53 protein-coding genes, 1 other RNA gene and 3 pseudogenes (1 of these 57 cut by a window edge) are annotated in these 54,716 nt (G+C 70.7%); 23 read left to right on the top strand and 34 right to left on the bottom strand.

The window, feature by feature from the left end:
* The 5 genes and pseudogenes from ABZV38_RS15875 to ABZV38_RS15895 all read right to left on the bottom strand — a co-directional run.
* A protein-coding gene (locus ABZV38_RS15875; protein WP_356327383.1) for a branched-chain amino acid ABC transporter permease crosses the window boundary here: on the bottom strand, positions 1–338 show its start. It extends 550 nt beyond the left edge of the window; 338 of the gene's 888 nt are visible here — the first part of the coding sequence; the start codon lies at positions 336–338; its stop codon lies beyond the left edge, outside the window.
* Positions 338–1,084, bottom strand: a complete 747-nt coding sequence (locus ABZV38_RS15880) for an ABC transporter ATP-binding protein (protein WP_356327384.1) — start codon at positions 1,082–1,084, stop codon at positions 338–340. Before ABZV38_RS15880 ends, ABZV38_RS15875 begins: the two co-directional genes overlap by 1 nt.
* On the bottom strand, positions 1,081–1,872 hold the full coding sequence (locus ABZV38_RS15885) for an ABC transporter ATP-binding protein (protein WP_356327385.1): 792 nt from the start codon (positions 1,870–1,872) through the stop codon (positions 1,081–1,083). Before ABZV38_RS15885 ends, ABZV38_RS15880 begins: the two co-directional genes overlap by 4 nt.
* 3 nt (positions 1,873–1,875) lie before the next feature.
* Positions 1,876–3,123, bottom strand: a pseudogene (locus ABZV38_RS15890) (substrate-binding domain-containing protein).
* A gap of 197 nt (positions 3,124–3,320) precedes the next feature.
* Positions 3,321–3,938, bottom strand: a complete 618-nt coding sequence (locus ABZV38_RS15895; RefSeq protein ID WP_356327386.1) for a TetR family transcriptional regulator — start codon at positions 3,936–3,938, stop codon at positions 3,321–3,323.
* Positions 3,939–4,167: 229 nt separating this feature from the next.
* Between ABZV38_RS15895 and ABZV38_RS15900 the strand changes: the two genes are divergently transcribed.
* From ABZV38_RS15900 to ABZV38_RS15910, 3 genes are all read left to right on the top strand, one after another.
* Positions 4,168–5,499: a glycosyltransferase family 4 protein gene (locus tag ABZV38_RS15900; protein WP_356327388.1), complete on the top strand. Its 1,332-nt coding sequence runs from the start codon at positions 4,168–4,170 to the stop codon at positions 5,497–5,499.
* Positions 5,500–5,571: 72 nt separating this feature from the next.
* Positions 5,572–6,336 (top strand): class I SAM-dependent methyltransferase, encoded by a 765-nt coding sequence (locus ABZV38_RS15905; RefSeq protein ID WP_356327389.1) that lies wholly within the window; start codon positions 5,572–5,574, stop codon positions 6,334–6,336.
* The gene (locus ABZV38_RS15910; protein WP_356327390.1) at positions 6,333–7,409 is read left to right on the top strand and encodes a prenyltransferase; all 1,077 of its coding nucleotides are present in this window, start codon (positions 6,333–6,335) and stop codon (positions 7,407–7,409) included. Before ABZV38_RS15905 ends, ABZV38_RS15910 begins: the two co-directional genes overlap by 4 nt.
* Positions 7,410–7,448: 39 nt before the next feature.
* Here ABZV38_RS15910 and ABZV38_RS15915 read toward each other — a convergent pair whose 3' ends face one another.
* On the bottom strand, positions 7,449–7,742 hold the full coding sequence (locus ABZV38_RS15915; RefSeq protein ID WP_356327392.1) for a hypothetical protein: 294 nt from the start codon (positions 7,740–7,742) through the stop codon (positions 7,449–7,451).
* 152 nt (positions 7,743–7,894) lie between these two features.
* Here ABZV38_RS15915 and ABZV38_RS15920 point away from each other — a divergent pair, with 152 nt between their 5' ends.
* The gene (locus ABZV38_RS15920; RefSeq protein WP_356327394.1) at positions 7,895–8,446 is read left to right on the top strand and encodes a hypothetical protein; all 552 of its coding nucleotides are present in this window, start codon (positions 7,895–7,897) and stop codon (positions 8,444–8,446) included.
* A 40-nt stretch (positions 8,447–8,486) separates the two neighbouring features.
* A complete protein-coding gene (locus ABZV38_RS15925) occupies positions 8,487–9,263 on the top strand; it encodes a maleylpyruvate isomerase family mycothiol-dependent enzyme (protein ID WP_356327396.1) in 777 nt (258 codons plus the stop codon).
* A gap of 9 nt (positions 9,264–9,272) precedes the next feature.
* Here the strand turns inward: ABZV38_RS15925 and ABZV38_RS15930 are convergent, their stop codons facing one another.
* From ABZV38_RS15930 to ABZV38_RS15945, 4 genes are all read right to left on the bottom strand, one after another.
* Entirely contained in the window at positions 9,273–10,286 is a 1,014-nt protein-coding gene (locus ABZV38_RS15930; protein ID WP_356327397.1) for an LLM class F420-dependent oxidoreductase, read from the bottom strand.
* Between the two features lie 111 nt (positions 10,287–10,397).
* A complete protein-coding gene (locus ABZV38_RS15935; RefSeq protein ID WP_356327463.1) occupies positions 10,398–11,210 on the bottom strand; it encodes a hypothetical protein in 813 nt (270 codons plus the stop codon).
* 220 nt (positions 11,211–11,430) lie between these two features.
* Complete coding sequence (locus ABZV38_RS15940; protein ID WP_356327399.1) at positions 11,431–12,378, bottom strand: N-acetylmuramoyl-L-alanine amidase; 948 nt, start codon at positions 12,376–12,378, stop codon at positions 11,431–11,433.
* Positions 12,379–12,413: 35 nt separating this feature from the next.
* Positions 12,414–13,058, bottom strand: a complete 645-nt coding sequence (locus ABZV38_RS15945; RefSeq protein ID WP_356327400.1) for a class I SAM-dependent methyltransferase — start codon at positions 13,056–13,058, stop codon at positions 12,414–12,416.
* A 155-nt stretch (positions 13,059–13,213) separates the two neighbouring features.
* Here ABZV38_RS15945 and pepE point away from each other — a divergent pair.
* A pseudogene (gene pepE, locus ABZV38_RS15950) lies at positions 13,214–13,807 on the top strand (dipeptidase PepE); the annotation flags it as partial.
* Here the strand turns inward: pepE and ABZV38_RS15955 are convergent.
* A complete protein-coding gene (locus ABZV38_RS15955; protein ID WP_356327402.1) occupies positions 13,770–15,569 on the bottom strand; it encodes an MFS transporter in 1,800 nt (599 codons plus the stop codon). The pseudogene pepE and the gene ABZV38_RS15955 sit on opposite strands and share 38 nt — an antisense overlap.
* 249 nt (positions 15,570–15,818) lie before the next feature.
* Here ABZV38_RS15955 and ABZV38_RS15960 point away from each other — a divergent pair, with 249 nt between their 5' ends.
* From ABZV38_RS15960 to ABZV38_RS15970, 3 genes are all read left to right on the top strand, one after another.
* Positions 15,819–17,996, top strand: a complete 2,178-nt coding sequence (locus ABZV38_RS15960; RefSeq protein WP_356327404.1) for an acyl-CoA dehydrogenase — start codon at positions 15,819–15,821, stop codon at positions 17,994–17,996.
* Positions 17,997–18,259: 263 nt separating this feature from the next.
* Positions 18,260–19,453 carry a lipid-transfer protein gene (locus ABZV38_RS15965; protein ID WP_356327406.1) on the top strand — a complete coding sequence of 398 codons (1,194 nt, stop codon included), beginning with the start codon at positions 18,260–18,262 and terminating at the stop codon, positions 19,451–19,453.
* A 55-nt stretch (positions 19,454–19,508) separates the two neighbouring features.
* The gene (locus ABZV38_RS15970) at positions 19,509–21,035 is read left to right on the top strand and encodes an MFS transporter (protein WP_356327407.1); all 1,527 of its coding nucleotides are present in this window, start codon (positions 19,509–19,511) and stop codon (positions 21,033–21,035) included.
* 37 nt (positions 21,036–21,072) lie between these two features.
* Here the strand turns inward: ABZV38_RS15970 and ABZV38_RS15975 are convergent, their stop codons facing one another.
* The 4 genes from ABZV38_RS15975 to ABZV38_RS15990 are packed head-to-tail and all read right to left on the bottom strand — an operon-like array spanning position 21,073 to position 24,606.
* Positions 21,073–21,705 (bottom strand): response regulator transcription factor, encoded by a 633-nt coding sequence (locus ABZV38_RS15975; RefSeq protein ID WP_356327465.1) that lies wholly within the window; start codon positions 21,703–21,705, stop codon positions 21,073–21,075.
* A 5-nt stretch (positions 21,706–21,710) separates the two neighbouring features.
* Positions 21,711–22,931 carry a sensor histidine kinase gene (locus ABZV38_RS15980; protein WP_356327409.1) on the bottom strand — a complete coding sequence of 407 codons (1,221 nt, stop codon included), beginning with the start codon at positions 22,929–22,931 and terminating at the stop codon, positions 21,711–21,713.
* Between the two features lie 11 nt (positions 22,932–22,942).
* On the bottom strand, positions 22,943–23,671 hold the full coding sequence (locus ABZV38_RS15985) for an ABC transporter permease (RefSeq protein WP_356327411.1): 729 nt from the start codon (positions 23,669–23,671) through the stop codon (positions 22,943–22,945).
* Positions 23,671–24,606 carry an ABC transporter ATP-binding protein gene (locus tag ABZV38_RS15990; RefSeq protein WP_356327412.1) on the bottom strand — a complete coding sequence of 312 codons (936 nt, stop codon included), beginning with the start codon at positions 24,604–24,606 and terminating at the stop codon, positions 23,671–23,673. The genes ABZV38_RS15985 and ABZV38_RS15990 overlap by 1 nt, the downstream gene beginning before the upstream one ends.
* Before the next feature lie 283 nt (positions 24,607–24,889).
* On the opposite strand from ABZV38_RS15990, the gene ABZV38_RS15995 reads away from it, so the two are divergent.
* The 3 genes from ABZV38_RS15995 to ABZV38_RS16005 are packed head-to-tail and all read left to right on the top strand — an operon-like array spanning position 24,890 to position 27,858.
* The gene (locus ABZV38_RS15995; protein WP_356327414.1) at positions 24,890–25,744 is read left to right on the top strand and encodes a MaoC/PaaZ C-terminal domain-containing protein; all 855 of its coding nucleotides are present in this window, start codon (positions 24,890–24,892) and stop codon (positions 25,742–25,744) included.
* A gap of 46 nt (positions 25,745–25,790) precedes the next feature.
* On the top strand, positions 25,791–26,867 hold the full coding sequence (locus tag ABZV38_RS16000; protein WP_356327416.1) for a Zn-dependent alcohol dehydrogenase: 1,077 nt from the start codon (positions 25,791–25,793) through the stop codon (positions 26,865–26,867).
* Positions 26,868–26,910: 43 nt separating this feature from the next.
* A complete protein-coding gene (locus ABZV38_RS16005; protein ID WP_356327418.1) occupies positions 26,911–27,858 on the top strand; it encodes a 3-oxoacyl-ACP reductase in 948 nt (315 codons plus the stop codon).
* Positions 27,859–28,241: 383 nt separating this feature from the next.
* Here the strand turns inward: ABZV38_RS16005 and ABZV38_RS16010 are convergent, their stop codons facing one another.
* Positions 28,242–29,624, bottom strand: a complete 1,383-nt coding sequence (locus ABZV38_RS16010) for a hypothetical protein (protein ID WP_356327420.1) — start codon at positions 29,622–29,624, stop codon at positions 28,242–28,244.
* A 212-nt stretch (positions 29,625–29,836) separates the two neighbouring features.
* Here ABZV38_RS16010 and ABZV38_RS16015 point away from each other — a divergent pair, with 212 nt between their 5' ends.
* The 4 genes from ABZV38_RS16015 (at position 29,837) to ABZV38_RS16030 (ending at position 33,848) form a co-directional block, all read left to right on the top strand.
* Positions 29,837–30,883, top strand: a complete 1,047-nt coding sequence (locus ABZV38_RS16015) for an iron-siderophore ABC transporter substrate-binding protein (RefSeq protein WP_356327422.1) — start codon at positions 29,837–29,839, stop codon at positions 30,881–30,883.
* Between the two features lie 153 nt (positions 30,884–31,036).
* Positions 31,037–31,882 carry a Nif3-like dinuclear metal center hexameric protein gene (locus ABZV38_RS16020; RefSeq protein WP_356327424.1) on the top strand — a complete coding sequence of 282 codons (846 nt, stop codon included), beginning with the start codon at positions 31,037–31,039 and terminating at the stop codon, positions 31,880–31,882.
* Positions 31,879–32,622, top strand: a complete 744-nt coding sequence (locus ABZV38_RS16025; RefSeq protein WP_356327466.1) for a C4-type zinc ribbon domain-containing protein — start codon at positions 31,879–31,881, stop codon at positions 32,620–32,622. Before ABZV38_RS16020 ends, ABZV38_RS16025 begins: the two co-directional genes overlap by 4 nt.
* Positions 32,622–33,848: a bifunctional RNase H/acid phosphatase gene (locus tag ABZV38_RS16030; RefSeq protein ID WP_356327426.1), complete on the top strand. Its 1,227-nt coding sequence runs from the start codon at positions 32,622–32,624 to the stop codon at positions 33,846–33,848. Before ABZV38_RS16025 ends, ABZV38_RS16030 begins: the two co-directional genes overlap by 1 nt.
* A gap of 119 nt (positions 33,849–33,967) precedes the next feature.
* Here the strand turns inward: ABZV38_RS16030 and eda are convergent, their stop codons facing one another.
* Together eda and yaaA are read right to left on the bottom strand one after the other, a co-directional pair.
* Positions 33,968–34,591: a bifunctional 4-hydroxy-2-oxoglutarate aldolase/2-dehydro-3-deoxy-phosphogluconate aldolase gene (gene eda, locus ABZV38_RS16035; protein ID WP_356327428.1), complete on the bottom strand. Its 624-nt coding sequence runs from the start codon at positions 34,589–34,591 to the stop codon at positions 33,968–33,970.
* Between the two features lie 71 nt (positions 34,592–34,662).
* Positions 34,663–35,463 (bottom strand): peroxide stress protein YaaA, encoded by an 801-nt coding sequence (yaaA, locus tag ABZV38_RS16040; RefSeq protein ID WP_356327430.1) that lies wholly within the window; start codon positions 35,461–35,463, stop codon positions 34,663–34,665.
* 208 nt (positions 35,464–35,671) lie between these two features.
* Between yaaA and ABZV38_RS16045 the strand changes: the two genes are divergently transcribed.
* The 3 genes from ABZV38_RS16045 to rnpB all read left to right on the top strand — a co-directional run bounded on the left by ABZV38_RS16045 (position 35,672) and on the right by rnpB (position 38,263).
* A complete protein-coding gene (locus tag ABZV38_RS16045) occupies positions 35,672–37,093 on the top strand; it encodes an RNB domain-containing ribonuclease (protein WP_356327468.1) in 1,422 nt (473 codons plus the stop codon).
* Between the two features lie 183 nt (positions 37,094–37,276).
* Positions 37,277–37,843, top strand: a complete 567-nt coding sequence (locus ABZV38_RS16050; protein WP_356327470.1) for a TetR/AcrR family transcriptional regulator — start codon at positions 37,277–37,279, stop codon at positions 37,841–37,843.
* An 18-nt stretch (positions 37,844–37,861) separates the two neighbouring features.
* Positions 37,862–38,263, top strand: an RNA gene (rnpB, locus tag ABZV38_RS16055) — RNase P RNA component class A.
* A gap of 500 nt (positions 38,264–38,763) precedes the next feature.
* On the opposite strand, the gene ABZV38_RS16060 is transcribed toward rnpB, so the two are convergent.
* The 15 genes from ABZV38_RS16060 to ABZV38_RS16130 all read right to left on the bottom strand — a co-directional run bounded on the left by ABZV38_RS16060 (position 38,764) and on the right by ABZV38_RS16130 (position 52,771).
* The gene (locus ABZV38_RS16060) at positions 38,764–39,027 is read right to left on the bottom strand and encodes a Txe/YoeB family addiction module toxin (RefSeq protein WP_079662712.1); all 264 of its coding nucleotides are present in this window, start codon (positions 39,025–39,027) and stop codon (positions 38,764–38,766) included.
* Complete coding sequence (locus ABZV38_RS16065) at positions 39,024–39,296, bottom strand: type II toxin-antitoxin system prevent-host-death family antitoxin (protein ID WP_356327432.1); 273 nt, start codon at positions 39,294–39,296, stop codon at positions 39,024–39,026. Before ABZV38_RS16065 ends, ABZV38_RS16060 begins: the two co-directional genes overlap by 4 nt.
* Before the next feature lie 353 nt (positions 39,297–39,649).
* Positions 39,650–40,393 carry a hypothetical protein gene (locus ABZV38_RS16070; RefSeq protein WP_356327471.1) on the bottom strand — a complete coding sequence of 248 codons (744 nt, stop codon included), beginning with the start codon at positions 40,391–40,393 and terminating at the stop codon, positions 39,650–39,652.
* 132 nt (positions 40,394–40,525) lie between these two features.
* Entirely contained in the window at positions 40,526–41,017 is a 492-nt protein-coding gene (locus ABZV38_RS16075) for a hypothetical protein (protein WP_356327434.1), read from the bottom strand.
* 8 nt (positions 41,018–41,025) lie between these two features.
* Positions 41,026–42,303, bottom strand: a complete 1,278-nt coding sequence (locus tag ABZV38_RS16080) for an MlaD family protein (RefSeq protein ID WP_356327435.1) — start codon at positions 42,301–42,303, stop codon at positions 41,026–41,028.
* Positions 42,300–43,577 (bottom strand): MCE family protein, encoded by a 1,278-nt coding sequence (locus tag ABZV38_RS16085; protein WP_356327437.1) that lies wholly within the window; start codon positions 43,575–43,577, stop codon positions 42,300–42,302. The genes ABZV38_RS16080 and ABZV38_RS16085 overlap by 4 nt, the downstream gene beginning before the upstream one ends.
* On the bottom strand, positions 43,574–44,698 hold the full coding sequence (locus ABZV38_RS16090; RefSeq protein WP_356327438.1) for an MCE family protein: 1,125 nt from the start codon (positions 44,696–44,698) through the stop codon (positions 43,574–43,576). The genes ABZV38_RS16085 and ABZV38_RS16090 overlap by 4 nt, the downstream gene beginning before the upstream one ends.
* Entirely contained in the window at positions 44,695–45,675 is a 981-nt protein-coding gene (locus ABZV38_RS16095; protein ID WP_356327473.1) for an MCE family protein, read from the bottom strand. Before ABZV38_RS16095 ends, ABZV38_RS16090 begins: the two co-directional genes overlap by 4 nt.
* Before the next feature lie 281 nt (positions 45,676–45,956).
* Complete coding sequence (locus ABZV38_RS16100) at positions 45,957–46,994, bottom strand: MlaD family protein (protein WP_356327440.1); 1,038 nt, start codon at positions 46,992–46,994, stop codon at positions 45,957–45,959.
* The gene (locus ABZV38_RS16105; protein ID WP_356327442.1) at positions 46,955–48,226 is read right to left on the bottom strand and encodes an MCE family protein; all 1,272 of its coding nucleotides are present in this window, start codon (positions 48,224–48,226) and stop codon (positions 46,955–46,957) included. Before ABZV38_RS16105 ends, ABZV38_RS16100 begins: the two co-directional genes overlap by 40 nt.
* Before the next feature lie 5 nt (positions 48,227–48,231).
* Complete coding sequence (locus ABZV38_RS16110) at positions 48,232–49,065, bottom strand: ABC transporter permease (RefSeq protein WP_356327443.1); 834 nt, start codon at positions 49,063–49,065, stop codon at positions 48,232–48,234.
* A 3-nt stretch (positions 49,066–49,068) separates the two neighbouring features.
* Positions 49,069–49,839, bottom strand: a complete 771-nt coding sequence (locus tag ABZV38_RS16115; protein WP_356327445.1) for an ABC transporter permease — start codon at positions 49,837–49,839, stop codon at positions 49,069–49,071.
* The gene (locus tag ABZV38_RS16120; protein ID WP_356327474.1) at positions 49,836–50,780 is read right to left on the bottom strand and encodes an ABC transporter ATP-binding protein; all 945 of its coding nucleotides are present in this window, start codon (positions 50,778–50,780) and stop codon (positions 49,836–49,838) included. Before ABZV38_RS16120 ends, ABZV38_RS16115 begins: the two co-directional genes overlap by 4 nt.
* Before the next feature lie 170 nt (positions 50,781–50,950).
* Entirely contained in the window at positions 50,951–51,994 is a 1,044-nt protein-coding gene (locus ABZV38_RS16125) for a sigma-70 family RNA polymerase sigma factor (protein ID WP_356327447.1), read from the bottom strand.
* A 54-nt stretch (positions 51,995–52,048) separates the two neighbouring features.
* Positions 52,049–52,771, bottom strand: coding sequence for a hypothetical protein (locus ABZV38_RS16130; RefSeq protein WP_356327448.1), 723 nt, complete (start codon positions 52,769–52,771; stop codon positions 52,049–52,051).
* Between the two features lie 88 nt (positions 52,772–52,859).
* Between ABZV38_RS16130 and ABZV38_RS16135 the strand changes: the two are divergent.
* Together ABZV38_RS16135 and ABZV38_RS16140 are read left to right on the top strand one after the other, a co-directional pair.
* Positions 52,860–52,988 (top strand): annotated as a pseudogene (locus ABZV38_RS16135) (NUDIX hydrolase); the annotation flags it as partial.
* Positions 52,988–53,230: a hypothetical protein gene (locus tag ABZV38_RS16140; protein WP_356327449.1), complete on the top strand. Its 243-nt coding sequence runs from the start codon at positions 52,988–52,990 to the stop codon at positions 53,228–53,230. The pseudogene ABZV38_RS16135 and the gene ABZV38_RS16140, both read left to right, overlap by 1 nt.
* A gap of 53 nt (positions 53,231–53,283) precedes the next feature.
* Here the strand turns inward: ABZV38_RS16140 and ABZV38_RS16145 are convergent, their stop codons facing one another.
* Entirely contained in the window at positions 53,284–53,484 is a 201-nt protein-coding gene (locus tag ABZV38_RS16145; protein ID WP_356327450.1) for a hypothetical protein, read from the bottom strand.
* 219 nt (positions 53,485–53,703) lie between these two features.
* Here ABZV38_RS16145 and ABZV38_RS16150 point away from each other — a divergent pair, with 219 nt between their 5' ends.
* Positions 53,704–54,195, top strand: coding sequence for a hypothetical protein (locus ABZV38_RS16150; protein ID WP_356327451.1), 492 nt, complete (start codon positions 53,704–53,706; stop codon positions 54,193–54,195).
* Complete coding sequence (locus tag ABZV38_RS16155) at positions 54,192–54,548, top strand: hypothetical protein (protein WP_356327452.1); 357 nt, start codon at positions 54,192–54,194, stop codon at positions 54,546–54,548. The genes ABZV38_RS16150 and ABZV38_RS16155 overlap by 4 nt, the downstream gene beginning before the upstream one ends.
* The last annotated feature ends 168 nt before the right edge of the window (positions 54,549–54,716 follow it).

Raw genomic sequence — 54,716 nt, forward strand, 5'->3', positions numbered from 1 at the left:
GGGACGGCGAGCCCCACCCCGACCGTGGCGAGCACCTGCTCGCGCGGCCGGGTGTACAGCGGGCGGACGACGGCGAGCTCCAGCACCACGGCGGCGACGGTGCCCACCGTCGTACCGAAGAGGACCGCGAGGACGAAGCCCGCGCCGCCCGGGCCCGCGCCCGGCAGGTTCCCGGACGCCGCCCACCAGGTGCCGTACGCGCCGATGGAAAGCAGCGCGCCGTGCGCGAAGTTGAGCACATCCATCAGGCCGAAGATCAGCGAGAGCCCGGAGGCGATCAGGAAGTAGAGCGCTCCCAGACCGAGTCCGGTCATGGTGAGCAGAACGACGGTGGACATCAGGAATCCGCCTCCACGGAAGGTGCTTCGGTGGCCGGGCCGTGCCCCACGCCCAGCAGCCGGCGCGCCGCCTCCGCATCGCTCAGCAGCTCACCGGCCGGGCCCTGATGGGCGGTTCGGCCGTCGGCGAGCACGGTGCAGTGCGCGGCCAGGCGCCGTACGACGGCGAGGTTCTGCTCCACGAGCAACACCGGCACGGCCTCGGCGGCCCGCTCCAGCACTTCGGCGACCTCGGTGACCACCTTGGGGGCCAGTCCCTTGGTGGGTTCGTCGGCGATGATCAGCCGGTTGCCGTTGAGGAGGGTGCGGCCGATGGCGACCATCTGCTGCTGACCGCCGGACAGCGTCCCCGCCAACTGCCTTTCCCGGCGCTTCAGTTCGGGGAAGAGTTCATGGACGAGCGGGTACGCCGGCTCACCCGCCCCGCGCCGCTCGGCCAGCCGCAGGTTCTCCGCCACGGTCAGCCCGGCAAAGACACCGCGGTCCTCGGGGGCGTAGCCGATGCCCCGCCGGACCAGCGTGTGGGTGGGCAGTGCCACGGTCTCCTCGCCGTCGAGCCGGACGCTGCCGGTGCGCGGGACGAGGCCGAGAATGCCGCGTACGGTCGTGGTCTTCCCGGCGCCGTTCCGGCCGAGGAGCGCGGTCACCCCGTGCCGGGCGACGTCGAGGTCCACCCCGTGCAGGATGTGCCGGCCGCCGATGAGGACCCGCAGGTCCCGTACGGCGAGAAGCGTTCCGGTCGTCACAGCCCCTCCCCGAGGTACGCCTGCTGCACGGTCGGGTCGGCGGTCACGGCCTCGGGGGTGTCCAGCGCAAGCAGCCGGCCGTGGTGCATCACGGCGAGCCGGTCGGCCAGCCCCAGCAGGACGTCCATGTGGTGCTCGACCATGAGGACGGTGCGGCCCTCGTCCCGGTGCAGGGTGCGGATCAGGTCGGTGAGCGCAGGGACCTCCTCCGCGCTCACTCCTGCCATCGGCTCGTCGAGCAGGATCAGCCGCGGCTCTCCCACCAGCAGCACCGCCAGCTCCAGCTTCCGCTTCTCGCCGTGCGACAGCTCGGACGCCAGGACCCCGGCGCGGTGGCCGAGCCCGGTGCGCTCCAGTACGCCGCGTACGTCCTCGGTGTACGGAGAAGCGCGCCGCCACACGCGGTACGAACCGCCCCGGGCGGCCTGCGCGGCCAGCCGGACATGGTCGGCCACGGTCATCCCCGGCCACAGGCTGGACGTCTGGAACGTCCGGCCGATCCCGCACCGGGCCCGGGCGTGCGCGGGCCGGCCTGTCATGTCCGTACCGTCCAGCGCGATGGTGCCCGAGGTGGCCGTGGTCAACCCGCTGATCAGGTTGAACAGTGAGGTCTTGCCCGCCCCGTTGGGGCCGATGAAGGCGAGGAACTCGCCCTCGAGGACGTCCAGCGTGATGTCCTCGACGATGGTCGCGCCGCCGACGCCCCAGCCGAGGCCGGCCAGCCGGAGCACGGGGGCGGTGGTCCGCGCCCCGCTCCCGTGTTCCGTCGTGATGTCCGGTGCGGCCATCGGTCAGCCCGCCGAGGGCTTCGCGGGCGGTGCCACCTTGTCCATCGGCTCGGTGGTCACCAGTTTCGGCTCGGCGTTGGCGCCCTTCCCCGTCAGCTTCGCCACGAACATCGGCTGAATCAGGGCGTGGTCCTCGGCCCGGACCTGCTCCTTGCCCTTCACCCCGTCGAAGGTCCAGTCCTCCAGGGCCTTCACCATGGCGGCGGGATCGGTGGCGCTGCCCTCCTCCACCGCGTGCACGATCATCTGCGCGGCGGTGAAGCCGTCAGGCGTGAACAGGTCAGGGGTGCCGCCCGCCTTGGTCACCGAGTCCAGCATCGACTTCTCCACGGCGTTGCCGCCGCCCGCACCGGGGAAGTAGTGCGCCAGGAACGAGACCTTGGAACCGGCGGCGCCGAAGATCGGGTAGGAGGCGGTGCCGGCCAGTCCGGTGACGACCTTGGACGCGCCCAGCACACCCTGCTGGTCCAGCGCGGTCCACAGCGCGGGGGCGGTGGAACCCGCCCAGGCCACGAAGACCAGATCCGGACCGGCGGCCTTCACCTGTCGGGCGAACGGGGTCAGGTCCGTGGCGCTCGGCGGGGCGAGCACGGAGCCCACCGTCGCGCCCTTGCCACCGAGGACGGCCTTCACCGCGGCGACGTTGGCCTGGCCGAACGTGGAGTCCTGGGCCAGCACGGTGACCTTCTTGCCCTCGGCCTCGCCGAGCATCGCCCCGGCGGTGAGGATGTCCTGGTAGGACTGCCGGCCGGAGCGGAACGTGTAGTCGTTGATCCCGGTCACGGCGTCGGTGGCGGCGGGCCCGCTGACGTACAGGACCTTGTTCTGAGCGGCGAGCGGCGCCATCTGCAGGGCGACCCCGGAGTCCGTGGTCCCGGCCAGCACCTTGTAGCCCTTGCCGATCAGGTTCTTCGCGGCGGAGACCGCCTTGCCCGGGTCGCCCGCGTCGTCCTGCTCGGTGACCTCGATACGGTGCCCGGCGACCTTGCCGGTGCCGTGCGTCGCGTAGTCCAGGCCTGCCATGAACCCGTCGCGGTACTGCTTCCCGTAGTCCGCGAGCAGCCCGGTCCGGGAGTAGACCAGCCCCACCTTGACGGTCTGGCCCTATGCGCGCTTGCCGGACGCGGAGTCCGCCTCGCCCGCCTTTCCGGCGGCGGTGCAGCCGGCCAGCAGGAGTCCTGCGGCGGCCAGGGTGACGACGGCGGAGAGGGATCTGCGGTGCTGGACGGTGCCTGTGGCTCTGCGACGCATGGTGACCGGCTCCTCGGCGGGATTCCTGTGATGTCGCCGAACCGTATGAACACCGTGGCACCGTCGACATGGTGCAGGGCGCCCCACCTGAGGCGGTGCGCATGTGGCGACCGCACATGGGGCGGCAGGCGGGGGCAGGCGGGGACAGCCCCACCCGGCCCCGGCCCGTCGGACGCCGGCGATCGCCCGGACAGCCCCTAAGTGTCCGAAGGGTCCGGGGGTGTCGTCACGTCGATCAGCCGGCACACCGTCTCGATGTCTATCTTCACCTGGGCGATCGACGCCCGCCCCGACAGCCAGGTGATCAGCGCCGAGTGCCAGGTGTGCTCGATGACCCGGACCGCGGACAGTTGCTCGGGCGTCGGATGCTCCAGTCCCATCGAGTCCAGGATGATCGCCGTCGTGAGCCGCGAGACGGTGTCCACCTCGGGGCTCACGCTGCGGTCCGCGAAGGTCAGCGCCCGCACCATGGCATCCGCCAGATGCGGCTCGCGCTGCAGCGCGCGGAACGCCCGCATCAGTGTGTCGGCGACCCGCTGCGCCGCGTCGTCCCCGGCCGGAGGCCGTTTGCGCAGCGTCCCGTGCATGTGCTGGAGCTGGTCCTGCATGGTGGCGACCAGCAGATGGATCTTGGACGGGAAGTACCGGTACAGCGTGCCCAGGGCGACCCCGGCGGCCTCCGCCACCTCGCGCATCTGCACCGCCTCGAATCCGCCCCTGCTGGCGAGCTGGGCGCTGGCGTGCAGGATGCGGCGGCGGCGGGCCTCCTGCCGTTCCGTCAGGGGCGGCGATGCCGGCTTGGCTTCCGCTGTCATGTGTCCCCATCCATGGCTTCTGTCCGCAACCGGAGGGAGGTGCGTGGGCTCCCGGCGGCGCACAGCATGCCAGGGTGCCGGTCGTGGCGCGAATCACCTGATCCGGCCGTTGCGTCGACGCTACCTGCCGGTAGATTCGTAGCTCATTGAACGATCCAGTCTGAAACTTGTTCTAGATTAGCGTGAGCGGTTACGCTCCGGCGAACACGCAGTGAGAAGGGGGCCGAGTGTGACCGCTGAGGCCATAGAGACGGGCCCCCGCACGGGCAGCGACACGTCGGCCGCCGCCGACGGGCGACCGTTGCGCATCGCACTCCTCACCTACAAGGGCAACCCGTTCTGCGGCGGCCAGGGCGTGTACGTACGTCACCTGGGCCGCGAGCTCGCCCGCCTCGGCCACAGCGTCGAAGTGATCGGTGCCCAGCCCTACCCCGTACTCGACGAGGGCGTGCCGCTCACCGAGTTGCCGAGCCTGGACCTCTACCGCCAGCCCGACCCGTTCCGCACCCCGAAGCGCGGCGAGTACCGGGACTGGATCGACGCCGCCGAGGTCGCCACCATGTGGACCGGCGGCTTCCCGGAACCACTCACCTTCAGCCTCCGTGTCCGCCGCCATCTCGCCGCTCGTCGCGGCGAGTTCGACGTCGTCCACGACAACCAGACCCTCGGGTACGGGCTGTTGGCGGACCTCGGGGCCCCGCTCGTCACCACCATTCACCACCCCATCACCGTCGACCGGCAGCTGGAGCTGGACGCCGCCGACAGCCGTCGCCGCCGCGCCTCCGTACGCCGCTGGTACGCCTTCACCCGCATGCAGAAGCGGGTCGCGCGCCGGCTGCCGTCGGTGCTCACCGTCTCCGGCTCCTCCAAGCAGGAGATCGTCGACCATCTCGGGGTGCGGCAGGACCGGATCCATGTCGTGCACATCGGCGCGGACACCGACCTGTGGTCGCCCGACCCGTCGGTCGCCGAGGTGCCCGGCCGGATCGTCACCACCTCCAGCGCCGACGTCCCGCTGAAGGGCCTCGTCCACCTCGTCGAGGCGCTCGCCAAACTCCGTACCGAGAACCCGCGGGCGCACCTCGTGGTCGTCGGCAAACGGGCCGAGGACGGACCCGTCGCGCAGGCCATCGAGCGGTTCGGACTCGAGGACGCCGTCCGGTTCGTCAAGGGCATCAGCGACGCCGAACTCGTGGATCTGGTGCGCAGCGCAGAGGTCGCCTGCGTCCCCTCGCTGTACGAAGGGTTCTCGCTGCCCGCCGCGGAGGCCATGGCCACCGGCACCCCGCTCGTCGCGACCACCGGCGGTGCGATCCCCGAGGTCGCGGGCCCGGACGGCGAGACCTGTCTGGCCGTGGAGCCCGCCGACGCCGGGGCCCTGGCCGCGGCGCTCGCCCGGCTGCTCGGCGACCCGGAGCTGCGGGCCCGGCTCGGCGCCGCGGGCCGCGCCCGGGTGCTGGCCCGGTTCACCTGGAAGCAGGCGGCCATCGGCACCGCGGAGCTCTACCGACAGGCGATCGCCGCCCGCGCCGCCACCACACAACCCGGCGGCCGACGGTGACCCCGCAGCCCGCCCCCGCTGTCCCCGCCGCCCCCGCCCCCTGAACCCCCTCGACCGCGAAAGCAGGCACTTGTGCTGACCGTGGACTTCACCCGCTTCCCGCTCGCCGCAGGCGACCGAGTGCTCGATCTGGGCTGCGGCGCCGGGCGCCACGCCTTCGAGTGCTACCGGCGCGGCGCCCAGGTCGTGGCACTCGACCGGAACGGCGAGGAGATCCGCGAGGTCGCGAAGTGGTTCGCGGCGATGAAGGAGGCCGGGGAGGCCCCCGCGGGCGCCACCGCCACCGCGATGGAGGGCGACGCGCTCAACCTGCCGTTCCCCGACGAGTCCTTCGATGTCGTCATCATCTCCGAGGTGATGGAGCACATCCCCGACGACAAGGGTGTGCTCGCCGAGATGGTCCGGGTCCTCAAGCCGGGCGGCCGGATCGCGATCACCGTGCCGCGGTACGGTCCCGAGAAGGTCTGCTGGACGCTCTCCGACGCCTACCACGAGGTGGAGGGCGGCCACATCCGCATCTACAAGGCCGACGAACTCCTCGGCAAGATCCGCGGCGCCGGCCTCAAGCCGTACGGCACCCACCACGCGCACGCGCTGCACTCGCCTTACTGGTGGCTCAAGTGCGCGTTCGGCGTCGACAACGACAAGGCGCTGCCGGTCCGTGCGTACCACAAGCTGCTGGTCTGGGACATCATGAAGAAGCCGGCCGTCACCCGGGTCGCCGAGCAACTGCTCAACCCGGTCGTCGGCAAGAGCTTCGTCGCCTACGCCACCAAGCCGCACCTGCCCAAGGCCGCTGCCGCTGCCGCGAATGACCTGTCGAAGGCCGAGGCGTGACCACTCCCGAGCAGACCGAACACCTCGTGCTGCCCGGAGTGCTCACCGCGGAGCAGGCGACGGAGACCGTCGCCGCGCTGCTCGCCGTGCAGCGCGAGGACGGTGCCCTGCCCTGGTTCCGCGGCCACCACCTCGACCCGTGGGACCACACCGAGGCCGCCATGGCCCTGGACGCCGCGGGCGAGCACGCCGCCGCGGAACGCGCGTACAACTGGCTGGCCCGGCACCAGAACAAGGACGGGTCCTGGTACGCCGCCTACCACGACGGCGACCCGGACCGGCCGACCGACCGGGGCCTGGAGTCCAACTTCTGTGCGTACGTGGCCGTCGGCGTCTGGCACCACTACCTCGCCACCGGCGACGACGGGTTCATCGACCGGATGTGGCCGACCGTCTACGCGGCCGTCGAATTCGTCCTGCGGCTCCAGCAGCCCGGCGGCCAGATCGGCTGGAAGCGCGAACCCGACGGCAGCCCCGTCGACGACGCCCTGCTGACCGGCTGCTCCTCCATCCACCAGGCACTGCGCTGCGCACTCGCCATCGCCGAGCAGCGCGAAGAGCCGCAGCCCGACTGGGAGCTGGCGACCGGAGCGCTCGCGCACGCGATCCGCAACCACCCCGAACGCTTCCTCGACAAGAGCCGCTACTCGATGGACTGGTACTACCCGGTCCTCGGCGGCGCGCTCACCGGAGTGGCCGCCAAGGAACGGATAGAGGAAGCCTGGGACCGCTTCGTCGTCCCCGGCCTCGGGGTGCGCTGCGTGCTGCCCAACCCGTGGGTGACGGGCGGCGAGAGCTGTGAACTCGCCCTGGCACTCTGGGTGATGGGGGAATCCGACCGGGCGCTGGAGATCCTTCAGTCCATCCAGCATCTGCGCGCCGAGGGCGGCATGTACTGGACGGGATACGTCTTCGAGGGCAACCGGGCGTTCTGGCCGGAGGAGCTCACCACCTGGACCGCCGGATCGCTGCTGCTCGCCGTGGCCGCCCTGGGGGGCGACGAGGCGACCACCGCGGTCTTCAGCGGCGAACGGCTGCCGACGGGCCTGGAGCCGGACTGCTGCGCCCGCTAGAGGGCGCCTCCGAGGGGGCGCCCGGGTCGAGCCGGCAGATCAGAGACGGCGGATTCGGCCCGCCACCGTATGCCCGACGAAGAGATAGACGACGGCGGCGAGGCCGTATCCGGAGACGACCCGCGCCCACGCCTCGTCGAACGTGAACAGGTCGTACGACCAGCCGGCCAGCCAGCGGGCGGTACCCCTGACGAAGTCCACGAGGTCGTTGCCCCGGTTCGCTTCCAGCAGGTACATCAGGATCCACAAGCCGAGGATGAAGGCCATGACATCGGCCACCACGACTATGACACGTGCGGCGGTGCTGCTTCTCGTGCCTGTTCCAGGAGACATAGATATCGAGTTGCCGTTTTCCGCGGTCCGAAACCCGGTCGGCACCTCTTGAGTGGCGCGGCACCCGGACCGGGGTGAGCCTGGCCGGGAGTGCCGAGCCCGGTCACTCACCGTAGATCTCACCGTGATGTGCCCGGTCAGGGAGGCCCGCTGTGCCCAGTTCCGTACCGCTCCGCCGTCTGTTCGTGGCGCTGCTGTTGTCCTGCACGGTACTGGTGAGTGCCACGGCGTGCGGCAACGACTCCGGCAAGAGTGCGAGCGCCTCCGCTTCACCGAGCGGTACGGCGTCTGCGGAGAAGCAGAAGCTCGCCAAGACGCGATTCGTCGCCAACGCCGGGCTCGCAGCGGGTGCGGTGTACCAGTGGATCATCAAGCCGTACCGTGCGGGCAAGTTCAAGAAGGGCGCGGACGGACGGACGTTCGCACTGGTCAAGGCCGGACTCGCGGGCGGCTTCGCCTACAACCGGCTCAAGGCGGCAGCGGAGAACGCCAAGGGCGACCCGCTGCTGTCGAAGGCGGTCGCACCGCTGACGGCGGGCATCGAGTCGCTCAAGGGACTCGGCACCAAGCTCCGCAACGGCCAGGCGGGCGCGGGGGACGTCGGCGCCTTCGAAGACGTCATCACCAACATCAAGGACGCCGGCAAGAGTGCGGGCGCCGAGGTGAAGGACAAGGTGCCGTCCACCTCCCAGCTCGGCGGATAACCGTATGGGGGAGGCGTCACACGAGCAATAGGGTGCCGTCATGACGCTTCTGGCACACGATCACTACTGCGAAGAGATCCTCCGTCAGACCGACGGACTGAGAGCCGTGATCAGCGGCGCGGACCTCGACGCGAAGGTTCCGACCTGCCCCGAGTGGACGCTGCGCGACCTTGCCGTCCACCTCGGCGGCGCCCACCGCTGGGTCAACGAGATCGTCCGTACCCGGGCGACCGAGGCGGTCCCGGACGAGCGGGTGCCGCAGTTCACGCCGGACGGTGACGACTCCGCGGTGCTTGACGCGTGGCTGGCCGACGGGGCCGCGAAAACCGTCGCCGCCCTGCGCGAGGCCGGTGCCGGGCAGCCGGTCTGGGCCTGGGCATGGGACCGGAGCACCGGATTCTGGGCGCGGCGCATGGCCCACGAGACGGTCGTCCACCGCGCGGATGCGGCCGTCACGGTGAACGCCGACTACGAGGTGGCGCCCGAGCTGGCGGCCGACACGATCGACGAATGGCTGGAGATCGTCACCTTCGCCCAGTCCGAGGGGGACAGGGAGGCCATGGAGCTCCGCGGGGCCGGCCGGTCCCTTCATCTGCATGCCACGGACACCCCCGGCGCGGAGTGGCTGATCGAGTTCGGCGACGACCGTTTCACCTGGCGGCGGGCGCACGAGAAGGCGACGGTCGCGGTGCGCGGGCCGCTGACCGATCTGATGCTGGTGTTCAACCGGCGCCAGGGCGTGGACAGCGGGCGCGTCGAGGTGCTGGGGAAGCGGGAGCTGCTGGACTTCTGGCTGGAGCGGGCGAGGTTCGCATGAGGCCGGCACTCAGGCGTTGTTGAGATCTGCCAGTACGCGCAGCGTGTGGGGGTCCGGTGCCGTGACCAGCAGGTCGGTCACCGGGCCCTTGCGCCACAACTCCAGCCGCTCAGCGACCCGTTCACGCGGTCCGACGAGCGAGATCTCGTCGGCGAACGCGTCCGGCACGGCCAGCACCGCCTCCTCCTTGCGGCCCTCCAGGAACAGCCGCTGGATCCGCCGCGCCTCCTCCTCGAAGCCCATCCGGGCCATCAGGTCGGCATGGAAGTTGCGGGCGGCATGCCCCATCCCCCCGATGTAGAAGCCGAGCATCGCCTTCACCGGCAGCAGCCCCTCCGCGACATCGTCACAGACGTGCGCGCGGGCCATCGGCGCGATCATGAAGCCGTCGGGGAGACCGGCCAGCGAAGCCTCGTACACATCGGTCCGCAGCGGCGACCAGTACAGCGGCAGCCAGCCGTCCGCGATCCGCGTCGTCTGCGCGATGTTCTTCGGCCCCTCCGCGCCCAGGAGTACGGGAAGCCCGGCTCGCAGCGGATGGGTGATCGGCTTCAGCGGTCTGCCGTGGCCGGTCGCGTCCGGACCGCTGTACGGATGCGAATGGAAGCGACCGGACAGCTCAACAGGGGCCTCACGCCTGAGCACTTGACGGATGATCTCGACGTACTCACGGGTGGCGGTCAGCGGACTCTTCGGGAACGGGCGCCCGTACCAGCCCTCCACCACCTGCGGACCGGAGAGCCCGAGCCCGAGCAACATCCGGCCGCCGGAGAGATGGTCGAGGGTCAGCGCGTGCATGGCGGTCGCGGTCGGGGTGCGCGCCGCCATCTGAGCGATGCCGGTGCCGAGCCGGATGCGGGAGGTGTGGGCGGCAATCCAGGTCAGCGGGGTGAAGGCGTCGGAGCCCCAGGCCTCCGCCGTCCAGACCGAGTCGTAGCCCAGCCGCTCCGCCTCACGGGCGAGCTCCAGATGGGCGGGGTTCGGGCCGCGGCCCCAGTAGCCGAGAGCGAGTCCGAGCCGCATACCGGTCCCTCCGAGCATATGTGACGAGGTATCAGATCGATCGCACGGACGGAGGGTACGACAGCGGCCCCCCGCCCGGAAGGGGCGAGGGGCCGCAGAAAGGGGCTGTGGTCAGCCGCGCTGGATGCCCGTGGTGTCCTGAAGCACACCGCGACGGCCGTCCTGGGTCTGGGCGATGAGGCCCGGACCGCGCTGCTCCACCGCGAGGTACCAGGTGCCCGGCGCCAGTTCGGCGATCGGGCTCGGCGAACCGTCCTCGCCGTACAGCGGACGGGCCACCGGCACCGCGAACCAGAACGGCGCGAAGTCACCGGCCGGCGCCGGGCCGCCCTGCGGGGCCTGCTGCGCCTGCTGAGCGTGCTGAGCGTGCTGAGCGTGCGCCATGGTGGGATCGGGCTGACCGGGCTGCGGCTGGGCACCGTACGGCTGCTGCTGGCCCGGCTGGGCACCGTACGGCTGCTGCTGGGCGCCGGGGTAGCCGTAACCCTGGCCCGGCTGCGGCTGGCCACCGTACGGCGGCTGCACGGCTTGCGGACGCGGGGCACCCATCAGGGGGGCCTTGAGCGCCGGGACGAGCGGCGTCGCAACCGCGCCGCCGGCGAGCACCAGTGCGGCGATCAGGCCGAGAATGAGTCCGGCACCGGCATCGACCTCACCGAGGTCGATGATCGTCCAGAGGATGTTCCACGCGGTGAAGACCGTGGCCGCGACACCGAACTGGCCGAGGTCCAGACCCGCGACCTTGCGGGGCTGCGGCTGTGAACGGGAGAGCACGATCAGAGCCGCACCGGCCACCCCGACCATGTAGACGCCGATCGCGTTGCCCAGCGAATCCCAGGCGTTCGGTGCTCCGCTGAGACCGGTGTAGGAGATGAAATCGAGGAAAGAGGCGATGAACAGCACCACCGCTGCGCCGATCACCACGCCATCGCCTCGAGTGAGGGAGCGGATATTCACGTGAAGGTCCTTAGTCGGTCGTCTCGTCGGGGCGGTCGTCGCTGCCGCCGGTACGGCGGGCACGGGGCGAAGCTCGGGGGCGGCTCCCCATCGTACGGATGAATCTATCGTCTGCCTGGACGGGTTGCGTCCTGGTCCGGACGTTGGGCGGTCATCCCCCGGAATGCCACCGCACAACCTCCGCTCCTTACCCCTTGAGGTAGGAACTGATGCCGTCCGCAATGCCCTGTGCGGCCTTTTGACGCCAGCTTGCGCTGGTGAGCAGAGCGGCGTCCTTCGGATCACGCATATTGCCGCACTCGATGAACACCTTGGGCTCGGTCGACAAATTCAGCCCACCCAGATCACTACGGATGTCCAACCCCGTATTGCTGCCCACGTAATTGGAAGGCGCACTTCCGGTGGCGCGGACGAAGAGGCCCGCGATCCGGGTGCCGAGATCGCGCGACGGATCCACGATCCTCGACGTGTCGGCGGCCCCGCCGCGCACGAGTGCGGGAAGAATCACATGGAACCCCCGGTTGCCGACCGCGGAACCGTCCGCGTGCACCGAGACGACCGCATCGGCCTTGGCGTTGTTGCCGATTCGGGCCCGCTCGTCGACGCATGGGCCGTACGGGCGGTCGTTGTCGTACGTCAGGATCACCTTCGCCCCCTGCGCCTGGAGCAGCGCGCGCAGCCGGTGCGACACATCCAGCGTGAACTGGGCTTCCGGGTAACCGGAGTTGGTGGACGTGCCGGTGGTGTCGCACTCCTTGTGCGTGGTGCCGATGTCCACCTGGCGGCTGATCTCGCGGGTGTGCAGACGGTTGTTCGGGTTGTGCCCGGGATCGATGACGACGGTCTTCCCGGCCAGCGGCCCTGGCGCCCGGCCGCCCGTGGACTTCGAGGGCGGCGCGGACGGAGTCGGCGATGCGGACGTCTTCTCCGGCACCGGAGCGCTCTTCGACGGCGAGGCCGACGGCGGCGCGGCGGAGGTGCCGCTGCTCCCCTGCGGGGGCTGGGCCTGTGCCCCGCCGCTGTCACCGCCCGCGCCGCAGCCTGTGGCACTCAGGCACATGGCTGCGAGCGCGGCGGCGACGAACAGGGGCCGGCGGTGCGGGGCGGTGGGAGGAACGCTGTCGTCGTACGGCACGCCGCGATGCTATCGGGGCGCCGGGACCGACCGGCTCAGATCCCCGTTCCCGTACGGCGCAGGACGCGCAGCGAGTCCGTGACGGACACCTCGGTGAACGCCCCGGACTCCAGCGCCCGCAGATACACCCGGTACGGGGCCTGACCGCCGTGCGCGGGATCGGGGAACACGTCGTGGATCACGAGCAGCCCACCCTCGGTGAGATGCGGCGCCCAGCCCTCGTAGTCGCCGTTCGCATGCTCGTCGGTGTGCCCGCCGTCGATGAAGACGAAGCCGAGTTTCCCGCCCCAGACGGCGGCGACCTGCGGGGACCGGCCGACGAGCGCCACGACATGGTCTTCGAGCCCGGCCGCGTGCAGGGTGCGGCGGAATGTCGGCAGCGTGTCCATCCGGCCGACCTCCGGGTCCACGACGGTCGGGTCGTGGTATTCCCAGCCGGGCTGCTGCTCCTCGCTGCCACGGTGATGGTCGACGGTGAGCGCTGTCACACCTGCCGCCCGGGCGGCATCGGCGAGCAGGATCGTGGACCGCCCGCAGTACGTCCCGACCTCCAGCAGCGGCAGACCGAGCGCGGCGGCGTCGGTGGCGGCCGTGTAGAGGGCGAGCCCCTCGACCACCGGCATGAAGCCCTTGGCGGCCTGAAAGGCGGCGAGAATCTCGGGCTTGGGCTCGGCGGCCACGGGGTTCCTCCTGGCGGTACGGGGATCGAACGGCGCCCCATGGTGCCGTATGGCCTGGTCGGGGGTGTCGGCGGGGGTGCCGCCCCATGATGTGCGAGATCGATCCGGTGCTCGCAGGGAATGCCGTATGCCCCCGCCGGAACGAGTTCGACGCCACCTACACCGCACGCGTCCGCGACGCCTTGGCGCCGTCCGGCATCACCGTCCGCGGCGTCCACGAGAACGCCGATCCGGCCGCCGAACTCGCCGCGTCCGACGCCGTGTTCATCGGCGGCGGCAACTCCTTCCGGCTGCTGAGCGCCCTCTGCCGCACCGGTCTGCGCGACGCCGTCATCGAGGCCGCGCGTGACGGACTGCCGTACATGGGAGCCAGCGCGGGTGCGAACATGGCTCCTCCCACCCTCCGTACCACCGACGACATGCCCATCGTGCAGCCGCCGTCCTTCGGGACGCTCGGCCTCGTCCCGTTCCAGATCAACCCGCACTATCCGGACCCGGACCCGGACAGCACCCACAAGGGCGAGACCCGCGAGGAGCGGCTCACCGAGTTCCTGGAGGAGAACGACGTGCCGGTGCTCGGCCTGCGCGAGGGGTCATGGCTGCGGGTCGACGGCCGCCAGGCCCGGGTACAGGGCGCCCGCCCCGCCCGGCTGTTCACCCGCGGCGCCGAGCCGAGGGAGCTCCCGGTGGGGTCGGACGTCTCTCATCTGCTCACGACGGCACCGCGGTTCGACGCTCCGGTGCGCTGACCGTCAGTACGAGGTCGATCTCGGCCGGCAGGCCGTTCGCCGGGTACGTCGCCGGGCAGGCGCGCGGCGCGTATCCGGTGGCGGATCCGGCCAGTACGAAGGTGCCGGTGGACGGCGCGGCCAGGGTGTACCGGCCGGCTTCGTCCGTCACGGTGAGCCCCGCCTGCCGTCCCAGCCGGTCGATCAGCGTGACGTTGGCGCGGGCCACCGGCGTACCGTCCGCCTCCAGCACCCTGCCCCGGAAGCCGCCCGAACCGGTGACCGGACGCGAGCCCTCCTGGGTGGGCGCCGCCTCGTCCGTGCTGCTCGCCAGCAGCGCCGGTCGCAGAGCGTCGCGCTGCGACGGCAGGAACGCGGCCAGTACCAGACCGATCACCACCGCACCCGTCGCGATCATGAACGAGGTCCGGAACCCCTCCATCGACGGCACCTCCGCCGGGCCCATACGTACCGAGGTGTTGGCCAGCACCATGCCGATCACGGCGCTCGACACCGAGGTGCCGATCGACCGCATCAGGGTGTTCAGACCGTTGGCCGCACCGGTCTCCGACGGATCGACGGCCCCGATGATCAGCGCGGGCAGCGAGGAGTACGCGAGCCCGATACCGGCCCCGAGCACCACCGCGATCACCACGGTCTGCCAGACGGCACTCATCAGACCGAGCCCCGCGCCGTAGCCGATCGCGATGATCAGCATGCCGAGCATCAGCGACACCTTGGGGCCGCGGCGGGCCGACAGACGGGCGTACAGCGGGGCGACGAACATCATCGTCAGACCCAGCGGCGCCACGCACAGCCCTGCCACGACCATCGACTGCCCCAGTCCGTACCCGGTCGACGCCGGCAACTGGAGCAGCTGCGGCAGTACGAGCGAGACCGCGTAGAACGCGACGCCGACCATCACCGAGGTGAGGTTGGTGAGCAGCACCTCGCGCCGGGACGAGGTCCGCAGATCGACCAGCGGCGCCGGGCTGCGCAGCTCGAAGAGCCCCCACAGCCCCAGGATCACCAGGGACGCGGCGATCAGTCCGAGCGTGGTGGCCGAGGTCCAGCCCCAGTCGCTGCCCTTGGTGATCGGCAGCAGCAGACAGACCAGGCCGAGCGAGAGCCCGAGCGCGCCTGGCAGATCGAACCGGCCGGGCGCGCGCAGCGAGGTCTCCGGTACGGCGAGGACGGTCAGCGCCATCGACAGCACCCCGAGGCCGGCCGCGCCGAGGAACAGCGTGTGCCAGTCGGCGTGCTGGGCGACCAGCGCGGCGGCGGGCAGCGCGAGCCCGCCGCCCACCCCGATCGAGGAGCTCATCAGCGCCATTGCCGAGCCGAGTTTCTCGCGCGGAAGCTCGTCGCGCATGATGCCGATGCCCAGCGGGATGGCGCCCATGGCGAAGCCCTGGAGCGCCCGCCCCACGATCATGACCACGAGCTCATCGGTGAAGGCGCATATCAGCGAGCCGATCACCATGACGGCGAGGCTGGTGAGCAGCATCTTCCGCTTGCCGTAGAGGTCGCCGAGCCGGCCCATGATCGGTGTGGCGACGGCGCCTGCGAGCAGCGTCGCGGTCAGCACCCAGGTGGCGTTGGACGGATCGGTGTGGAGAAGGGCGGGCAGGTCCTTGATGACGGGGACGAGCAGGGTCTGCATCACCGCGACGGTGATACCCGCGAAGGCGAGAACGGGGACGACACCGCCACCCGCGCGGTGCTCCCGCGGATCGGGGAGCGGCTGCTCCCCGGCGTGCTGATCGTTCGTCGTTGGTGGCATACGTGCGGCCTCCGGGCAGCGGAAGGAGAGGGGTGGGGGTGGCGTGAGGTCCGGCGGCGGGCAGCGGTGACCGCCAGGTGCGTGCAGGGTGCAACCTTTTGGATGTCCGTCGTATTCCGGGGAACGCCGTGGGAACGGGACGCGGCGCGGCACTCGGCCGGAAGCGTACGGTCGTCTGACCTTCCGTCAGAATGAAACGTGTTCTACTCTTGCGGCGTTCCAGTGGCCGCGACCGGCGAGGATCCGCATATGGGCATCGCAATCACCCCAGAACAGAGGGAGCTGGCGCAGTCCGCACGGGGGTGGCTGGCACGCGCCGTGCCGCCGGAGGAGGTCCGCAAGCTCCTCGACGCGAGCGCCCTTGCTGCGCCTGGCGTGCGCCCCGGTTACTGGGACGGGCTCGCAGAACAGGGTCTGCTCGCCCTCCATCTGCCCGAGGAGTACGGGGGAGGGGGCGGCGCGCTTCTCGACCTCGCCGTGGTCCTGGAGGAGACGGGGCGGGCCGCGCTCCCCGGCCCCTACCCGGCGACCGCACTCACCTCGGCGGTGCTCGGCGGGTCAGGTGCGAGTGATCTCGTCTCCGCCCTCGCGGCCGGCACCCGCATCGGCGCCGTCGCCCTGGGTCCCGGCACCCTCACCGTCGTGGAGAGCGAGGGCGGCCACCTCCTCGACGGCGTCGCACCGCCCGTGCTCTGCGGCGCCGACGCCGACCTGCTCCTGCTCCCCGCGGAATCGGCCGGCGGTACCCGCTGGTTCGCCGTCGACTCCGCCACCGCAGGGCTGACCGTGCGCCCGCACCACGGCGCCGACCCGACCCGCACCACCGCCGAGGTCCGCGCCGACGGCGTATTCGTCCCTGCGGCCCGTGCCGTACGCATCGACTCCGGGACCGTCCACGACCTCGCCGCCGTCGTGTTCGCCGCCGAGGCATGCGGCACCGCCGCCTGGGCTCTGGACACCGCCGCCGCGTATGCCACGGTCCGTGAACAGTTCGGCCGCCCCATCGGCCAGTTCCAGGGCATCAAGCACCTCTGCGCCGACATGCTCGTACGTGTCGAGCAGGCCCGCGCGCTCGTTTGGGACGCCGCCCGCGCGGCGGACGAAGCCCCGGAGGTACGCGCACTGGTCGCCGCCCTGGCCGCGGGCACCGCGCTCGACGCCGCCTACAGCTGCGCCAAGGACTGCATCCAGATCCTCGGCGGCATCGGCTTCACCTGGGAGCACGACGCCCACCTCCACCTGCGCCGGGCCCTGGTGGCGCGCCAGCTGCTCGGGGCCGGGGACGCCCACCGGCTGCGGGCCGCCCGGCTGGCCGAGGGCGGGGCGCGCCGCGAGCTCTCCCTGGAACTCCCTGCCGAGGCCGCCCGCCACCGCGCCGAGGCACGCGAGACCATCGCCGCCGCCCGGGGCCTCGGCCCGGAGGCGGCCCGCCGTGCCCTCGCCCCGACCGGCTACGCCGCCCCGCACCTGCCCGCCCCGTACGGTCTGGGCGCCGGACCGGTGCACCAGCTCGCCGTGCACCAGGAGCTGAAGGAACAGGGCGTGGAGCTGAGCGGCCTCGGAATCGCCACCTGGGTGCTGCCGTCGCTCCTCGCGTACGGGACGCCGGAGCAGCAGGACCGCTACCTCCTGCCCACCCTGCGCGGCGAACTCCTGTGGTGCCAGCTGTTCTCCGAGCCCGGCGCCGGCTCCGACCTCGCCTCGCTCCGTACGAAGGCCGAGCGGACCGCCGACGGCTGGCTGATCAACGGCCAGAAGGTGTGGACGAGCGCCGCCCAAGGGGCCGACCACGGCATCCTGCTCGCCAGGACCGACCCGGACGCGCCCAAGCACCAGGGGATCGGCTACTTCCTCGTCGACATGAAGAACACCGCAGGCATCGGCATCCGTCCGTTGAAGGAGATCACCGGCGACTCCCTCTTCAACGAGGTGTACTTCGACGACGTCCTGCTGCCCGCCGACGCCGTCGTCGGCGACATCGGCGACGGTTGGCGGGTCGCCCGCAACACCCTCGGCAACGAACGCGTCCACATGGCCGACCAGATGAGCTTCGACACCGGACTGGAAGCGCTGATCGCCCGTTCCGGCGAACTCGACGGCACGTACCGGGCGCGGATCGGCGCACTCGCCGCCGAAGCGCACGCGCTCGCCTGCATCGGGCTGCGGACCACCATGCAACAGGTCTCCGGCCTGGAGCCGGGCGCCGGGGCATCCATCCGCAAACTCGTCCAGACCACCCACCAGCAGAAGGTCGCCGAACTCGCCCTGGAACTCCTGGGACCGGCCGGCGCGACCGACGAGGGCGCCGGGGCACGGGCCCTGCACGGCTTTCTGATGTCCCGCTGCCTGACCATCGCGGGCGGCACCACCCAGGTCCAGCTCAATGTCGTCGCCGAGCGCATCCTCGGCCTGCCCCGGGACCCGTGACATCCGGCCCGGTGCGGTCCGCCGGCGCCGGGCCGGCATTGTCCGGGTGGCACCTTGCGCGGCTCAAGGACGGCGCCGGGGTGCACCCGGCACAGATCAGCTTCGGCAAGCTCAACAATGTCCGCGAGACCACGGAAATGCACACCCTCGCTCCCGGCCAGGCGCTCACCGGACACGCTGCCTTCCGCTGACCGGTCCCCGCTGCCATTATCTGACGCAGCGTCAGATGAGTCGGACAGTGGCAGCGGCCCGAGAGGGAGACCATGAAGGCGTACATCGTCGGTGTCGGGATGACGAAGTTCGAGAAGCCCGAGACGCGCGACTGGCAGTACTGGGACATGGCGAAGGAGGCCGGGAGCGCCGCGCTCGCCGACGCCGGAGTCCGCTACGAGCAGGTGCAGCAGGTCCCTGCCGGCTACTGCTTCCAGGCCTCCACGGCCGGCCAGCGCGCCGCGTACGAACTCGGACTGACCGGCATACCCGTCTACAACGTCAACAACAACTGCGCGACCGGATCCACCGCGCTGATGATGGCCCGCCAGTTCGTCGAGGGCGGCATCAGCGACTGCGTCCTCGCGCTCGGCTTCGAGAAGATGGCGCGCGGGGCGCTCGGTGGCGGCGGATCCGACGGCGGCGCCGACTTCAGGACGTCGCCCGTGGCCCGGCACTACGGGATCATGGCCGCCGCCCACGGCTTCGAGAAGTCCCCGCCCACCGCCCAGATCTTCGGCAACGCGGCCCGCGAACACATGGAGCGCTACGGGACGACCGAGGCGCAGCTCGCGGCGGTGGGCGCCAAGAACCACCGGCACTCGGTGAACAATCCGTACGCCCAGTTCCAGGACGCGTACACGGTCGACGAGATCCTCGCCGCCAGGACCATCCACCGCCCGCTGACCAAGCTCCAGTGCTCGCCCACCTCCGACGGGGCGGCCGCCGCCGTCGTCGTATCGCAACGGTTCGTCGAGAACCACGGGCTGGGCGACCGGGCCGTCGAGATCGTCGCCCAGGCCATGACGACCGACACCGGGGAGTCGTTCGCCTCCGGCACCTGCATCGACGCCGTCGGCCGGCCCATGTCCCGGGCCGCCGCCCAGCAGGTGTACGCGGCCTCGGGGCTCTCGGCCGCGGACCTCGACGTCATCGAGCTGCACGACTGCTTCTCCATCAACGAGCTCCTCACCTACGAGGCGCTCGGCCTGTGCGGCGAGGGCGAGTCCGGCAAGCTCGTCGAGTCCGGGGCCACCACCTATGGCGGCCGCTGGGTCGTCAACCCGTCCGGCGGGCTGATTTCCAAGGGCCACCCGCTCGGCGCCACCGGCATCGCCCAGGCCGCCGAACTCACCTGGCAGCTGCGCGGCGAGGCGGGCCCCCGGCAGGTGCCCGATGCCCGGGTCGGACTCGCCCACAACATCGGGCTCGGCGGCGCGGCGGTGGTCACGCTGCTCCGTCGTTAGTCGGAGCCGGGGTCCGACCACCTACCGATGTACGGGGTGCAGAGTGCCTGCGAGTATGACGCCCATGGCTGACGTCACGACACCCGCGCATGTGCAGAACCGGCGAACACTCCGCACCTGGGCGGTGGTGCTCGCCGCCTGCGTCGGCCAGTTCCTCGTCGTCCTCGATGTGTCGGTCGTCAATGTGGCGCTGCCGTCCATGCGGTCCGACCTGGGGCTGAGCGCCGCGCAGTTGCAGTGGGTGCTCAACGCCTACGCGATCGCGTTCGCCGGATTCATGCTGCTCGGCGGGCGGGCCGCCGACCTGTACGGCCGCAAGCGGATGTTCCTGGTCGGACTCGGCCTGTTCACCGCGGCCTCGCTGGCCGGCGGATTCGCGCAGGAGGGCTGGCAGCTGCTGGCCGCCCGGGCGGCGCAGGGGCTCGGCGCCGCCGTGCTGTCTCCCGCGACCCTCACCATTCTCACCGCCGCCGTCCCCGAAGGCCCCGCCAGGACCAAGGCGATCGGCACCTGGATGGCCATCGGCGCGGGCGGCGGCGCGGCCGGCGGGATGGTCGGCGGGGTGCTCACCGACGTCCTCAACTGGCGCTGGGTCCTGCTGATCAATGTGCCGTTCGGTGTGCTCGTCCTGATCGGCGGCGCCGCCTGGCTCGCCGAGAGCCGGGCGCGCGAGCGCCACCGCATCGACCTGCTGGGCGCGGTGCTCGTCACGGCGGGCCTGGCCACCGTCGCCTATGGCATCGTGCAGACCGAGCAGGAGGGCTGGGCCGCACCGGCCACCCTGGTGCCGCTGCTCGGCGGACTCGCGTTGCTCGCCCTCTTCGTCCTGGCGGAGGCGCGCACCGCGGCGCCGCTGATGCCGCTGCGGGTGCTGGGCACGCGGGCCGTGGCGGCGGCGAACGTGGCGATGATCGTGATGGGTTCCGCGACGTTCTCGATGTGGTACTTCATGACCGTGTACGCACAGTCGGTGCTGGGCTATACGCCGATGCAGGCCGGATTCGCCCTGCTGCCCACCTCGTTGGCGGTCGTCGTCGGCTCGATGCTCGCGCCGCGGATCATGGCGCGGGTCGGGGCGAAGAATCTCGTCCTGAGCGGTCTGGCGGTCACCGCCACGGGCTTCGGCTGGCAGTCCACGATGGGCGCCGACGGCTCGTACTTCACGTCGATCTGCGGGCCCGGCATCCTGATGATGGCCGGTGCGGGGTTCGCGTCCACCCCCCTCGCCTCCCTCGCCACCGCGGGCGCGGCGCCCGGGGACGCCGGGCTGGTCTCCGGGCTGGTCAACACCTCGCGCACGATGGGCGGTGCGCTGGGTCTCGCCGTGCTCTCCACCGTCGCGGCGGCGCGCACCGGGGGTGGAACCGGGGCGGAGGACCTCACCGCCGGGTTCGCGCTGGCGTTCCGCACGGCGTGCTCGGTGCTGCTCGGCGGGCTGCTGCTGATGACGCTGTGGCTGCCGCGCCACCGTTCGCCGCGCTCCGGCACCCCGAGCCCGTCCGGCACCCCGGGCCCGTCGGGGACATCGAGCCCGTCCCGCACCTCAAGCCCGTCGGGCACGTCAAGCCCGTGCGGCGACTGAGGACAAGGCAGTCGTCGGCCGCCCCGGCGCCGACCGCCTACAACCACCCCTGCTGCCGCGCCGCCCGCACCGCCTCCATGCGATTACGGGTCCCCGTCTTCCCGATCGCGGACGACAGATAGTTGCGCACCGTCGACTCCGACAGATGCAGCTTGGCCGCGATGTCTGCGACCGTCGCCCCGTCCACCGACGCGTTCAGCGCGTCCCGTTCCCGCGCGGTGAGCGGGCTGGGCCCCGCACTCAGGGCCGCCGCGGCGAGGGCGGGGTCGACGACGGTCTCGCCGGTCAGCACCCGGCGGATCGCCGCCGCGAGCTCCTCGACCGGGCCGTCCTTGACCAGAAAGCCTGCGGCCCCGGCCTCCATCGCGCGGCGCAGATAGCCGGGCCGGCCGAAGGTGGTGAGGATCAGCACCCGGCAGTCCGGCACCTCCTCGCGCAGATCGGCGGCGGCGTCCAGTCCGCTGCGGCCCGGGAGTTCGATGTCGAGGAGTGCCACATCGGGACGGGACAGCAGCGCGGCGTCCACGATCTTGTCCCCGGCGGCCACCTGGGCCACCACCTCGATGTCCGGTTCCAGACCCAGCAGCAGGGCGAGCGCGCCGCGCATCATGCCCTGATCCTCGGCGAGCAGCACACGTACGGCCTTGGTCGGCCGGCGATTTTCGGGCATCTCGTTCACCGGCCCAGCGTATGGGGTGGGACCGAGCAGTCGGCGGTATCCATCCCGTCCGCGGCGTCCGTCGCGTCCACCGGCAGTTCTGCCGTGACCCCGAAGCCGCCGTCCGGACCGGGACCCGTCGTGAGCGAGCCGCCGGCCGCCGCGAGGCGTTCGGTGAGGCCCTTCAAGCCGGTGCCGCCGATGCCCGGAGCGGGCGGCCCGGCGGCCTGCCCGCGACCGTCGTCGGTGACGGTCAGCCGGACCCGCTCGGCCGTGCCGTCGACCATGAACGAGCAGGTGGTCGCATCGCTGTGGCGTACGACGTTGGTCACCGCCTCCCGTACCACCCAGCCCAGCAGTGCCTCCGCCTGCGGGGCGAGCGGCGGTCCCGATCGGCGGACCACCGGTTCGATCCCGGCGGCGGTCAGTGCGGACCTCGCCCGGTCGAGTTCGGTGGCCAGACTTCCCTCGCGGTAGCCGGTGACGGCCTCCCGGATCTCGGTGAGGGCCTGGCGGCCGACGGACTCGATCTCGGCGACCTGGAGCAGCGCCGCGTCCATGTCGCGCGGGGCCAGCCGGCGCGCGGCCTCCGACTTGACGACGATCACGGAGAGCGTGTGCCCCAGCAGGTCGTGCAGATCACGGGAGAAGCGGAGCCGCTCCTTCTCCACGGCGGTCCGGGCCAGTTCCTGCCGGGTGGCCCGCAGTTCCATCACGGTCTCCGACAGGGTGAGGATCGCGGCAGTCACCGCACCGGAGATGAAGGTGCCGTATCCGATGGCCCATGGTTCCGAGACGTTGTCCCCGCGCCAGACGGCGACGAGACTGGCCACGGCCGCCAGACACAGCAGGCCGAGCAACAGCTGCCGCTGGCGCAGCACGGTGCCGCAGGCCAGCGAGAGCAGCGGGAAGAACAGCAGCCAGCTGCCGCCGTAGCCGATGGCCAGGCCGAACGTGACCGCGGCCATCGCGGCGAGCAGCCAGTACGACACCGGGCTCTCGCGCTTCTCCTTGACGAACGCCCGGAACACCACAGAGATGTAGAGGGAGTTGAAAGTGAGCAGACCGAGACCACCGATCCAGGGGTTCGGGGTCTGCCCCTGGAAGAGGTTGGAGAAGGCGCCGAGACCCATCAGCAGCCAGGGCAGCAGGGCGTACGGGCCGGGCGGCCCGGGGCGCCCCTCCTCGCGGTGCCGCCGGCGCCGTTCCCGCCACGATCCTGATCCGTTCCGGGACATGCTCGCTCCTGTCACGCCGTCCTCGCGGACCGACGGTACGAGACGACCGCGTACGCACCGAACAGCAGAAGCCATCCGGCGAGCACGATGATTGTCCCCGCGGACGGCGCGTGGCCCTCCGTGGTTGCCCAGCCCAGGTCGGCGAACCGGTGCGCAGGGGTGTACGCACCGATGGTGCGCACCCAGGACGGGAACTCGGACAGCGGGAACCACAGCCCGCCGATGATCGCGAAGCCCATCAGGGCGGCCACGTTGACCACCCCGGTGGCCTGCGGGGTGAGCCGGTAGCCGTTGCCGATGCCGAGCAGGGTGAACGGCAGCGCGCCGATCCACAGCAGCAGCGTCAGGGCAGCCCACTGCCAGACCTCCAGCCGTACGCCGTTGACCACCGCTCCGGCGAGCAGCACCACCAGGATGGTCGGCAGCACGGTCACCGAACCGCTGATCGCGCGGCCCGCGACCACCCGGGACGGGTCGAGCGGTGTGATCCGCAGTTGCTGGAGCCAGCCGAGGGACTTGTCGGACGCGACTCCCGTGCCGATCGACATGGCGGCGCCCAGCGCCCCGTACGCGGCCATGCCGACCATGGAAGCGACCTTCCACTCGGCCGCGCCGTCGCCGCCGCCGCCACCGAGGTTGGTGAAGAGCAGATACATCAGCACCGGCATCCCGATCCCGAAGATCATGAAGGCGCCGTCGCGCAGAGTGCGGCGGATCTCCAGCACGATGTAGGGCAGCATCAGACGGTCTCCTTCTCCGAGAGGGTGGCGGGGGCGGTCAGAGAGAGGAACGCGTCCTCGAGGGTGGCCCGGGAGACCTGGAGGTTGCGGACCCGGCCGAGGCGGGCCAGCTCGATCACGGTGGCGTCCGAGTCGTCCGTACGCAGCAGCGCCCGGTCCCCGCGGACCTCGACGGCGACGACGCCGGGGAGCAGCTCCAGGCCCTCCGTCCCGCCGCCCGCCAGGTCGAACGAGACATGGTTGCCGCCGGCCGACTCCTTGATCCGATCACCGCTGCCGTCGGCGACGATCCGGCCGTGGTCGATGACGACGATCCGGTCGGCGTTCTCGTCGGCCTCCTCCAGATAGTGCGTGGAGAAGATGACCGTGTTGCCGCGCCGGGCATAGGACCGCATGGAGTCCCAGAACGCGCGCCGGGCCTCGACGTCCAGGGCGGCCGTCGGCTCGTCCAGGACGATCAGCTCCGGATTGCCGGCCAGTGCGACGGCGAACCGGACGCGCTGGATCTGCCCGCCGGAGAGCTTGTCGATGCGCCGGTCCGCGTACTCGGTGACACCCGCCAGGGCCAGCGAATCGGGGACCGGCAGCGGGCTCGGGTAGGTGGACGCGACGAAGGCGACCAGCTCGCGGACCGTCACCCGGGGGATGGGCCGCCCGTCCTGGAGCATGGCGCCGACCCGGCCGGCCCGTACCGCCTGCTCGGGGGTACGGCCGAGCAGCCGCACACTGCCGGAGTCCGGTTCGTCGAGTCCGAGCAGCAGGCTGATGGTGGTGGACTTGCCCGCGCCGTTGCGGCCGAGCAGGGCGACGGTCTCGCCGCGTCCGACGGTCAGGTCGATCCCGTCGACGGCCCGCACGGTCTGCTCCGCCCGGCCGAAGGTTTTGACTGCCCCGGTGAAGATCACCGCGGGCCCGCTCCCCGTTGTCTTTTCCATGTCCCTGACGCTACGGAGCCGGGCGGCCTCCCGGCAGAGGCGCATGTACGGACTCCGGGATGACAAATGTCATCGCCGGGACCGCCGTCACACGTTACCGGGTACCGCATCTGACGAGATGTCAGCAGTCTTCACAACTGCTGGGAGCTGCGTTATACATAGGGCCAACCGGCTAGAACGCGTTCTAGAACGGGTGCAGTGGCCGGCCCAGCACGACCTCGGTGCGGCCGACGGTGCGGACGGCCGCGCCGAGGTCTTCCCACCATCAAGGAGCAGCTTCCCCATGCCCATTGATGCCGCAAAGGCGGTCGCCGCCGAACCCCGGACCGCCGAGATCTCCTGGGACCACAAGGACGTCCAGCTCTACCACCTGGGAATCGGCGCGGGAGCCCCCGCCACCGACCCCGGCGAACTGCGCTACACCCTCGAATCCCGGCTCCATGTCCTGCCCAGCTTCGCCACCGTCGCGGGAGCGGGCATGGGCGTCGTCGGCGGACTGGCCTCGCCCGGGATCGACGTCGACCTGGCCGCCGTGCTCCACGGCGGCCAGGCCGTACGGGTGCACCGGCCGATCCCGGCCGAGGGCGGGGCCACCCAGACGTCGAAGGTCGCGGCGGTGTACGACAAGGGCAAGGCGGCCGTCCTCGTCCTGCGCACCGAGGCCGCCGACGACGAGGGCCCCCTGTGGACCAGCGATGCCGAGATCTTCGTCCGCGGCGAGGGGGGCTTCGGCGGCGAACGCGGGCCGTCCGGGCGGTATGCCGACATAGCCGTCGTCCCGAACCACACGGTCGAACGGCGTGTACGCGAGGACCAGGCCCTGCTCTACCGCCTCTCCGGGGACCGGAACCCGCTGCACGCCGACCCCGAGTTCGCCCGGAAGGCCGGCTTCGACCGGCCCATCCTGCACGGGCTGTGCACCTACGGCATGACGCTCAAGGCCGTGGCCGACACGCTGCTCGGTGGTGATGTGGCCCGCATCCGCTCGTACCGCACCCGTTTCGCCGGGGTGGTCTTCCCCGGGGAGACCCTCCGCATCCGGATGTGGACCGGGGACGGTCACGTCCGGGTCGCCGTGACCGCAGTCGAGCGGGACGAGGCACCGGTCCTGACCGACACGCTCGTCGAACACTCCTGAATCACGCAAGGACTGAAACACGCCACGAGTTGAGGGGAGCCGCACCATGCGCGCAGCCGTACTGCACGAGATAGGTCAGGACAAACTGGAAGTCCTCGACGACGTCGAGGCGGTGGGCTTCGGCCCCGGCAAGGTCAAGCTCCGCGTCCGGGCCACCGGACTGTGCCACTCCGACGTCTCGGCGATGAGCGGCGTGCTTCCGCAGCCCGCCCCCTTCATCCCCGGGCACGAAGGTGCCGGCGAGGTCATCGACATCGGCGACGGCGTGACCGGACTGAACACGGGGGACCGGGTGCTGGTCTGCTGGCTGCCCGCCTGCGGGGTATGTCCCGCCTGCAAGCGAGGCCAGACACAGCTCTGTCTGGCCGGCTTCATGAACGCGGGCACGCCCAACTTCAAGCGTCCCGGCGGCGATGTGTTCGGCTTCGCCGGGACCGGCACCTTCACCGAGGAAGTCGTCGTCGACGCCGGCTGCGCGGTGCCGATCCCCGACGACGTGCCGTTCGAGATCGCCGCGCTGATCGGCTGCGGCGTCACCACCGGACTCGGCGCCGCGATCAACACCGCGCAGGTGGAGGCCGGTTCGTCGGTCGCCGTGATCGGCTGCGGCGGCGTCGGCATCTCCACCATCCAGGGCGCCAGGGTGCAGGGCGCCGCCCAGATCGTCGCCGTCGACCCGATCGCGTCCCGGCGCGAGGCGGCTCTGCGGTTCGGTGCGACCGAGGCGGTCGCACCGGACGGACTCGCCGACGCCAAGCAGCGGATCACCGCCGGCGAGGGCTTCGACTACGTCTTCGAGGTCGTCGGCAAGTCGGTGACGGCCCGCACGGCGTACGAGCACACCCGGCGCGGCGGCACGCTCTGCATCGTCGGTGCGGGCGCGATGGACGACAACTTCCAGGTCAACATGTTCGAGCTGTTCTTCGACGAGAAGCGGATCCTGCCCTCCATGTACGGGGGAGGGGACGTGCTCCGGTCGTACGAACGGGCCATCGCGCTCTGGCGGGCGGGCCGGATCGACCTCGAATCGATGATCACCCACCGGGTGCAGCTCGTCGAGATCAATGACGCCCTCGACCAGATGAGGACCGGTGAGGCGCTCCGTACCTGCATCGAACTCTGACTGTCTGTCAGCCACCGTGCTCCGAGAGGACTCCGAGGTTCCGATGTCACAACCCCTTCCCCTGGACGGGCTGTCCGCGATCGTCACCGGCGCGGGCCGCGGCCTCGGGCGCGCCGAAGCGCTGGAACTGGCACGGCTCGGCGCGGCCGTCGTCGTCAACGACTACGGGCAGCCGGGCCGCGACGGCTCGGGCGAGGCCTCCGCGGCACCCGCCGAGGAGGTCGCCGAGGAGATCCGTGCAGCCGGCGGCCGGGCGGTCGCCCATCTCGGCGACGTCTCCGACCACGAGCAGGCCCGCGCTCTGGTCGAACTGGCCGTCAGCGCGTACGGCAAGCTCGACATCCTCGTCAACAACGCGGGGATCCTGCGCGACCGGATGGTCTTCTCGATGACCGAGGACGAGTGGGACTCCGTCATCCGGGTCCACCTCAAGGGCCACTTCAACACCACCCACTTCGCCGCGTCCCACTGGCGCGCCCGGTCCAAGGAGTCCGGCTCCCCGGTCTACGGCCGGATCGTCAACACCTCGTCCGAGGCGTTCCTCGCGGGCTCGGCGGGCCAGCCGAACTACGCGGCGGCCAAGGGCGGCATCGTCGGTCTCACCACCTCCACCGCCCTGGCCCTCGCCAAATACGGTGTCACGGCCAACGCGATCTGTCCGCGGGCCCGCACCCGCATGACGGAAGACGTCTTCGCGGGCTTCGAGGAACCGACGGACGGCCGGCTCGACACGCTGGCCCCTGAGCATGTCTCCCCCCTGGTCGGCTATCTGGCCTCGCCGGCGGCCGCCAAGGTCAACGGGCAGCTGCTCGTGGTGCACGGCGGGATGGTCGCGATCGTGGAACGCCCCAGGGTGGCAGCGAAGTTCGACTCGTCCAAGGAGGCGTTCTCGTTCGACGAGCTGGACGAGCTGATCTCCCCGTACTACGAGGACCGCCCGGCGGACGAGACGTTCGCGGCGGCGGAGGTGCTGGGCCTCAAGCGGGGCTGACGCTCCGGGCACGGCGGACAAGGAAGGGCCTCCGCAGCACACGACTGTGCTGCGGAGGCCCTTCCTTCCCTCGTTGAGTTCTGTACGGTCAGGCCGCCCTGCGGACCCCCTCGGAGGGGCGCCGGTGGCGACCGTGCGGCTGCACGTCCGTGCTGTCCATCGACACACCGCCTCGGTGCTTTCCGGAGCCGCCGGCTCCGGCCCGTTCGGCGTCCGCCCCCGGCGGGCGCGTCCGGGTCGTGTCGGTTCGGGCTTCAGACATGTGGGAAGTCACCCCGTTGTGATCGCTTACGTGTGTGTCACCGGGACCAGCGCGCCATCACCCGACGCGGTCACCGTCGGCAACCGCGCCGATTGGCTGCGTAGCTCCCAGGCCCGGAATCCTAACCAGGAGCCGTACGCCCCACGAGAGGCGCCTGCCCCAGTGGAACCGGCTTGCACACTGCAGGAGGCGTGGCAGCCGCGGACGGTTGCATACCGCTTTCCGTGGCCGCCGCCCACGCCGGCCCGACGCCGCGTTCCTCGTCCACCGGCGCCTCCATCAGGGCCACCCCGCACGACACGTCCCCGTTCGCGTACGGAAGCTTGAGCACACCGTCCCTGGTCCACAGCCCGGACCCGGCCAGCCACCCTTCGGGGACGGGGAGTTGATGCAGCCGGCGCCCTGCCGGACGCCACACTCCCACCCAGCTGCCGGCCGCCCCGTCGATCCGCAGCGCCACCGCGCAGCTCTCCGGCATCAGCATCTGCCCCGGCTGCACGGCGAACGGCGTCACCGCCACATCCGCCGGACGCAGGCACTCCGGGAAGCGCACCGGCAGACAGCTGCCGAGCACCCCCCACCCGAGCCGGTCGTGGCCCGGCGCGTCGGAGCGGATCAGCAGCAGCCCGCTGTCCGCGTCGGCGAGCAGCAGCCGGTCGTTGCTGTCCGGCGCGATCTGCAGCAGCGGCGTCACCTCGCCGCCCCGCCCCAGGTCCACGGCGACCGCCTTCACCGGACCGCCGCCCACGGGCTCCCGGTCCACGGCCAGCAGCTGCCCGTCCCGGTCCAGCCAGACCCCGCCGGAGCACCGCCCCGGCACATCGGTGATGTGTTCCGGTCCGAACGCCCCGCCCGCCACCCGCCAGACGGCGGTGGAGTGTTCCCCGACCGAAAGAACGTACGCACTCGCACCGTCCGGCGAGGGCGGCAGCAGAGTCAGGTGCGCGCCGTCCGTGCACTCGACGGCGCCGAGCGGCAGTTCGCCGGTGCCGGGACCGGTCGGATAGAGCAGCGAGAAGGTGTGACGGTCCGCCACCTGCCGGCGGATCAGTACGCGGCCGTCGGCGAGCGGCAGTACATCGGAGTCCGGCTTCTCCGGCTGGTCGAGGGGGAGCGGCACGGCGTACGGCTCATGCCCGTCGAGCGTCCAGCGCTCGGGGAACCAGCCCGCGGCGTCCGCCGGTCCGGAGAGCGTGAGCCGTGCGCCGTACGAACCGTCGGCGGCGATGGTGAACGCGGCCGCAGGTGCGGCGGCCCCGGCGTCACCGCCCCGCACACCGGACTCATCAGGCACGAGCGGCACAACAGCCCCGTCGGACTGCGCCGGTTCGTGCGGCCCCCAGGCTCCCTGCGGCTCCCGGGCTTCCTCCGGCCTCTCGGGTTCCTCCGGCTCCTCCCGGCCCCCGGGTTCTTCCGCCTCTCCCGCTTTTCCCGCTTCTCCCGACACGAGACTCACCGTCGCGGCGGCCCCGGCAGTCTCACCCTCGATGACACGGGCAGTCATGGACTCGTCACCTCCGGCAACCGAAGCTAGTTTTCGCACTTCCTGCCGAACAACACGAGACCCGCCATTTCACACATATGGGTGGTGGTGCCCGGATTCACCTGAGAGCGAGGGGGTGGTTGTGCTCCCCGTGAATCCCATAGCTAAGGTTAGGCATCCCTAAGCGTTTCCTGTGGGGACCCATTCCCTCAACTGGAGCAAGTGAGTACGTGATGTCCATACGACACCGCAGCACCGCCGCCGTCGGCCTGGCAGTGGCCGCCGCCCTCTCCCTTTCCGCCTGCGGCAGCGGTGACAGCGGCACATCGGGCGACTCGGCCAAGTCCGGGGCCGGCAGCGACAAGAAGGCAGCCGTCGCGACCGGCGGCAAGGACTTCGCCGACGCGGCCAAGAAGACCGCCGCGTACGGGACGGACGCCAAGGCGGACCAGTTCCCCCGGACCCTCACGCACGCCATGGGCACGACCGAGCTCAAGTCCGCGCCGAAGCGCGTCGTCGTGCTGGACGTCGGCGAGTTCGACAACGTTGTTTCGCTGGGTGTGAAGCCGGTCGGCTACGCCCCCTCCGAGGGCGACGCGGCCATCCCCTCGTACCTGAAGAAGGACGCCGGCAACCCGAAGAACGTCGGCACGATCAACAACCTCAACCTCGAGGCGATCGCGGGCCTGAAGCCGGACCTGATCCTCGGCAGCCAGCTGCGCGCCGCCGACAAGTACGACCAGCTCTCCAAGATCGCGCCGACCGTGTTCTCCATCCGCCCGGGCTTCACCTGGAAGGAGAACTATCTCCTCAACGCCGCGGCGCTGGACAGGACCGCCAAGGCGAAGAGCGAGCTCGACGCGTACGAGAAGAACGCCGCGAAGCTCGGCGAGGACATCGGCCCCGACAAGCCGACCATCTCCATGGTCCGCTACCTGCCGGACCGCATCCGCCTCTACGCGAAGGCGTCGTTCATCGGCACGATCCTTGAGGACGCGGGTCTTCCGCGGCCCAAGAACCAGCAGATCAACGACCTCGCCGCCGAGATCAGCCCCGAGAAGATCGACGAGGCGGACGCCGACTGGATCTTCACGGGCGTCTACGGCGACCCGAAGGCGACCAAGCGCGACACCGCCCGGTCCAACCCGCTGTGGAAGAACCTGAAGGCGGTCAAGGAGGGCCGGGCGAAGGACGTCCCGGACGAGACCTGGTACCTCGGCCTCGGTGTCACCGCGGCGAACCTGGTCCTCGACGACCTGCGCGCGGACCTCGTCAAGTAGCGGACCGCTTCAGCGGAGGCCCGGGCCGGACAGCGGCCCGGGCCGAACTGCGTGTAAGGATCCGTGACCGGCTGTTGCCGGTTCCTCGGGGAGTCCTCACAGGTCATTGCAGTCATGGGCGGCGGGGCACGTACGGAAGGTAGCCTTTCCTCCGTGCCCCGTCTGTCTGAAGTCCTCGCCGCGCTCGACGCCCTCTGGCCCCCCGAGCGGGCCGACGGTTGGGACGCGGTCGGCACAGTCTGCGGAGACGTCGACAACCCGGCCGCCGAGGTCGACCGTGTGCTCTTCGCCGTGGACCCCGTGCAGGAGGTCGCCGACGAAGCGATCAAGCTCGGCGCCCAGCTGATCGTCACCCATCACCCGCTCTATCTGCGGGGTACGACGACGGTCGCCGCCACCACCTTCAAGGGCCGGGTCGTACACACCCTCATCAAGCACGACATCGCCCTGCACGTCGCGCACACCAACGCCGACACCGCCGACCCCGGCGTCTCCGACGCCCTCGCCGGCGCCCTGGACCTGCGCGTCACCGGCCCCCTCGTACCGGACCCGACCGACCCCAAGGGCCACCGTGGCCTCGGCCGGATCTGCGAACTGGACCACCCCGAGCGCCTCCGCGACTTCGCCGCCCGCGCCGCCTCCCGGCTGCCCGCCACCGCGCAGGGCATCCGCATGGCCGGCGACCCGGACGCCGTCGTCCGTACCGTCGCGGTCAGCGGCGGCTCCGGCGACGACCTCTTCGACGCGGTGCGCGCCGCCGGCGTCGACGCCTTCCTCACCGCCGATCTGCGCCACCACCCGGCCTCCGAGGCCGTTCAGCAGTCCGCGATCGGCCTGATCGACGCCGCGCACTGGGCCACCGAATGGCCCTGGTGCGAGCAGGCCGCCGCGCAGCTCGACGCGATTTCCGACCGCCACGGATGGGACCTGCGGGTCCATGTCTCGAAGCAGGTCACCGACCCCTGGACCACCCACCACTCTTCTGGAGCCCCCAACTGAACGCCGCGCCCGCCGACCAGATCCGACTTCTCGACGTCCAGGCCCTCGACGTACGGCTGTCGCAACTTGCGCACAAGCGCATGTCGCTCCCCGAGCACACCGAGATCGAGTCGCTCACGGCCGACCTCGCCCAACTGCGTGACCTGCTGGTCGCCTCGCAGACCGAGGAGAGCGACACCGCCCGCGAGCAGACCAAGGCGGAGCAGGACGTCGACCTGGTGCGCCAGCGCGCCGTCCGCGACCAGCAGCGGCTGGACTCCGGCGCGGTCAGCTCGCCGAAGGACCTGGAGAGCCTCCAGCGCGAGATCGCCTCGCTGGCCAAGCGTCAGGGCGACCTCGAGGACGTCGTCCTCGAGGTCATGGAGCGCCGCGAGTCCGCGCAGGAGCGCGTCACCGAGTTCACCGCACGGGTCTCCGCCGTCCAGGCCAGGGTCGACGACGCGACCGCCCGCCGGGACGCCGCGACGCAGGCGCTCGACGACGAGACCGCGACCGCCACGAAGGAGCGCGAGATCGTCGCCGGCTCCGTACCGGCGGACCTGCTCAAGCTGTACGACCGGCTCCGCGCCCAGTCGGGCGGGGTCGGCGCCGCCCGCCTCTACCAGCGCCGCTGCGAGGGCTGCCGGCTGGAGCTGAACATCACCGAGGTCAACGATGTGAAGGCGGCGTCCCCGGACACGGTGCTGCGCTGCGAGAACTGCCACCGCATCCTGGTCCGTACGGCGGAGTCGGGCCTGTAATGACGCAGCCCCGCCAGTTCGTCATCGAGGCCGACGGCGGCTCGCGGGGCAACCCGGGGCCTGCCGGTTACGGCGCGGTCGTGATCGACCCGGTGACGGGGGAGACGCTCGCCGAAGCCGCCGAGTACATCGGTGTCGCGACGAACAACGTGGCCGAGTACAAGGGCCTCATCGCGGGCCTGAAGGCCGCGAAGGCACTGGTGCCGGACGCGTCGGCGGAGGGCGCGCTGCAGGTGCGCGTCCGGATGGACTCCAAGCTGGTCGTGGAACAGATGTCGGGCCGCTGGAAGATCAAGCACCCTGACATGAAGCCGCTCGCGGCGGAGGCGGCGCGGATCCTTCCGGCGTCCGCGGTCACGTACGAGTGGATCCCGCGCGAGAAGAACAAGCACGCGGACCGGCTGGCCAACGAGGCGATGGACGCGGGCAAGAGGGGCGAGCAGTGGGAGCCGTCGGCGTCGACGGCCGCCCTCGGCCTGCCCCCGGTCTCCGGTCCGCCCGGGGACGCGGCGGCGGGCGCCGCGAAGGCGCGGGCGGCGATGTCCACCCGCCGTGAACCCGCGGCCACCCCGCGGGTCGGCTGGGGTGCCGCCCCCGACCTCGGGGCACCGTCCACATTCGTCCTGCTCCGGCACGGCGAGACGGCCCTCACGCCCGAGAAGCGGTTCTCGGGCAGCGGCGGCAGCGACCCGGAACTCTCGGCGGCCGGCCGCCACCAGGCCGAACGGGTGGCGGAGTCCCTCGCCGCCCGCGGCACGATCCAGGACATCATCAGCTCCCCGCTGCGCCGCTGCCGTGAAACGGCGGCGACGGTGGGCGCCCGCCTGGGCCTGCCCGTCCAGATCGAGGACGGCCTGCGCGAGACGGACTTCGGGGCCTGGGAGGGCCTGACGTTCGCCGAGGTCCGTGAGCGTTACGGCCCCGACCTGGACGCCTGGCTCGCGTCCACGCGAACGCCCCCCACGGGCGGCGGCGAGAGCTTCGCCGAGGTGGCCCGCCGGGTCTCGGCCACCCGGGACCGCCTGACCACCCGCCACGCGGGCCGCACGGTGCTCCTGGTCACCCACGTAACCCCGATCAAGACCCTGGCGCGGCTGGCACTGGGGGCCCCGCCGGAGTCCTTGTTCCGCATGGAACTCTCGGCGGCGTCGCTGTCGGCGGTGGCGTACTACGCGGACGGCAACGCGTCACTGAGACTGCTGAACGACACGTCGCACCTGCGGTAGGAAGCAGACGCTCCCGCGTGGGCGTGGGCGCTGCGGGGCCACCGCTCCGCGTGCGGGGGAGCACCCACCCGGGCCCGGGGCGCGGAGCCCCGGTTCCGGGAAGGGCGGGCAGCGGAAAATCAGCCCCGCAGCGCCGCTGCCTCGCTCGCCAACCGCTCCACCCGCGCCCAGTCCTTCGCCGCTACCGCGCCCCCCGGCACCATCCAACTGCCGCCCACGCAGCCGACGTTCGGCAGGGTCAGGTACGACGGCGCCGACGTGAGCGAGATGCCGCCCGTCGGGCAGAACCGGGCCTGCGGGAGCGGTGCCGACAGGGCCTTGAGGTACGCCGTACCGCCCGCCGCCTCCGCGGGGAAGAACTTCATCTCGCTGACCCCGCGCTCCAGCAGCGCCACGACATCGGACGTCGTCGAGACCCCCGGCAGGAACGGCACCCCCGACGCCTTCATCGCGTCCAGCAGCGCATCCGTCCAGCCGGGGCTGACCAGGAACCGTGCCCCGGCCGCCACCGTGTCGGAGACGTTCCGCGCGGAGATCATCGTGCCCGCCCCCACCACCGCACCCGGCACCTCCGCCGCGATCGCCTTGATCGCGTCCAGTGCCGCAGCCGTCCGCAGCGTCACCTCGATGGCCGGGAGCCCTCCCGCGACGAGAGCCCGGGCGAGCGGCACCGCGTCGGCGGCGTCCTGCAGGACGACAACGGGGACAACGGGGGCAAGGTCCAGCACGGAGGAGGAGGTCATGGCCTCATCTTGCCGCGACTGCGGCACGGTACGCAACGAGCGTTGCATATGTTGCAATGGTCGTCCGTGTGTCAGTGGATCTCCGTCACGACCACATCGAGCGCCCACGGCAGCCCCGCCCGTCCCGGAGCCTCCGCCTCCACCACGTACCCCAGCTCCCGCAACGCGTCCACCAGCTCCGCGGGCCCCTTCGGCCGGGCTCCCGACTGCAGCAGGTCGCGGACCATCCGCCCCTTTGTCGCCTTGTTGAAGTGGCTGACCACCGACCGCTTCTCCACCCCGCCCACCATCTGGGAGTGCAGCACCCGCACACTCGCCGTGCGCTCCGCCACCACACCCTTCGGCTTCCACGCCGCCGTGTACGCGGACGACCGCAGGTCCAGTACGAGCCCGTCCCCGGCCGCCTCCGGCATGACCTCGGCCATCGGCGCACGCCAGTACGCCCCCAGCGCGCCGAGACCCGGCAGCTTCACCCCCATCGAGCAGCGGTAGGACGGAATCCGGTCGCCCACCCGCACCGCGCCCCACAGGCCGGAGAAGACCAGCAGAGACTTTCCGGCCCGCCGCCGGGCCGCCGTGTCCAGGGACGCCAGGTCCAGCGCGTCGTACAGCACCCCGGTGTAGATCTCCCCGGCGGGCCGCGTCCCCGCCGTCCGCAGCTCGACGTTCTTTGCGAGCTCGCCGCGTAGCCCTTCGCTCAGCCCGAGCACCTCCCGGGCCTTCTCCTCGTCCGCCACGCACAGCTCGACCAGCTCGTCGAGGACCGCGGCCCGGGTCTCGGCAAGCCCCGGCAGTGACAGCGACTCCGGCCTCAGGGGTGCTCCGCGCCCCGAGGCGGCCTTTCCTTCGGAGGGCGGCAACAGGACGAGCACGGCGGTTCTCCTTCGTACGAACAGGGAAGCGGCCCCCATCAACTGCCCAAGGCCCCGCCTGCCAGCGTACGGGGACGCCCCGGCCGCCCAGGCCCGGCACCCGGATGGGAGGACACCCCCGTCCCCGGACCGCAGGGCCACCCGCATCCGGGATGCCGGTCGCCCCGCCCCGCCATACGCTCGGTCCATGCCCCGCCGCCATCTCCACATGACCGGCGCAGCCGACACCCCGTTGCGGGCGGCCCTGCGCGAACTGCGCACCTCGCTCGGACTGCCCGCCGGCTTCCCGCCCGAAGTCCTAGCGGAGGCGGCACAGGTGGCGAAGTCCCTCGTCCTGACCGGGCACCGGGACGCGACGGACCTCCCCTTCTTCACCATCGACCCGCCCACGTCCAGCGACCTCGACCAGGCGATGCACCTCGAACGCCGCCCGCACGGCTTCCGCGTGCACTACGCCATCGCCGACGTAGCCTCCTTCGTCCGCCCCGGCGGGGCACTCGACACCGAGGCCCACCGCCGGGTGACGACCCTCTACTTCCCCGACGGCAAGGTGCCGCTGCACCCCACCGCGCTCTCCGAGGGCGCAGCCAGCCTCCTCCCCGGGCAGACCCGCCCCGCCCTGCTCTGGCGGATCGACCTCGACGCGGAGGGCCGCGTGGCCGCCACCGACGTACGCCGGGCTCTGGTCCGCAGCCGGGCCAAGCTGGACTACGCGGGCGTCCAGCGGCAGATCGACGCGGGCACCGCCGAGGAACCCCTCGCCCTGCTGAAGGTCATCGGCCGGCTCCGCGAGGAGCAGGAGGTAGCCCGCGGCGGGATCTCGCTCGACGTGCCCGAGCAGGAGATCGTCCAGCGTGACGGCGCCTACGGCCTGGAGTACCGCGCCCCGCTGCCCGCCGACGGCTGGAACGCCCAGATCTCCCTCCTCACCGGCATGGCCGCGGCCCATCTGATGACCGAGGCGGGCACCGGCATCCTGCGTACGCTCCCTGTCGCCCCGGACGGCGCCGTCGCCCGTCTGCGCCGCTCGGCCGAGGCCCTCCACATCGACTGGCCGCACCACGTCCCATACGCCCAGGTCGTCCGGTCGCTCGACCCGAAGAAGGCGAGCCACGCCGCGTTCCTCCAGGAGTGCACCACGCTGCTGCGCGGCGCCGGCTACACGGCCTTCGACCACGGCGAACTTCCCACCCCCGCCGTCCACGCCGCCGTCGCCGACCTCTACACGCACTGCACCGCGCCCCTGCGCCGCCTCGTCGACCGGTACGCGGCCGAAGTGTGCGTCGCAGCGGTCGCGGACCAGGAACCGCCCGAGTGGGTGATGGCCGCACTCCCCGGTCTCCCGAAGGAAATGGCCGAAGGAACCCGCCGCGCCAACACGGTGGAACGCGAGTGCGTCGACCTGGTCGAGGCGGCACTCCTCAGCGACCAGGTGGGCAAGGTGTTCGACGGGTACGTGGTCGACGTACACGACCAGGAACCCACCATCGGCACGGTCCACATCGAGCACCCGGCCGTCGTCGCCCGCCTCGACGGCGGCACGACGAAGCTCCCGCTCGGCGAACGGCTCCGTGTCCGTCTCACCCAGGCGGACCCGGGTGCGGCGAAGGTACTGTTCGCCCCCGCGTGAGCGCGGCGACGGCGGCGCGCGGCAAGGCCAACACGTCCGGACCGGTTGCCGCGGCGGGCCCCCTCGTCTCGTAGGATCACGCCTTCGGATACGGGCTCCGACGGCCCCCGGACTTCCGGCGCACCCCGGCGGACTCCGTACGAAGGAAGGCTTTCCAGCGTGACTGAACGTGTCACCGCCCCCATGACGGACCGCGTCACAGGCCGTGTGACGGGCCGGGCCCGGCAGATCATCGTCGCCGCCCGTACCCTCCTGGAGACGGAAGGCCCGGAAGCCCTCACCATGCGCCGGCTCGCCGACAGCATCGGGATCACGGCGCCGTCTCTCTACAAGCACTTTCCGGACAAGTCGTCCGTACTGACGGCCCTGGCCGGCGAGGTGCTGAGGGAGACGGCCGAGACACTGGAAGCGGCCGAGTCCGTGGACCCCGGGTCGTTCCCGGCCCTTGCCACCGCGTACCGCGCCTACGCCCTGGCCCACCCCCACCTCTACCTCCTCACCACCGCGCGCCCCGTGGACCCGACGGCGCTCCCTCCCGGCCTGCAGGAACGTGCCGCGGCCCCGCTCTCCCGCGCGGTCGACGGCGACCAGGAGCGGGCCCGGGCGGCCTGGGCCTTCGCTCACGGAATGGTGGTCCTGGAACTCAACGGCCGGTTTCCGCCGGGCGCCGACCTGTCGGCGGCCTGGTCCGCAGGCATCGCAGCGTTCGTCCGATCGGCTCCGTCCGAGGCGTCCCCCACGTCCGGGTAGCATGGTCGACACGGCAGACGAGCCGGGCGGACGGCCGCGTGGGGATCTTTGGATCCTCCCGAGGAACGTCCGGGCTCCACAGGGCAGGGTGGTGGCTAACGGCCACCCGGGGTGACCCGCGGGACAGTGCCACAGAAAACAGACCGCCGGGAACTTCGGTCCTCGGTAAGGGTGAAACGGTGGTGTAAGAGACCACCAGCGCCTGAGGTGACTCAGGCGGCTAGGTAAACCCCACCCGGAGCAAGGTCAAGAGGGGCCGTCGCAAGACGGCCCTGCGCGAACGTCCGAGGGCGGCCCGCCCGAGTTCGCGGGTAGACCGCACGAGACCGGCAGCAATGCCGGTCCTAGATGGATGGCCGTCTCCCCGGCCGCCGCGAGGCGACCGGGCGACAGAACCCGGCGTACAGCCCGACTCGTCTGCCGCTACCTGTGTCTCGCCCAGGACGCGGAAACGGTCCTGACCCAGGCGGCCGTACAGCTCGGGCACCCGTGTAGCGGCGGCCGAACACGTGGATCAGCCGCAGCCGTTCCCCGTAGGTGTCGGCCAGTGCCTCCGGCTCGCCGCGGAGCATCACCGATTCGGGGTCCCTTGTTGCCGTAGAACGAGGGTGCAGAGGCTGTGGGGTTCCAGTGTCAACGGCCACTCAGTTCTCCCCGGAGTCATTCCAGCAGCAGCGTGCTCTTGACGATCGCGGCGATGGGGGTGATGCCGCTGCCGGCCACGACGCCCAGCAGGTGGCGGGAGCTGACGGGGTTGGTCTCGGCGGACAAGCGTCCGGCCGGGGTAGAGACCTCGACGGAAACGGAGATCGGATCACGAACGCCCTGTCAGAGGTTCAAGCACGAACCGTCTGCTTTTAGCGCCCCTGAGCCCCTGACGGGCCAGCGCCGTGAGGACTGGCCGACTCGCCTGAGCCAGGCTAGTCGGTGTAGTGGTAGCGAGCCTTGAGGATCTTGACCTGTTTGTCGTCGGCTCGGTAGACGAGGCGGTGTTCGTCGTCGATGCGTCGCGACCAGTAGCCGGACAGGTCCCCCTTGAGCGGTTCGGGCTTGCCGATGCCGTTGAACGGATCGCGCTGGATCTCGCCGATGAGACGAACGATGCGGCGCACCATCTTGCGGTCGGTCTCGAGCCAGTGCTGGAAGTCGTCCCAGGCGGCCGGGTCGAAGTTGACGTCCCTCACTCCTCACCGGCCAGTTCCTGGAGCTCCTCCAGGGTCTTGGTGACCCCTGTCTGGCCCGCACGGTCGCGGGCAACAGCTTCCATGAGACGGCGGGCATTGGCCGGCGAACGCAGGAGGTAGATGGTCTCCTGCCAGGCGTCGTAGTCCTCTGCCGACATGAGGATGGCGTCGCCGTTCTTGGAGTGAATGCGTACCGGCGCGTGGTCGTCGTTGACCTTCTTGATCAGGGGAAAAAGATCCTTGCGCGCCTCGCTGGCGGTGAGGGCCATGGCACACATCCTCTCTCGAGCTGGTACCGAATATCGTACCGGACTGGTACTGAAATCCGTACTGCTTTGAGAGTGCCCTTCACTTCTCCGCCAGACCTGCGGTCTCACCTGCCACCCTGCGCCGACGAGGGGGGAAGCGGCAGCGGGACAGCCGGCGTATGCGGCCACAACCCCCAGCATGAAGTCGGCCCCTGGATGCCCGGAAGCATGCCGTGCCGGTGTGTGCGCAATGTGCACGGCCTCTGGTCGCGCAGAACGTCTGCGCAGCTCAGAGGCCGATTTCACGAGCCGCGAACCGGTCCCCGGCGTAAAGCCCGACTCGTCTGCCCTCCGCGCTCCGGAAGATACGGATGTCAGAGCGCGTCGACCGCGCTCACCCTCCAGCCGTCGGACGTACGGGTCAGCGTTATCCGCACCCGGTTCAGGTCCACGCGGGAGCCCGAGACCTGGGTGCTCGTGGTCATCTGGTTGACGAAGAGGAGGACGACGGCGCGGCCCGCCGAGGCCGAGATCACGGAGGCTGCCGGGGAGCCTCCGGTGGGAGCCGCCACCGTCGCCTTCACCACCCCGTGGTATTTTCTGGCCGTCGGGCCGACCACCGTCGTGGTGGTCTTCCGGTACTCGTCGCGGAAGTGGCCGGTGAGCCGGGCGCGGGCCGCGGCGAAGTCGCGGTCCAGGTGACGGTAGTCGTACGACAGCACGACGGGCGCCGCCTGCCGCGCGGCCGCGAGCGCCTGCCCCCGGGCCTGTTCGGCCCGCGCCCCCTCCCGGTACCGCCATCCGAGCACGGCGGTCGCGACCAGGCCCGCCGCGAGCAGGACGCACAGGGTCGTGGTGAGCAGGCGCCGCCGACCGTGCCGCGTTGGCGTAGCGGGGCCGGGTTCGCCCTCCTGCTGCGGCGCGTCCTCCTCGAAGGACTCCGGCGAGGGCTCGGGCGGGTCGTCCCAGCCGTTCTCGTCCTTGGGCTCGATGAGCACGGTGCGTCCGGCTTCCGGCGCCTCCGGCCGCCCCGGGGTCTCCTCGTCGGTGGCCGCCGGGTCCGGTTCGCGGTGGCCGCGCTCCGCGCGCTTGGCCGCCGCGCGGGCGGCTGCGGTCATGGTGCGCCCGGTGCCGGTGCCGGTGCCGGTGCCGGTGCCGGATCCGGAACCGGAGCCGCGGCTTCGGGTGGTCGTCTTCGTCACGGTCTTGCTCCTCAAGTCCTCATGGCGTGTACGGCGGTCGGGGCGCGGTCAGCCGACGAACTCGACGTCGGAGGTCAGCCAGCGGCCGTCCCGGTGCACCAGGTCGAGGTGCAGCCGATAGGTGCGCGCCTCGCCCTTGGGCGCGGCGGTGTTGGTCACCCTGCTGTCGGCGACCACCAGGACGCGGGCCGAGTGCTCGTCGGACCGGACGATGCCCGCCTCCAGAACCTGGCCATCGGAGACCGACTTGTTCTGGGCGACCAGCTGCGTCAGCTCCTCCGTCTGCGCGGCGAACTGCTTCTTGAAGTCGCCGGTGGCGCCCTCGAGGACGTTCGCGCCGTCCCGGTCGTAGTGCTGGTAGTCGAGCGAGGTGAAGTTCAGCGCCGACTGGCGGGCCGCGGCCAGGATGTCCTGGCGCCGCTGCTCCGCCTCGCGCTGGTTGTATAGCCCGAAGCTCAGCCAGCTCGTCAGCGCGGTGGTGAGGACGGTCGCCACAACGAGCCCCACCGACCAGGCCCTGCCCGACAGGGCACTTCTCATGGCTCTGCTCATGCCATCGGTCCGACGAGTAGCCATTGCCATGACTCCCTTCCGAACACGGCCTGTTGGCCGCCCGTCGAGCCGATCTCGACGGGCCTTCCGTCCGGGCCGGTTGCGGTGCCGGTCTCCGGGTCGTACGGCGTGACGTACGCCGCCTGGTTCGCACCGCCGGAAGTGGTCGACGCGCCGGGGGCGTTCTGCGCGCCCCGCACCGACGTCTTGTTTCCGCGCGGGGCGGTGCAGCGCGCGTCGATGTTCGCCTCGCGCGTGCTGGTGTCCGAGGGGTCACGCCGTGTTGTCCCGTATCCCTGGGTGCACGGCGGCGGGTCGTCGGCGTTCACCACCAGGCCGAAGTGGGTGGTGCCGTCGCCCGGGACGACCGTGTAGCTGCCCGCGACCAGCGCCGGGAAGGTGACCAGGGACTGCTCCACGCCGGGCAGGCGGGCCAGCGTGACCTGGCCGCCGCTGATCAGATTGGCCAGCAGGACCGACAGCCGTGGGCCGGTGGATTTCAGCAGAGAGTTCACCTGTTGCGCGGCCGGCGTCGCGTTGCCGATCAGTTTGCGCAGGTCCCCGTCGCTCGATTTCAGCTGTGCGCTGAGCGCCGCCAGATCGTGCGCGAACGACTTGATGGACGAGCCCTGGTCGGCCTGTGTCTTGAGGACCTTTCGCGAGTCCTCGATCAGCGAGATCGTCTGGGGGAGTGACTCGGAGGCCGACTCCACGAGCGCGTTGCCCGAGTCCACCAGCCGGCTCAGGTTCGGGCCGGTGCCGGAGAAGGCCTTGCCCAGCTCGTCGACGGTGACCCGCAGGTCGTCCTTGCCGACCGAGTTGACCAGCCGGTCCAGGCTGAGGACGAGGTCCGTGGTGGGCAGCGGCACGCGGGTGCTGCCGCGCGGGATGGCGCTGCCGTCGAGGAGATATGGGCCATGCGAAGTTCGCGGCTGTAGATCTACGTATTGCTCGCCCACCGCCGAGCGGTTCGCCACCACGGCTAGGGTGTCCGCCGGGATGCGCGGCGCGCCGTCCTTGATGTCGAGGGCGACCGAGACGCCGTCGGAGCCGGTCAGCCGCAGCGCGCCGACACGGCCCACCGGCACCCCACGGTAGGTGACCTCGGCGCCGGGGAAGATGCCCCCGGAGTCGGCGAAGTCCGCCCGCACGGTGTAGCCGCGGCCCAGGACGTCGTCCACCAGGCCCGTGTACTCGGCGCCGACGTACGAGACCCCGACGGCGGTGACGGTGGCGAAGGCGAGCAGCTGGGCCTTGATCGTACGTGTGATCACGGCTGAACCCCCTTCAGCATCAGTTCTGCGAGCGCGAGGTCGATCCCCTCGGGCAGCTCTCCTCGGGTGGTGTAGCTGCTGGTGCACACCGGCGGGCACAACGGACCGCCGCCGCCCGACGGGGCCGACGGCACCGAGGGGGACGACGGCAGGCTCGGTGTGCTGGGCAGCGCGGTGGGGGTCGGGACGGTCGGCAGGTCCGGCAGGTCGGGTATATCGGGGGTCTCGGGTTGCTTGGAATCGCCGTTCTTGCCCCCGGACTTGCCGGACCCGCCCGTCAAGTTCCCATACAGGTCGACCAGATCGAGGTCGGCCGTGATGTCGAGGTTGACGTAGTCACCCCTGACGGCGTCCACCGCGTTGCGCGGGAACGGGTAAGTGGTCAGCAACTCGAGGGAGTTGGGCAGATCGTCACCCGCCTTGTTCAGCTGCTGCAGGATCGGCCGCAGCTGTTTGAGGTTCGCGACCGCGTCGTCGTGCGAGGCCTTGACCACCTTGGTGCCCGCCTTGCCCAGCTTCGACAGGGCGGTGAGCATCTTTGTCAGATCGCGCCGCTGGTCGGCAAGGACCTTCAGCGCGGGCGGCATCGCATCGACGGCCTGGGCGATCGTCTTCTTCTCCTTCCCGAGCCGCCCTGCGAGCCGGTCGACGGCCTTGAGAGCGCGGACGATGTCCTCGCGCTGGTCGTCCAGACCGCCGATGAACGTGTTCAGCTCCTTGAGCAGCGACCTGACCCGGTTCTCCCGGCCGTTCAGGGCCTTGTTCAGCTCCACGGTGATCGTCTTGAGCTGGGCCACTCCGCCGCCGTTGAGCAGCGCGGACAGCGCGGACAGCACCTCCTCGATCTCCGGGTTGCGGCCGCTGCGGGACAGCGGGATACGGTCGCTGTCGCCGAGTCGGCCCACGGGGGCCGTGCCGGACGGGGCGGAGAGCGCGACGTACTTCTCGCCGAGCATGCTGGTCTGCCGCAGCTCCGCGACCGCGTTGGCGGGCAGCTTCACCGAGTCGGCGACCCGCAGCCGTACGCGCGCGTGCCAGCCGTCCAGCTGCACTTTCTCGACCGCGCCCACGGTGACGTTGTTGACCTTCACCGCCGACTGCGGCACCAGGTCGAGGACGTCGCGGAACTCGACGGTGACGTGGTACGCGTGGCCGTCCGCGGCGGCTCCACCGGGCAGCTGGACGTCGTACCAACCGTTGAACTCGCAGCCGGACAGCAGCAGCGATCCGACCGCGGCCCACGCGACCGCCCCGACTTTGCGCAGTGCGCTCATGCGCTCGCCCCCAGAATTCCGCCGAGTGTCCGGTCGACCGTTCCCGTCACCGCGGAGCCCTGAGGCGCCTTCGGCAGGGAGTCGAAGAGATCCTTCAGCTCCTTGCAGTCGGGGTTCTTGCCGCCTTCGTCGCCGGTCGTCTTCAGCACGGAGCACAGCAGCGAGGCCGGATCCTGCGCCTGCTGGGCGTTGTTGCGGGTGTCGAGGGTGCCCGCGGACGGGTTGTACGCGTTGTTCAGGTCCGACAGACCCGTGGGAGCGACCTCCAACAGCTCGTCCAGCGCGGCCCGTTGGGTGACGAGCACCTTGGTCACCTTGCTGAGGCCCTTCACGTTCGAGGTCAGCGACTTCTTGTTGTTCTTCACAAAGTCCGACACGTCGCCGAGTGCCGTCCCCAGGTTGCGCAGCGCGTCCGCGAGGTCCTTGCGCTCGCCCGCGAGCTGCCCGGCGACCTCGGCGAGGCTGGTGTTGAACGACCGCACGCTCTTGTCGTCGGCGGCCAGCGCCGCCGTGAACACCTGCAGGTTCCGTACCGTGCCGAAGAGGTCCGTGCGGCCGTCGGACAGCGTGGTGACGGCCTGCGAGAGGTCCTCGACCATCTGGTTGAGGTTCTCGCCCTGGCCGTCGAGGTTGTCCTCGCTCACCCCGAGAAGCCGCGACAGCGAGCCGTCCTTGTTGGCGCCCTTGGGGCCGAGCGCGTCGGCCGTCGTGTGCAGACTATCGAAGATGCGGTCCAGCTCGACCGGCACGGCCGTCCGCGTCTCGGGGATGACGGCGCCGTTCCGTAGCACCGGGCCCTTTCGGTACACCGGCAGCAGCTGCACGTAACGGTCGCTGACCACCGAGGAGTTGATGATTGCGGCCTTCGCGTCCGCCGGAACCTTGCGGCCTTCGTCGTACGCCAGCTCCACCCGCACTCGGTTGCCCTCTGGCGTGATCTTCTCCACCTCACCGATCCGGACGCCGAGGACGCGGACGTCCGATCCGGGGTAGATGCCGACGGTACGCGGGAAGTACGCGGTGACGTGCACGGACTCGGAGCGCGGCCACAGCACGTAGGTGAGCGCGGCGACGAGGGCGAGTGCGGTGACCACGGCCACGCGCCTCTTCAGGTTCTTCACTGCGCGCCTCCCGTCCGCGGCACTACCGGAGCGGCGACCAGGTTCTGGACGTAGCTGTCGAACCAGCGGCCGTTGCCGAGGGCGTTGGTGAAGACCCGGACGTACGGCGCGAGCAGCTTGACGCTCCGGTCGAGGCTGGACTGATTCCGTTCGAGCATCTGCACCACGCGGTTCAGGCCCTTGAGCGCGGGCCCGATCTCCTTGTCGTTGTCCGCGACCAGGCCGGAGAGCTCGATGCCGAGCGCGGCGGAGCTCTTCAGCAGCTTGTGGATCGCCTTGCGCCGCATGCTGATCTCCTTGAACAGCTTGTCGCCGTCCTTGACCAGCGCGGAGAAGTCCTCGGAGTGCTCGGCCAGCACGCCCGTGACGCCGTTGGCGTGGTCGAGGAGTTCGCCCAGCGCCTTGTCGCGCGAGGCGACCGTCCTGGAGATCTTCGACAGGCCCTTGATGGACGCCCGTACCTCGGCGGGCGAGTCCTGGAAGGTGGTGGAGATGGTGTCCAGGGCCTTCGCCAACTGGTCGGTGTGCACCTTCTCCGTCGTCGTGGTGAGATCGCTGAACGCCTGCACGACGTCGTACGCCGGAACCGTCCTCTTCAGCGGTATCTCACTGCCGGACTTCAGCTGCCCCGGTCCCTTGGGGTGCAGGGCGAGGTATTTCGCGCCGAGGATCGTCTTGACCCGGATCGAGGCGCCGGTCTCGGTACCGAACCCCGGATCACCCTTGATCTTGAAGGTGACCTTGACGTGGTCACCGTCCAGATCGATGTCCTCGACCTTGCCGACCTTGACGCCGGCGATCCGCACCTCGTCGCCGGGCTTGAGGCCGCCCGCCTCCGAGAGGGCCGCGCTGTACGTCTCGCCGCCGCCGATCAGCGGCAGGTTGTCGGCGTTGAACGCGGCCACGGTCAGCAGCCCGAGGAGGGTGAGGCCGACGGCTCCGATCGCCACGGGGTTGCGGTCGCTGAACGGGGTCAGCCGCGGGCGGCGTATCCGTATGCGGGGCAGCTTGGGCGGGTCGATGCGGACTCTTACCAGGGGTTCCGGGCGGCGGGGGCGGGGTGCCCGGCGCGGCAGGAGCCGCATTTTCGGGAGCTTGGGTGGGTCGATGCGGACCTTCACCAGGGGCTCCGGGCGGCGTGGGCGCGATGCCCGGCGCGGAAGCAGTCGTATCTTCGGGAGCTTCGGCGGGTCGATGCGGACCTTGACCAGCGGCTCCGGGCGGCGCTTACGGGTCCTGCGCGGAACGAGGTGCTTCCTCATGCGCCGCACCTCGCCCTCGCCACGTGCAGCTCGGGAGTGAGCACCTGCTTCGTCTTCGGCAGCACGATCCGGCCGTCGAAGTCGCAGAGGTAGAAGTTGAACCAAGAGCCGTAGGACGCCGTCCCCGTCAGCTCATTGAGCTTGTTCGGCAGCCGCTTCAGCACGCCCTCCACGGTCTTCTCGTTCTTGTTCAGTGTTCCGGTGAGATCGGTCAGCTCGGCGATGTCGCCCTTCAGCGGCGGACGCGCGTCCTTGATCAGCCCCGAGGTGGCGTCCGTCAGGTCGCCGATGCCCACCAGCGACTGCCCGATGGGCTTGCGGTCGGCGGACAGCCCCGAAATCACCCGCCGCAGCTGCTTGAGCAGCCCCGAGAAGCGGGCGCCGCGCTTGTCCAGCGTCTCCAGCACGGTGTTGAGGTTGTCGATCAACGACCCGATCAGCTTGTCGCGGCCGGCCAGGGTCGTGGTGAGCGAAGCCGTGTGCACGAGCAGGCTGTTGACGGTGCCGCCCTCGCCCTGGAGCGTCCGGATGATCTCGGTGGCGAGCTGGTTGACGTCCTGCGGGCTGAGCGCGGCGAAGAGTGGCTTGAAGCCGTTCAGCAGCGCGTTGAGGTCCAGCGCGGGCTGCGTGCGCGACAGCGGGATCGCGGCGCCGGGCCTCAACCGGGTGCCGTCTCCCGCACCCTCGGTGAGGGCGACGTAACGCTGTCCGACCAGGTTCCGGTAGCGGATGACCGCGCCGGTGCTGTTCAGCAGCGGCCGGTCCGCGCTGACCGTGAAGGTGACCTCCGCCAGCGTCCTGTCCTTGATCCGGATGCCCTCGACCTCGCCGACCCGAACCCCGGCCACCCGGATGTCGTCGCCCTTCTCCAGGCCCGTCACGTCGCTGAACACCGCGCGATACGTGTGCTCGGGGGTGAGGGAGATGTTGACGATGGTGGCGGCGAGCAGGCCCGTCGCCAGGATCGTGACCAGGGCGAACAGGCTGAACTTGATCAGCGGGGCAGCGGCCTGCCGGGCTCCTGACGTCCACATGCGACGCTCACCGCCGTCCCGCGCGCCATCGGTCCGAACAGCAGGGTCGCGACCGGCGGCACCTCGTCGGCGGGCACACCCATGACGGGCGCCACGAGCGAGCCGACGGAGCGCTGCTCGGCCCGGGTGGCGGAGACGCCGACCGGACCGGACGAACTGCCCCTCGCCGAACCGTCGTTGAGGTGGACCCCGGGGGCGGGCACCGGGGGATGGGGCAGGTCGCGGCAGTCGGGCCCCGACCGGTCGTCGTAGCGGGGATACTCACCGGGTTCGTACGCCCCTTGCTGGCGGACGACTTCGAGCCTGATGTGCATCTTGCCACCGCGGAACGCCTGCTCGGATGCCTGTTCCTCGCGGACCAGGCCGGCGAGGAGGCAGGGGTACTCGGGCGAGTAGCGGGCGAAGAGTTCGAGCGTGGGGCGGGAGACCCGGCCCAGGGTGATCAGCCGGTCGCCGTTCGCGTCGAGGAAGTCGTCCGCGGTGGCCGCGGCGGTGGCCGTCGTGGTGAGCGCGGCCGCGAGCCGGTCCCGCTGCTCAACGATGGTGCGGCTGGTGGTGACGGTGTTGCGCAGGATCTCCGTCAGGTCGGGAGCCGCGTCGCCGTACACCTCGGCGACGTCGGCCAGCCGTGCGAAGTCCTCGGTGAGGGACGGCAGATGCGGATTGAGGCGGTGCAGATAGTCCTCCACGCGCGTGAGGATGTCGCCGATCCGGTCGCCGCGCCCTTCGAGGGCGGTGGCGAACGCGGACAGCGTGGCGTTGAGCTTGCCGGGCTGCACGGTCCGCAGCAGCGGCAGCAGGTCGTTCATCAGCTGCTGGAGCTCGATGCCGACGCGGGTGCGGTCCTGGGTGATGACGTCACCGGCGCGGATCGGGCGAGCCGATGGATGCACCGGCGCGACCAGGTCGACGTACTTCTCGCCGAACAGCGTCTTGGGCAGCAGGCGCGCGTGCACGTCGGACGGGATGGACGCGACGTACTCCGGCTTGAGCGCGATGTCGAGCGTCGCCTTCGTCCCGTCGGCGTGCACCGCGCGCACCTCGCCGACCAGCAGCCCGCGCAGCTTGACGTCGGCGCGGGGATCGAGTTGGTTGCCGAGGCTGTCGGCCTCCAGCTCGATCCGTACGGCCGGGGTGAACACCTGCTGGTACACGGCGACGGACAGGGACAGCAGCAGCGCGAGCACGGCGAGGAACACGACGCCGTACAACCGCAGTCTCAGCACCCTCATAAGGCTCACCCCGCAATCCGTACGGTCGTGTTGGCGCCCCAGATCGCGAGCGACAGGAAAAAGTCCAGGACGTTGATCGCGACGATCGAGGTGCGCACGGCGCGGCCCACGGCGACGCCGACGCCCGCCGGGCCGCCGCTCGCGTAGTAGCCGTAGAAGCAGTGCACCAGGATGATCAGGACGGCGAAGACGAGCACCTTTCCGAAGGACCACAGCACGTCGACCGGCGGCAGGTACTGCTGGAAGTAGTGGTCGTAGGTGCCCGCCGACTGCCCGTAGTAGCCGGTGGTGATGGTGCGGGCGGCGAAGTACGAGGACAGCAGCCCGACCACGTACAACGGGATCACCGCGACGAAACCGGCGATCATCCGGGTGGTCACCAGGAACGGCAGCGAGGGCACGCCCATGACTTCGAGGGCATCGGTCTCCTCGCTGATCCGCATCGCGCCCAGCTGCGCCGTGAACCCGGCGCCCACCGTCGCGGACAGCGCGAGCCCGGCCACCAGCGGGGCGATCTCCCGGGTGTTGAAGTACGCCGAGAGGAACGCCACGAAGTTGGAGGTGCCGAGCTGGTTGAGCGCGGCGTACCCCTGCAGGCCCACCTCCGTGCCGGTGAAGAACGACAGGAAGGCGATGACGCCGACCGTGCCGCCCACGACGGCCAGCGCCCCGCGGCCGAAGCTCACCTCGGCGAGCAGCCGCAGGATCTCCTTCTTGTAGCGGCGCAGGGTGCGGCCGGTCCACGCCAACGAGCGGCCGTAGAAGGAGAGTTGGGTGCCCAGCTCTTCGAGCGAGCGGAGCGGACGGTCGAGGAGTATTTGAGGTCGTATCCGTCGCATCGGCTAACCCCTCTGCGGGGCGACCTGGAAGTACACCGCGGTCATCACGAAGTTCGTCACGAACAGCAACATGAAGGTGATCACCACCGACTGGTTCACGGCGTCGCCCACGCCCTTCGGGCCGCCCTTCGCGGTGAGTCCCTTGTACGAAGCGACGATCGCGGCGATCGCGCCGAACACCAGCGCCTTGACCTCCGCCGCCCACAGGTCGGAAAGCTGGGCGAGCGTGGTGAAGGAGGCGAGATAGGCGCCCGGCGTGCCGTTCTGCAGGACGACGTTGAAGAAGTAGCCGCCCGCGACGCCGACCACCGACACCAGGCCGTTCAGCAGCACCGCCACCACCATCGACGCCAGGACCCGCGGAACGACCAGCCGGTGGATGGGGTCGATGCCCAGCACCTGCATCGCGTCGATCTCCTCGCGGATCTTCCGCGCCCCGAGGTCCGCGCAGATCGCCGTGCCGCCGGCGCCCGCGATCAGCAGGGCGGTGACGATCGGCGAGGCTTCCCGCAGCACGGCAAGCACCGAGGCGGCCCCGGAGAAGGACTGGGCGCCGAGCTGCCGGGTCAGGCTGCCGATCTGCAGCGCGATGACCGCGCCGAACGGGATGGACACGAGGGCCGTCGGCAGGATCGTGACGCTCGCGACGAACCAGGCCTGCTGGATGAACTCCCGTGCCTGGAACGGCCGTCGGGGCATGGTTCGGACGACGTCCAGTGCCATCGCGAAGAGGTTCCCGGAGTGCCTGAGCACTCCGGTCGGTGACAGCCTCATGCGCCGGTCACCGCCTTTTGGTGCAGCTCGGCCTCGCGTCTCGCGATCGCCTCCCAGCGGGGTGGCCTGGTGATGCCTGGTCCCGGCAGCAGGCGGGGAGTTAGAGCCTGACTGCCGGGAGTCTTTGGGTGCGCTCCGTGGCCGAGCTGGGCCAGCTCCTGCTCGACCTGCGCGGCGTCCTTCTCCTCGGCCATCCCGATGGGGCCCTGCATCCGGCCGTTCAGGAACTGCCGTACGACGGGCTCGTCGCTGGTCAGCAGCTTCTCGCGGGGTCCGAACATGATCAGCTCACGGCGGAACAACAGTCCGATGTTGTCCGGCACCTGGCGGGCAGAGGCGATGTCATGGGTGACGATCAGGAAGGTCGCATTGATCTGTGCGTTGAGGTCGACGATCAGCTGGTTGAGATAGGCGACGCGTACGGGGTCGAGGCCGGAGTCGGGTTCGTCGAAGAGGATGATCTCGGGGTCGAGGACCAGGGCTCGGGCGAGACCGGCTCGCTTTCGCATGCCGCCGGAGATCTCGCCGGGCAGCTTCCCCTGCGAACCGATCAGCCCGACCATGTCCATCTTCTCCAGCACGATGCGCCGGATCTGGCTCTCGGACTTACGGGTGTGCTCCCGCAGCGGGAAAGCGATGTTGTCGTACAGGCTCATCGAGCCGAACAGCGCGCCGTCCTGGAACAGCACCCCGAACAGCTTCCGCACCTCGTACAGCTCGTGCTCGCGCAGCTTGGTGACGTCCCGGCCCGCGACCTTCACGGAACCCCGCTCCGGCTTCAGCAGTCCGACGAGCGTCTTGAGAAACACCGACTTGCCCGTGCCCGAGGGGCCGAGCATGACCGAGACCTCCCCGGCGGGCAGCGTCAGCGAGACGTCCTGCCAGATGACCTGGTGACCGAAGGACTTGGTCAGCCCTTCCACACAGATCTCGACACCCATCCGGTCCACCCTTCGGCCGTGGAGCAGCTCCGACATCTGCTCTACGGGGAGGGGCGGGGCGTCCGTCGCGACGGAGGCCAATTTTTTCGGGGGTCTTGCGGCCGGGTTTCCGGCGGCTCGGCGGCCGCGCTATTTCCGCTGGTTCTACGGCAGTGCTTTTTCCGGCGGTGCTACGGCAGTACGGTCGGGGTCGGCACGTCGGCCGGGGCGGAGGGCGTGGCGGGAGCCTCCGGGAGGGCCGGACGCGTCGTCGGGACCGTGGACGTGACCGGCAGATCGGGGAGGCCGGGCACGCTCGGCAGGTCGGACACGCCGGGGACGTCGGGGACGGATGGCACTGGTGACAGCGAGGCATCCGGCAGCGGTGGCACCGACAGAGGCAGCAGCGACCGGTCGTGATCGCCGGGCGGCACCGTCGGCGTCGCTGCGTGAGACGTCGAGGCGGCCGACAGATCACGGGCGTTCGGGGCGGCCACCCTGCCGACGCCGTCGGGCCGGACGGTCTGCGTGGTCGCCTGGGCCATGCGGGACACGGAGGGACGGGGAGCTGTGCCCTGCCCGTCCCCGTTGTGGACGTACGGCAACACGAACCCCGCCACCACCAGGGTCGCGGCCGTCGAGGTCACCACCACGGCCTGCGCGTGTCCGCCCGCGCGCAGCTTGCCGCGCCCCCACAGGAACAGGGCGAGGCCCAGCGTTCCGGCCAGCGAGTTGCGCAGCGTGCGCCGGGCCCGGGCGAGCAGCGACTCGACGGTGCGATAGCTCAGCCCCATGCGCACGGCGACCTGGCCGACGTCGAGGTCCTCGGACTTCAGTCGGAGCGCCTCGGCCTGGCGCGCGGGCAGTTCCCCGCTGCGCACGGCCAGCCACCTGGCCTCGGCCCGGTCGCACACCGCCTCCTCGACGGGCACCGGACCCGGCGCGGCGAGCGTGGGGCTGCGGTGTACCTCGGCCTCACGGTTGACCTGGCGGTACCGATCGACGCACAGCCGCATGGTCACGGTCGTCAGCCAGGCGCCGAGGCGCTCGTCGTCCAAGTCGGGGCGCTCCGCGGCGCGCAGCATCGCCTCGTGCACCGCGTCCTCGGCGTCCTCCGGGCTCATCGACCTGCGCCGGGCCACCTTGAGCAGTTGCTCGCGGTGGCTCCACATGCGCTGCCAACCGTCGTGGGCCGCCTGTATCTCCGCAGGCATGTCCGGCATGTCCGTCGCCATGAGGGCCCCTTTGCGCTCAGCCGCCGGTCCTGTGCCGTCCGGCGGGTGGCGACATTACCGCCCAGTATCCGCGGTTGTGGAGGGGGAGGAGGTCATCGAGTCCACACCGTTACTGGTCAGCAGGTCGTCGCCGGGCAGCTCGATGTCCGTGCCGGGCGGGGGGAGTTGGGGCTCCTCGGTCCCCTCGGCCCCGCCCGCCGGACGTGACCTGGTGGGGGCCGGCGAGGCAGGCGCGGACGGAGTCCGGGACGGGGAGGCTCTGGGGTGGGGGGACGGTGTCGGCTTCGGCGTGGGTTTCGGCGGCGACGGCTCGGGGCGTGTCGACGCCTTCGCGGAGCTGTCCGGCACCACCCGGTGCCCCTCCAGGAAGTACGCGTACCAGGCCCTGACCGTGTGCAGATACGCCTCCGAGTGGTTGTAGCCGAGGACCGCCCGGTCCAGTTCGGCCGGGTCCCCGTCGTACGCGCCGCCGTCGGTGTCCCGCACGACGGCGAAGGCGCCGCCGTCCAGCCGCGGCCCGAGGATCGGCGCCACGGTCGTACCGTCCGCCGTCACCCGACCGCCGCGCGCCTGCCCGGACTCCACCTGGCCGATCGCGGCCAGCAACTGCCACCGCAGCCTGCAGCCGGGCGCGGTGCGCGCGAGCTCCGCCTCGGCGTGCCGGTAGGCGGCGAACACGCTCGCCGGCAGCGCGGCGCCCGCCACCGACGCCCCGCCCTTGCGTTCCCGGGTCCGCAGTGGCGGGAGCTCGGTGCGGTACCGGGTGTCGCCCGACACGCTCGGCCCGTGCTCGGCGGGCGCCTGCCGCGGGGGTACGGAGGCCCGTGCCGGAACCGCCGCCGGCGCCTGTGACGCGGTCAGAGCCGCCATCGTTGGCGACCCGGAAGAGATCGCCGAGGTGGCCTGGGTCAGCCACGGTGACATCCCGACCTACGTGCCCTACGGGCTGTTCCCGCAGGTGCAGGCATACCTCGACGAGACGCTGGTCCGCTGATGACGATCGACGACAAGCCCGAAGGGACAGCGGCCAGACTTGCGATTTTCGCCCAAATGGCCGGGTGGGCGGCGACTATGGGCGTGGGGGCAGTCGTCATCGTCATTGCCGTTCTGCCGCTCCTCGCCGTGATCGTGTTCCTGGTGTGGCTGGCCTGGGTCATCCACTGGTTCGTCGGCCTGGCCGTGACAATGCTCCTGGTCGGGCTGGTGGGCATGTTCATGCGCGACGAAAAGTTCTGACCCCGAACGCACGACGGCGCCCCCGACCTAAATGGCCGGGGTGCTCTGCTGTCTCAGGCCACCCTGAACTCGTCCAGCTGCCGCTTCAGCTCCAGCCACCTCTTGTGGCCCGGGGATTCCTGAAGCCCGTGGTCGATCATTCGCTCCACGAAGCGCTCCCTTTCGGACGCGGGCAGATACTCAATCACCTTGTCGGTAAGGAGCTCCCAGTCGCCTTCCTTCAACAGCGTCATCAGCTCGTCGTGTACCTGCACGGCGCCCGGCGTTGCGGTTCTGGGCCTAAGGGCAAAGGCTCGACACGGGGCTGACTGTCGAGGTTCCCGCAGCAGGCCGCGGCCGGCCTGGCTAGGGGTCTGTTGGAGTGGCCCGCTCACGGATCTTGGCTGGTCAGCCCGGGTGTTTCTCATTTTTAGGGTGGTTTCAGACCCATTTTCGGGTAGACACAGACGCACTTTTGAAGTACCTTCCAAGTCATGACCACCATGCCAGCTGAAGCGAACTTCTCGGAGCTCATCCAAAGGCCCAAGGACACCGTCGCGCGCATGCAGGTCAACGCCGGCCGCGGCCTCCTGCTCCACCGTCGCGACGAAGAGGACCTGTACCTCACCACCGCGGCACGAGCCGACCAGGCCGTTCAGGTCGTCGACTCAACCACCAAAATGTTCGTCGCCCTCCTCAAGGAGAGCCCCGCTGCCGCAGAGCTCCTGACCCGCGTTTTCCCTGAGGCGTTCCCGTGGGTGCGCTTCCTCCCGCAGAAGGCTGTGCAGGAGTTCCTGCTGGAGTTTGTGGAGACCGCTCGCGCGAGCACCTCTCTCGGCAGCTTGGCCCCGATCGCTCAGGTGATTACGGCCTGGAAGCACACTGCGGAGATCTACGCTGATCCTGAGCTGCACGCCACTCTCACCAAGGACCATGGCGACAGCGACCACGGAGACGTGCCCATGCCCCCGTCGGAGGACGAGTGAGCCTGGGAAAGAACGACGACGTTCCCCCGCCTCCAGCGAAGGGCGAGTACCACATAAAATTCGCCAACCGGGAGGTCGCTGTCGGGTGGCAGCAACTGATGCAGCAGGTGCCGGCCAACACCAACGCCGCCTGGCAACTGATGCGGAAGACGCCGTCACCCGCGGTGGAGACGAATCGTCATCACCGGCTCAAGCATGACCTGGCGTTCGGCCTTCGCAATGGCGAGAGCTACCCGCAGTGGCAGATCGAAGTCACAGGTGGCGGGCGTGTTTGGTACCTGCACGACGAGAACAAGCAGACGTGCTGGCTGACTCAAGCCGGCACAGGGCATCCGCGCCAAACGGATCGCTAGACGCACACAGCAGCGGCCCCTACCCGGTTGGGTGGGGGCCGCTGCTGTGCGGTCAGAGGGGGCAGGCCCCGCGTGAAGCTTCCCCTTGATCACGGACACCTGGAGACTGGGACCTGAGGTTCCAGAGGAAGTAGAGCCAGGTGGGAAGCAACTACTCGAAGCGGTACT

The sequence above is a fragment of the Streptomyces sp. NPDC005181 genome (assembly GCF_040608395.1).
Taxonomy (GTDB): domain Bacteria; phylum Actinomycetota; class Actinomycetes; order Streptomycetales; family Streptomycetaceae; genus Streptomyces.

Bases quoted from the DNA above. Each gene is read 5' to 3' on its own strand.
- ABZV38_RS16150 (WP_356327451.1), top strand. From the start codon at position 53,704: ATGACCACCATGCCAGCTGAAGCGAACTTCTCGGAGCTCATCCAAAGG.
- ABZV38_RS15990 (WP_356327412.1), bottom strand. From the start codon at position 24,606: ATGGAAAAGACAACGGGGAGCGGGCCCGCGGTGATCTTCACCGGGGCA.
- ABZV38_RS16000 (WP_356327416.1), top strand. From the start codon at position 25,791: ATGCGCGCAGCCGTACTGCACGAGATAGGTCAGGACAAACTGGAAGTC.
- ABZV38_RS16045 (WP_356327468.1), top strand. From the start codon at position 35,672: ATGACCGGCGCAGCCGACACCCCGTTGCGGGCGGCCCTGCGCGAACTG.
- ABZV38_RS16140 (WP_356327449.1), top strand. From the start codon at position 52,988: ATGACGATCGACGACAAGCCCGAAGGGACAGCGGCCAGACTTGCGATT.
- ABZV38_RS16005 (WP_356327418.1), top strand. From the start codon at position 26,911: ATGTCACAACCCCTTCCCCTGGACGGGCTGTCCGCGATCGTCACCGGC.
- ABZV38_RS16010 (WP_356327420.1), bottom strand. From the start codon at position 29,624: ATGACTGCCCGTGTCATCGAGGGTGAGACTGCCGGGGCCGCCGCGACG.
- ABZV38_RS15930 (WP_356327397.1), bottom strand. From the start codon at position 10,286: ATGCGGCTCGGACTCGCTCTCGGCTACTGGGGCCGCGGCCCGAACCCC.
- ABZV38_RS15925 (WP_356327396.1), top strand. From the start codon at position 8,487: ATGACGCTTCTGGCACACGATCACTACTGCGAAGAGATCCTCCGTCAG.
- ABZV38_RS16105 (WP_356327442.1), bottom strand. From the start codon at position 48,226: ATGAGGGTGCTGAGACTGCGGTTGTACGGCGTCGTGTTCCTCGCCGTG.
- ABZV38_RS16030 (WP_356327426.1), top strand. From the start codon at position 32,622: ATGACGCAGCCCCGCCAGTTCGTCATCGAGGCCGACGGCGGCTCGCGG.
- ABZV38_RS15960 (WP_356327404.1), top strand. From the start codon at position 15,819: ATGGGCATCGCAATCACCCCAGAACAGAGGGAGCTGGCGCAGTCCGCA.
- ABZV38_RS16050 (WP_356327470.1), top strand. From the start codon at position 37,277: ATGACGGACCGCGTCACAGGCCGTGTGACGGGCCGGGCCCGGCAGATC.
- ABZV38_RS16070 (WP_356327471.1), bottom strand. From the start codon at position 40,393: ATGACCGCAGCCGCCCGCGCGGCGGCCAAGCGCGCGGAGCGCGGCCAC.
- ABZV38_RS15995 (WP_356327414.1), top strand. From the start codon at position 24,890: ATGCCCATTGATGCCGCAAAGGCGGTCGCCGCCGAACCCCGGACCGCC.
- ABZV38_RS16120 (WP_356327474.1), bottom strand. From the start codon at position 50,780: ATGGGTGTCGAGATCTGTGTGGAAGGGCTGACCAAGTCCTTCGGTCAC.
- eda (WP_356327428.1), bottom strand. From the start codon at position 34,591: ATGACCTCCTCCTCCGTGCTGGACCTTGCCCCCGTTGTCCCCGTTGTC.
- ABZV38_RS16115 (WP_356327445.1), bottom strand. From the start codon at position 49,839: ATGAGGCTGTCACCGACCGGAGTGCTCAGGCACTCCGGGAACCTCTTC.
- ABZV38_RS15975 (WP_356327465.1), bottom strand. From the start codon at position 21,705: ATGCCCGAAAATCGCCGGCCGACCAAGGCCGTACGTGTGCTGCTCGCC.
- ABZV38_RS16100 (WP_356327440.1), bottom strand. From the start codon at position 46,994: ATGTGGACGTCAGGAGCCCGGCAGGCCGCTGCCCCGCTGATCAAGTTC.
- ABZV38_RS16125 (WP_356327447.1), bottom strand. From the start codon at position 51,994: ATGGCGACGGACATGCCGGACATGCCTGCGGAGATACAGGCGGCCCAC.
- ABZV38_RS16065 (WP_356327432.1), bottom strand. From the start codon at position 39,296: ATGGCCCTCACCGCCAGCGAGGCGCGCAAGGATCTTTTTCCCCTGATC.
- ABZV38_RS16085 (WP_356327437.1), bottom strand. From the start codon at position 43,577: ATGAGCGCACTGCGCAAAGTCGGGGCGGTCGCGTGGGCCGCGGTCGGA.
- ABZV38_RS16015 (WP_356327422.1), top strand. From the start codon at position 29,837: ATGTCCATACGACACCGCAGCACCGCCGCCGTCGGCCTGGCAGTGGCC.
- ABZV38_RS15985 (WP_356327411.1), bottom strand. From the start codon at position 23,671: ATGCTGCCCTACATCGTGCTGGAGATCCGCCGCACTCTGCGCGACGGC.
- ABZV38_RS16110 (WP_356327443.1), bottom strand. From the start codon at position 49,065: ATGCGACGGATACGACCTCAAATACTCCTCGACCGTCCGCTCCGCTCG.
- ABZV38_RS16075 (WP_356327434.1), bottom strand. From the start codon at position 41,017: ATGAGAAGTGCCCTGTCGGGCAGGGCCTGGTCGGTGGGGCTCGTTGTG.
- ABZV38_RS15885 (WP_356327385.1), bottom strand. From the start codon at position 1,872: ATGGCCGCACCGGACATCACGACGGAACACGGGAGCGGGGCGCGGACC.
- ABZV38_RS15970 (WP_356327407.1), top strand. From the start codon at position 19,509: ATGACGCCCATGGCTGACGTCACGACACCCGCGCATGTGCAGAACCGG.
- ABZV38_RS15955 (WP_356327402.1), bottom strand. From the start codon at position 15,569: ATGCCACCAACGACGAACGATCAGCACGCCGGGGAGCAGCCGCTCCCC.
- ABZV38_RS15965 (WP_356327406.1), top strand. From the start codon at position 18,260: ATGAAGGCGTACATCGTCGGTGTCGGGATGACGAAGTTCGAGAAGCCC.
- ABZV38_RS15980 (WP_356327409.1), bottom strand. From the start codon at position 22,931: ATGTCCCGGAACGGATCAGGATCGTGGCGGGAACGGCGCCGGCGGCAC.
- ABZV38_RS15895 (WP_356327386.1), bottom strand. From the start codon at position 3,938: ATGACAGCGGAAGCCAAGCCGGCATCGCCGCCCCTGACGGAACGGCAG.
- ABZV38_RS15915 (WP_356327392.1), bottom strand. From the start codon at position 7,742: ATGTCTCCTGGAACAGGCACGAGAAGCAGCACCGCCGCACGTGTCATA.